The following is a 57,671-nucleotide window of genomic DNA, read 5'->3' as shown; positions in this document are numbered from 1 at the left end:
CGGGCAAAGTCAGACTGGTGAGACGGTTGATCAAGTCTAGGGCACGTATCGTTGGCTCGTGTAACCGGTTCGTTTCCGCGCGTTACGCGGCGCCGCGACCACACGCTGTCCGTGCGTCCCGATGCAACACGCTGCGCCGTCTTGCGCCACATCCATGCAAAGCACAGCGCGCCGATTGCAGCACCGACATCGATGCCGATCGTGTCGGCGGTTGTCGAACCCCACAGACCGCTCGAGGGCGCGAGCCATCCGAGTACGCTCGCGAGCGGAATTGCCGCCGTCGCGCAGGTCGCGAGACCTAGTAGTTCGATCGATCCGCGTGCCGCGCCGCGCACGAATGCCCACACGATGCTCGCGAGAAACACGCTGTAGTAGATGCCGATGTGCCACGCGTGCAGATCGGCGACACGGCCGCTCAGCAGCTTGCCGGCCACGAGCGTGAGCGAAATGCCAGCGATGCAGCCTAGCGAAACGCCGACGGTGAGCGCCGCCATCGCAAACGTCGCGCGTCGTTGCGTAACCGGCAGACCGTCGCGTCGCGCGGCTTTGCGACGGCTTTCGATCCACAGCAGGTTGCCCGAATAAAACAGGAACGCACCGGCGATGCCGAGCAGGAAGTAGCCCCAACGCACCGGGCTGCCGCCGTAGCTGCCGAAGTGCAGCGCATAGAACGCGCTCGTCGCCGCGGACCACGCATTGCCGTTACCTTCACCGGGAAGAAACTCGGTATTCAGGAAGCGGCCGCTTGCCGGGTCCATCAGCGCGAAGCCGCCCGAGCGGGCCAGAAAACGCGGATCGTCGCCGGCGATGAAAACCGTTGCACCTGGTTCGCCCGCGCGGCGATAACTGAGCGATGTCGGGACGAAATGCGGCTCTCGCTCGCGTACGCTTGCCAGCAACTGTCGGACTGGAACGAGAGGCGGTGTGGCGGACGCATCCGGTGCAGCGGGCGCTTTGGCGAAGAACGGATTTTGCGCGGTCATCATCGGTTGCAGCGTGCCGCGGTAGATGACCGCATCCTGCACGTCGTAGATGTTGTCCTTGAGGCCGAACGCCACCACCGACAATGCCATCACGACATGAAACGGCAGGCTCAGAATCCCGATCGTGTTGTGCGCGTCGAGCCACATGCGCTTCAGGTTCTTGCCGATGCGCAGGGCAAAGAGGTCTTTGACCAGTGTCGGCAGCAGCACGATCACGCCCGATACCAGCGCGAGACCGTACAGCATCGACACGACCCCCATCACGCCCATACCGACCGCGTAGCTGCCTGGCACACCGGCGGTCATATGCAGCACATCGATGAAACGTGCGGCATCCGAGGGCCGGCTTTGCTTCGCGACGAGTTGTCCGCGCTCGTCGAACGAAGTACTCCAGCGCTGGCCCGGCGCCGGCTGCCACGTGAGGTGCGCGGTGCCGTCGTTGTCACCGAGAGCAAGCGTGAACTGCCGACGCGCGGCGGGGTAGGCCGCGAGAGTCTGTTCGATCAGTGCGTCGGCGCGCTCGATCGATACGGCGTGCGTGCCCGTTTCAGGCGGCGTGACCCACTCGGTTAGCGAGTCCTTGAACATCGTGACCGCGCCGGCATAGAACGCGATGAAAAGCAGCAGACCGGCAACAATGCCGGTCCATGTGTGCACGGTTTTATAGACGCGAAGAACGTCGCTGCGCATGTCCAGTCGGTCCGCTTGAAGAAATCAGAAAAGAAAATGCTGGCAGGCCGCGACGAGCGCGAACGCGGCAAGGTTCGCGCCGCCGAGCCAGGCGCTTGCGCGCCTGCCACTGCGAAACATGAAGCTGGCCGCGATCACGCCGATCCACACCGGCGGGACGAGCCACATCGCAACCTGAAACTTGTTGGGTATATCCAGACCGCCGGGGGCGAGACCGGCGAGCAGCGCGCTCGCGGCGATCCCGAGTCCGAAGCCCCCTACGGTACCGGCCAGTGTTTTGGTCAACCAGTCCCGTTCAATCGAGCCGCGCGTCACCGCGCGAGCCTCGGCAAACGACGGTGTTCGAGGATGGCCCCGAGCAGCGGACAGGCGACGAGCGTCGCCATGATCGTCGTGATCACGAGCGAAAGCGAGGTCGCGGGATGCATGGCATCGGCACCGGTCGAGAACGCAGCGATCGTGCAGGCAACTGCGCCGATCCGGCTTGGGCGGGCACGCCACGGTTTGCGAAACCAGCGTTGTCCCGGAGCGCTCAGATAAAACAACAACGCACCGGCGAGTGCCGATGCGACGATAAACAGGTCTTTCATGATCCGGCGGACGCGCAAGCGTCGAGAGCAGCTAACATCTAAATGAGATCTTAATGAGAATTATTATCATACACGGGATCGGGCTGTTACGGCTCGAAACTCGTACTGCTGGCCGATGGCGGCGTGCTGCTCAGGCCCGGTCGCTGCGTATCGACGAGGTATCCGCTGTTCGTGTCATGAAACCCGGCAAGGCGGCCGCGAGGGCATCGACGGCAAGACGAACCTTCAACGGCAACTGAGGCGTCTGTAGCCACAGTGCGTAGGCGTCGTAGAGAAAGCCGGGTTGATCCGGCAATAGCTGTTCAAGCGCGTCCGTTTCGATGCGCTCGCGAACCAGCCAGTAGGGAAGCCAGGCCAGTCCCATTCCCATGACCGCCGCATCGGCGATGGCATCGAGGTCGTCGAGCCGCAGCCGGTTAGCCGGGGTGACTTCGGCGGCAGGCTGATCGCCGCGTGGAAACAGCCACGGACGAATCCGTCCGGAGCGCCGGTAGATGATCCCCTGGTGTGCGCCGATATCCTCGATCTGCTGCGGCCGCCCGTGTGCCTTGAGATACGAGGGCGCCGCGCAGACCACCATGCACTGGCGTGCGATCCGCCGCGCGATTACCCCGCCTTTGTCCTCGGGAATGCCGGTCCGGATGGCCAGATCGTAGTCGTCCTCCGCGAGGTCGGCGAAGCGATCGGTCAACGACAGATCGAGCTCCAGCGCCGGGTACTGTTGCGCCAGCGCGAGCAGCACCGGCGTCACGCAATGCCGCCCGAAGTGCGCGGGCATCGTGATGCGCAGCTTGCCGCGCGGTTCGGACAATTGATCGGCGGCCAGCGCATCCGCGGCGTCGGCTTCGGCGAGTACCACGCGGCAGCGCTCGTAGTAGGCGCGCCCGAAGTCCGTCAGGCTCTGCCGGCGCGTCGTCCGGTGGATCAGGCGTACGCCGAGCCGTTCTTCCAGAAACCGGACATGCTTGCCGACCATCGGCCCGGACAGATCGAGTGCGTCTGCAGCGGCCGCGAACGAACCCAGATCGACGGCTCTGACGAACACTTCCATGCTGGTAAGACGATCCATGTTTGAAAACTCCCAGTTTCGACTGTTCTAGTTTTCCGGCTATTTATCTGCCCGAAGTCCACGCGCATAGTCTATTCGGTTCAGTTACTTTGGAGTGGGATCGAAATGACACGAGTCGTCCGTTTTTATGAGCACGGGGGTCCCGAGGTTCTGCGCATCGAAAACGTCGACGTTGCGCCGCCCGGGCGAGGCGAGATTCAGATCCGCGTCAAGGCGTTGGGTCTCAACCGGGCCGAGGCATTGCTGCGCGCGGGTTCATATATCGAAACACCGACGTTGCCATCGGGTCTCGGCCTTGAAGCGGCGGGGCTCATTGAAACGGTCGGCGAGGGTGTGGATGGATTCGCGCCAGGTGACGCGGTAAGCGTGGTGCCGCCGCTGTCGATGGTTCGCTGGCCCGCCTACGGCGAACTCGTCACGTTTCCCGTCGAGCTGGTCGTCAAGCATCCGCCGTCGTTGAGCTGGGAAGCGGCGGCGGCCACCTGGATGGCCTACCTCACCGCGTACGGTGCGCTGATCGACATTGCCGGACTAAGCAGCAAGGGCTTCGTCGTGATTACCGCGGCGTCCAGCAGCGTTGGACTAGCTGCGATCCAGATTGCCAACAGTGTCGGCGCAACGCCGATCGCGGTCACGCGAAGCTTCGACAAGAAGCAGGCGTTGCTCAAGTCGGGCGCGGCGCATGTGATTGCGTCAGCGCAGGAAGATCTGGCGGGCCGGCTGCGGGAAATCGCTGGCGAGAAAGGCGTGCGCGTCGTGCTCGACCCGATCGGTGGCCCGATCTTCAATGCGTTGACGAGCGCGATGTCTCGCGGCGGCATTCTCATCGAATATGGTGGCTTGAGCCCCGAGCCGACGCCGTTCCCGTTGTTCACGGTGTTAAGCCAAACGCTGACGCTGCGCGGTTACCTCGTGCACGAGATTCTCAGCAGTCCGCCGCGACTGGAAGCGGCCAAAGCGTTCATCCTCGACGGGTTGGCGGCCGGTTCGTTGCGGCCGGTTATCGCGAGAACCTTTCCGTTCGACCAGATTGTCGAGGCGCATCGTTTTCTGGAATCTAACGAACAGTTCGGCAAGATCGTCGTGACGGTTTGAGCGAACAGGTGGGGGAGAATTTGCCAGGGAGGTGAAATGCAGGCCGTTCAGTCAAACTCCAGATACGCTTTCGCCCGGTTCAATCTGGATTCGCGCGAAAGTTCGACGACCTCCACAACCTCGGTCCCGAGGGTTTCGTAAACCGTCTTCATCGCCTTATAGAGTTCGAGGCTGAATGCCAGCGACTCCACTCGCACCGGATCGGTAAGCTGATCGATGTCTCCTACCGGCTGGAGCAAAAAAACCTGCTTGAAATGGAATCGAATGGCACGCTCGATAAATATCCTGGGCCATCCATGCCCCGTAACGGCGAGATACGCGAGATTGTCGGGAAGGCTGTAGTCCCAGACAACGATGTCTGAAGGAGCGAGGACCCGCGCTTCATCGAGCGTCAAATCGCTGATCCTGCGTTGCAGGCCTTCAAAATCGCTACGCGCGTCGACTTTCGTTCGACCTTCCTGCAGGTTCTCGCAGATCGCTCGACGGCCACAATCGGCCACCGTTTGATAACCGCACAACCCAAGCGAATCGACCAGCGTGGTCTTGCCGCTAAACGGTGGCCCGGAGACCACGCGCCAGTTGGTATAGATGCGCTCTTCGGCCGTGTTTGCCGCGTCTCGAAGATGCTGAAGGTGATGGTCATCGAGTGGCATGATGAGGGCGCCTGGGGATGACCGATTCTACGTCACGATGCCGATCAAACGTCCGTAGCTATCCCCCGCCGCGCCAGATTGCGATACAACGCCCGCACGCCGAACGTCCACGGCTCGATCTGCGTCGACAGCCGCACGGTGTTCACGAGCGCGCCGAGCGACGGCGTCGCGATCGTCACCACATCGCCGAGGTGATGCGTGAAGCCGCCGCCCGTCGTATCGCGATCCTTGATCGGCGAGAACATCGTGCCGAGAAACAGCATGAAGCCGTCCGGATACTGATGATGCGCGCCGCAGGTCTGGCGCACGAGGTCTTCCGGGTCGCGGCTGATCTCGCTCATATGACTGATGCCATCCAGCACGAAGCCGTCGTCGATGCCATCGATGCGCAGCGACACACTGGCCGTGCGTACCGAATCGAGCGTGAACGCGCCGTCGAACAGCCGCACGAACGGCCCGATCGCACACGAGCTGTTGTTGTCCTTCGCCTTGCCGAGCAGCAACGCCGAGCGGCCTTCGATATCGCGCAGGTTCACGTCGTTACCGAGCGCGGCCCCGACGATCTCGCCGCGGCTATTTACGGCGAGCACGATCTCCGGCTCGGGGTTGTTCCATTGAGAAGTCGGATACAGGCCGACGTTCGCACCGAAACCTACCGACGACATCGGCTGTGCTTTCGAGAACACTTCGGCATCGGGACCGATGCCGACTTCCATGTATTGCGACCACGCGCCGCGACGTTGCAACTCATCCTTGAGCTTCATCGCGGACGGCGAGCCCGGTTCGATCTGCGACAGATCGGCGCCGATCAACTCGTTGATCATCGCGCGCGTTTCTTCGGCCTTGCCCGCATCGCCGCCCGCATGTTCCTCGATCACGCGTTCGAGCAGACTGACGGCAAACGTCACGCCGCATGCCTTGACGGCCTGTACGTCGCACGGTGCGAGCAGACGTAGCGTGTTCTCGGGGGCGCCTGCTGCCGATGCATCGAGCGTGGCGTTCAGCAGCGCTTCCGCCGGCCCCAGCGATTCGCCCGTTGCATGGCGCGCGAGTGCAACTGCATCGGCGCGCTCGAATAGATCCGCGGTAGTCGGTGCGATGTGCGTAATGTCGAACGCTTCGCCGTGTCGCACGACGATGACCGACGGCCCATCGATGGGTGCTGGTCGCCACACGCGGCCGATCAGTAACGCGTCGTCGAGGTCGGTTGGCAGATGGGCGAGGGCAGAACGTGTGGGCATGAGTTGTGTCTCCAGGCAGGCGCGCAGGTGTGGGACGGCAGGCAACGCGGCATCGTCCCGCAAGCATCAATGATTGTGTCGCGACTCGCCGCGCGTTTCGATGATGTTCAGATACAGCGTGGCCGGCTCGAGGCACGCGCCGCTCGCCTGCTGTCCGACCATGCTGCGGTAGATTTCTTCCCACGGTGTCTTGTGCTGCAACACCGGCGGCTTCCATGCGGCGCGCCGCTTCGCGAGTTCGTCGTCGGGGATCAGCAGATCGACCTTGCGATGCTTCAGATCGATGCGGATGATGTCGCCGGTTTGCAGCAGCGCAAGCCCGCCGCCAACCGCTGCTTCGGGCGAGACGTTGAGGATCGACGGGCTTGCGGATGTACCGCTCTGGCGGCCGTCGCCAATGGTCGGCAGCGTATCGATACCGCGTTTGAGCAGCGCGGCCGGCGGCTGCATGTTCACGACTTCCGCGCCGCCGGGATAGCCGACCGGTCCGCAGTTACGGATCACGAGTATCGAGCGTTCGTCGATGCCGAGCGAGGGGTCTTCGATCCGCGCGTGATAGTCCTCCGGTCCTTCGAACACGATCGCGTTGCCGTCGAACACGTCCGGCTTGTCGGGGTCCGACAGGAAGCGCTTGCGAAACGCTGCATCGATCACGCTCGTCTTCATCACCGCGCTGTCGAACAGGTTGCCCGACATCACCACGTAGCCCGCGGCGGCCTTCAACGGTTGATCGTAGGCGCGGATCACTTCGCGGTCGGGCGTTTCGACCGTGGCCAGATCTTCTTCAAGCGTGCGGCCGGTAACGGTGCGCGCGGCGCCATGCAAACGTCCTGCGCCGAGCAGTTCCTTCATCACGGCCGGTACGCCGCCCGCGCGGTGAAATGCTTCGCCGAGGAACCGGCCGGCCGGCTGGCAGTCCACCAGCAGCGGCACATCGGGGCCGAGGCGCTGCCAGTCGTCGAGCGTGTGATCGACGCCCATGTGCCGCGCGATCGCGACCATGTGAATCGGACAGTTCGACGATGCGCCGAGCGCTGCCGCTGCAACCACCGCGTTTTCGAAGGCGGCTTTAGTCATGATGTCGGACGGACGCAGATTTTCGCTGACCATTTCGACGATGCGCACGCCGGTGCGATGCGCCATCCAGCCACGCTCGCGATGCGGACCGGGAATCGCCGCGCAGCCTGGCAGCGACATGCCGAGCGCTTCGGCGAGCGAGTTCATCGACAGTGCGGTGCCCATCGTGTTGCAGTGTCCTACCGACGGTGCCGACGACGCGACCATATCCATGAACGCCGGGTAATCGATCTCGCCTGCCGCGAGCCGCTTGCGCGCGTCCCAGATCACGGTGCCGGAACCGGCGAGCTTGCCGTGGTACCAGCCGTCGAGCATCGGGCCGCCCGACAGCACGATCGCCGGAATGTTGACGGTCGCGGCGGCCATCAGGCACGCGGGCGTGGTCTTGTCGCAACCGGTGGTCAACACGACACCGTCGATCGGATAGCCGTGCAGGATTTCCACCAGCCCCAGGTACGCGAGATTCCGGTCGAGTGCTGCGGTCGGGCGCTTGCCGGTTTCCTGGATCGGATGCACGGGGAATTCGAGCGGGATGCCGCCGGCGTCGCGAATCCCGTCGCGCACGCGCTGCGCGAGCTCCAGATGATGGCGGTTGCACGGCGCGAGATCGGAGCCGGTCTGCGCAATACCGATGATCGGTTTGCCCGACTGCAACTCTTCGCGAGTGATGCCGTAGTTCATGTAGCGCTCGAGATAGAGCGCGGTCATGCCGGGGTCGGAGGGATCGTCGAACCAGCGGCGGCTGCGTAGCCGGGGCGTGCTGTCGTGAGCGTTGGAGGAATCGCGGTCGGTGGGTGTCGTCATGGCGGTCAGCTTTTTGTCGGGGACGAGGAGGCGAGGGGGCGTCGTGGCAGGTTATCGAGGCCTGCGGGATGGGTGTTGTCTGGATTCTGCCGGCAGCGGCAGACCACTGAAGAACGCACGGGGATTGTCGCGCACGAGCGTTGCGATTGCAGCACGCATGTCGTCTCTAGCGGTGTACCGCCTCGCGACCGGTAAGCCCTGATTGCGCATGACGTCTCCCCATGCTAAATTGAATTTGACTGTTACCGGTAACAGTATCAAAGCGGTCGCAGCTTGTCCAGATCCCGAAGTAGAAGAAGACCCGAACGAACCGTGCGAACCGTGCGATATATAACGCGCGGTCGTCGACAGGCACAGACACTGCCTGAATGGAGACGCAAGTGAATGCTGAGCCCTCTGCTTTATCGACCGGTTCGGAGCACGCCGCGCAGGAAAGCGGGGTCGCCGCGTCGCCACCTGTTTCCGCGCGTCAGTTACAGCGCGCGACGCTCACTGGCGCAGTAGGCAGCGCACTCGAGTACTACGACTTTGCGATCTACGGACTCGCCTCGGCGCTCGTGTTCGGTCATCTGTTCTTTCCGTCGCTCGGCACGACTGCAGGTTTGATGGCGAGTTTCGCGACCTATGGTGCGGGTTTTCTCGCGCGGCCGTTCGGCGGGCTGTTCTTCGGCTCGATCGGCGATCGCAAGGGGCGCAAGTTCGTCCTGCTCGTCACGATCGCGTTGATGGGTGCATCGACGACGTTGATCGGGTGCCTGCCTGCCGGTTCGTTGGGTGCGGTGCTACTCGTGCTGTTGCGGCTCGTACAAGGCTTTGGCGCGGGCGCGGAACAGGCCGGCGCGTCGACGCTGATGGCCGAGGTCGCGCCGGTCAGGCACCGCGGTTTCTTTGCCGCATTGCCCTTCGTCGGCATCTTCGCGGGGCTCGGGCTCGCCACGTTCACGTTCAGCGTCATGCAGCGTCTGTTGAGCGAACCGGCGATGCAGTCGTGGGGCTGGCGCATTCCGTTTCTCGCGAGCGTCGTGCTGATCGGCGTTGCAATCTGGATTCGTTTGCGGTTGCGCGAAAGCCCGGTGTTTGCGCAACTCGAAGCATCGCGCGAAGTGATTCATGCGCCGATGAAAGCGGTGCTCGCCACCGCGCGTCGTCCGGTGCTGGCCGCGACGTTGATGCGTTTCGCGGAGCAGGGCGGCTCGACTATCTACACCACCGTCGTGATCGCGTTTCTCGGTAGCTTCGTCGCGGCCCGGACCGGTGTTCCGCATGCGCAGCTCGCCGCGGTCGGCACGACCGGTGCGCTGGCGGCAAGCCTGCTGAGCATCATCACGACACCGCTGTTTGGCGCACTGTCGGATCGCGTCGGACGTCTGACGGTGTATCGCGGCGGCGCGATCTTTCTGCTGCTGTGGTCGCTGCCGTCGTGGTGGATGATCAGTACCGGCGATCCGATATGGGTGAGCGTGGCGATGATCGGCGGTCTTGCATTCGGTGCGAACAGCATGCTCGGCGCGCAGTGCGCGCATTTCACCGAACTGTTCGGCAACCGCTATCGGTACTCCGGTGTGGCGCTCTCGCGCGAACTGGGCGCGGTGTTGTCGGGCGGCATTGCGCCGTTGCTCGGCGTGTATCTGATTGGCCTCGCGGGCGGTGCGTTCTGGGTTATGGGGCTCTACATGGCCGTGCTGTGCGCACTGACGCTGGCCGGTACGTTCCTCTCGAGCGAAACGCGCGAGCGCGATCTGACGTTGCTTGGCGATGCGGTAGGCAAGGGAGCGAGCGCTACGTAACGCTACGAGCGTGCTGCGGCGCGACGGTCCGCCTGTATGATATCGATCGTTCTGCAACGATATCCTGACGGACCTATGTCTGATCTCATGCCGACCATGGCTGACGTCGCGAAGCAAGCCGGCGTATCGAAGATGACCGTGTCGCGCGTGCTCGCCGGCCGCGATGTCGCCGCAACGACGCGCGCCCGCGTGCTCGCTGTCATCGAACAGATGGGCTACGTACCCGATGCATCGGCGGGTTCGCTTTCATCGGGGCGCTCGCCGTTCATCGTCGCGCTGGTACCGTCGATGTCGAGCTCCAATTTCTCCGACACCATTCACGGCCTGAACGCCGCAGTCAATACGCATGGCCTGCAACTGCTGCTCGGCGATACCGACTACAGCCCCGATCAGGAAGAGCGGCTGCTGCGCGTGATGCTTGCGCATCGCCCCGAAGGCGTGATGCTCACCGGTTCGTACCACACGAGCGGCACGCGCACGATGCTCGATCGCGCCAAAGTGCCGGTCGTCGAAACATGGGATCTGCCGCGCACACCGATCCAGCAGGCGGTCGGTTTTTCGAATGTGGAAGCGGCGTTCGCGATGATGCGTCATCTGCATGAGCGCGGGTATCGGCGGATCGGCTTTGTTGGCGGTGCGACCCGGCTCGACCGTCGCGGGCTCGACCGGCAGAAGGGGTATCGCGAGGGTTTGCAAAAACTCGGCCTTGGCGCGCCGCGCGTGATCGAATACGGCGAGTCGCCGATCACGATGAGCCACGGCGGCGAGGCATTCACACAGTTGCTCGCTGCATGGCCCGACACCGATGCGGTGATGTGCGTGAGCGACATGTCGGCGTTCGGCGTGCTGATGGAGTGCCATCGGCGCGGCATCGCGGTGCCTTCGCGCATGGCGGTGGCAGGATTTGGGGACTTCGAGGTGTCGCGACATTGCTTCCCGCGTATCTCGACGGTATCGGTCGATCCGCTGGCGATCGGCCGGATTGCGGGCGAGATGCTGCTGGCCGCCGCCGATGCGCGCAAACACGGCGCGCCTGCGCAGACGCAGCGGCGCGCGATCGATTTCCAGGTGATCGTGCGCGAGAGTACCTAAGAGGTTCCCGGCAGCATACGACTCTAATTCCGGTTTCCCCTATAAGGGTTGTATTCTGAAACTCATTGGGTTGCGGCGTCGCTTGTTTTAATATGCAACCAATAGCCGCGGCGCTGCGCATCGTACGCAACCGGCATATAAGGTGTTGTACTCACGTTTGAAATGGTGGATGGAATGGCGAAGCGAAAAAGCCTGGCAGACTCGACGTGCCCCGTGGCAAGGGCGCTGGATATCGTCGGCGATCAGTGGTCGATGTTGATCGTGAGGGATGCGTTCGACGGCATTCGCCGTTTCGGCGAATTCGAAGCGAGCCTAGGCATCGCGCGCAACATACTGACCGACCGTTTGCGCAAGCTCGTCGAGCAGCGCGTGCTGGCGCTGGTACCCGCTTCCGATGGTTCCGCGTATCAGGAGTATCTGCTGACCGAGCGCGGCGAGGCGCTCTTTCCCGTCATCGTGATGTTGCGTCAGTGGGGCGAAGCGAACCTGTACCGGCGTGGGGAAAAACATTCGGTGCTGGTCGATCGTGCGAGCGGCCGTGCGTTGCGCAAGGTGCCGTTGATGCGTGACGACGGGTCGTCGGTGGAGCACGAGCAGACTTATGTGCGGAAGCTGCCGGTGAGCTAGCAGGATTGCGGCGACTTCTGTTTTACCGATCGCGCAAGCGTGCGCGATCCGGCCTTTGCCCGCTTTTTCCTTTCCATACGCTCTTCCCAGCGGTGTCCCACATTGATATCCACAGCAAATCAATAAACGCGATTTGCTGAATGGAATAACGGCAGGCGACCGACGATACTGGCCGCGACGATGCAGCGCCATCTGCCAGATATCAACATCGGAGACAACGCAACCATGGAAAGGTCCAGGCAAACCCGCGCCGGAACAGCGATCGCAGCAACGTGCCTTCTGATGCTAACCGCGTGTAACGACGACGTGACAGCGCCCGCGGACCCGACTGTGGTGCAGACGCAGCAAGGACGCGCAAGAGGCATCGTCGCGAACAACGTGCGCGAGTTTCTCGGCCTGCCCTACGCGGCGCCGCCAACCGGCGCTCTGCGCTGGAAAGCGCCCGCACCGCCGGCTGTCTACACGGCGAGCGTCTACGACGCGTCGCATCTCGCTTCCGAGTGCATACAGGGAATGGCAACCGCTCCATCGGGCAGCGAAGATTGCCTGTATCTGAACGTGTACGTACCCGGCACAGCGAGCATGGGCACGAGCCCGGCGCTTCCGGTGTTGTTCTGGATACACGGTGGCGGTTTCATTCTCGGTTCGGGCAACGCAACCGATGGCGCCGCGCTCGCGCAAAAAGCCAATGCGATCGTCGTAACGGTCAACTATCGATTGAACGCACTCGGCTTCCTCGCGCATCCCGCGCTCGCGGCAGAAGACCCGAACGGCGCCACCGGCGACTACGGCATCATGGACCAGGCCGCTGCGATGAGCTGGGTGCAGAAAAACATCGCGGCGTTCGGCGGCGATCCGGCAAGCGTGACGATTTTCGGCGATTCGGCGGGCGGTCATTCGGTCTATGTGCATCTCGCGTCGCCGGGATCGGCGGGATTGTTCGCGCGAGCGGTTCCGCAAAGCGGTGGCTTCAGCCGTCAGCAGGAGTCGCTGCAACAGGCCGAAGCCGATGGCGTCAACTATGCGAAGACCTGGGGCTGCACCGACACGACGAGCGCTGCCTGTCTGCGCAGTCTGCCGGCGGCCGCGCTGTTACAGGGCAATCCCTCTGCGTGGTATGCGACGATCGACGGCAAGGTGTTGCCCGCGTCGACGAGTGTTGCGTTCGCGAACGGTCAGTACAACCGTGTGCCGGTGATGTCGGGCTTTACCCAGAACGAGGGGACGTTCTTCGTTTCGGCCGCGTTCGACGCACAAGGTCATCCTGTTACTGCGACCGGCTACGCAGCAGCGATCCAGGGCTTTCTCGGCGTCTCCGGAACGGACATTGCCGCGCTGTATCCAGTCGGTCAGTACGCTTCGCCAAGCGCGGCGCTCGCGACGATCGCCGGCGACCGTCTGTTCGTCTGCGGCGAACTGCAAGACGGCGACAATCTCGCGAAGTACTCGCCGGCCGTGTACATGTACCGCTTTTCCGATCCTGCGCCGTACAGCGTGAATTCGTTGATCTCGTCGCTGCCGCCGGTCAACCTCGACTATGGTGCGTTCCATTCGTCGGATCTCGACTACTGGTGGCAACTGATTCCTACGCCCACCGCCAACCAGGCGACGCTTTCGGACGCGATGACAGCAGCGCTCGCGGCATTCGCGCATTCGGGCAATCCGAACACAGGGAGCACAGTGGCGAACTGGCCGCTCTACACCGCGCAAACGCGCCAGACGCTCGACTTCGGCTACCCGGTGACGAATACCTACGATGCGTACACCGCGCACCAGTGCGGCTACTGGTACGGGCAAGCGCCTTCGACGGGACTGTAGCCGCAACATCCGCCGGTTCACGCGGGGAAGCCGGCGACTTCGCTCAGGAACAAGACATCGGTTCGCACAGGGGCAAGTGCACGGTCTGGACAAAATTGATACTGGCCGCATTCCCCACATCGAGGCCGCCATGTCAGCCGTGTCCGTTCCATCCCGCTCCCGATGGCCCTATGTGTTCGTCTCGGCGTTTCTTGGCACCGCGATCGAACAGTACGATTTCCTGCTGTACGGCACTGCATCGGCGCTCGTTTTCAGCAAGATCTTCTTCCCGAATCTGGACCCGCTCGCGGGCACCATCGCATCGCTCGGTACCTACGCGGCGGGCTACTTTGCCCGTGGCGCAGGTGCGCTGATCTGCGGTCACTTTGGCGATCGCGTCGGTCGCAAGAAGTTGCTGCTTGCCACGCTGCTGGTGATGGGTGTCGCGTCGACGGCCGTCGGCTGCCTGCCGACCTATGCGGCAATCGGCCTCTGGGCACCCGTTCTTCTGACTACGCTGCGCGTGTTGCAGGGCTTCGCGATCGGCGGAGAGCAAAGCGGCGCGATCGTGCTCGGCGTCGAAAGCGCCCCGGCGCATCGGCGCGGACTGTATGGCAGCTGGAGCAACTCGGGCAGCTATGGGGGTGCGCTGCTGTCCACGGGTGCATTGCTGCTCACGTCGTTGTTGCCCGAGCCGGCGTTTCTGTCCTGGGGATGGCGCGTGCCGTTCCTGTTCAGCGCGGTGCTTGTGGTAATCGGCCTCGTCGGGCGGGCGAAGCTGCCGGAAACGCCAGAATTCAAACAGTTGCAGGCGACCCGTGGCGTGGCGCGCTTTCCGTTGCGCGACCTGCTGCGCGATCAGCCGCGTCAGGTACTGATCGTCTTTATGGCGCGGTTCGGCGAGATTACCTGGTCGGTGTTCGTGCTGCTTTTCACTGTCGCTTATGTGACTGTGCAGCTCAAACTACCGAGGTCGGTGATTCTTGGTGCGGTGATGTCCGGCGCAGCGGTCGGCGTGTTCACGGTGCCGCTGTTTGCCGCGCTGTCGGACCGTATCGGACGCAAGCCGCTGTATCTGTTCGGCCTGCTCGTCTGCGCGCTTTACGTATGGCCGTACTTCAGCCTGCTGAATACGCGCGACCCGCTGCTCATCACGCTCGCGATCGTCGTCGCACTCGGTGTCGTGCATCCGTTGATGTATGGCCCACAAGGCGGCTTCTTCGCCGATATGTTCGACGCACGCGTGCGTTTCTCCGGCGTATCGATCGGTGCGATCGGGGCGGTGATCGGCGGTGGCATCAACCCGGTGATCTGTTCTTCGCTGCTCGCCCAACGCGGCGGCGATCCCTACGGCGTAGCGTGGTACATCACAGGCAGTGCGTTGTTCGCGGCGTGTTTTGTCGCGTGGACGCCGAAGCGGACAGCGGCACAGTCGACCGGTGCGGAGCCGCATGCGGTGCCGGGTAGTCAGGTGTGATTTTCCAGTGGAGAAACAGCAATGAGTAACGACGAGCGCGACGATCTGAATCGAAGCGTCACCGCACAAATGGACGAGAAACTCGAAGTGGGCGCGTGGGATGACCGCCAGAAACTCGCCCTCGTGTGCCGCATGCTGGCACACGAGGGGCACTCCGAAACGCTCGCAGGACAGGTGACGATGCGCGAGTCCGACGGCACGTTCCTGACCACCGCGCTAGCGATCGGCTTCGACGAGGTAGCGCGCAATAACGTGATCCGGATCGACGACACGATGCGCGTGATCGAGGGCCGCGGCATGGCTAATCCGGCGATCCGCTTTCACCTGTGGATCTACCGGCGCAGGCCAGACGTGAACTGCATCGTGCATACGCATCCGCCGTACATCAACGCGCTGTCGATGACCGGCACACCGCTCGAAGTCGCGCACATGGATGCCACGCCGTTTTTCGACGACTGTGCGTTCCTGCGCGAATGGCCGGGTTTGCCGATCGCCGACAGCGAAGGCGAGATCATCTCGGCAGCGCTTGGCACGAAACGCACCATCCTGCTCGCGAATCACGGTTTTCTCGCGGCGACGGCTTCGCTGGAGGAATCGGCTTACATGGCGGTGCTGATCGAACGGGCGGCACGTGCTCAGTTGCTCGCGCGTTCGGCCGGCGAGATTCGCCGCATCGACGACGCGCGCGCAAAGGAAGCGCACGATTTCCTGCTGCAACCGAGCATCGTCAAGGCGAGCTTTGCGCTGTTCGCGCGGCGCGTGATCCGGCGCGAGCCGGAAGTGCTGTTTTAGGGCGCACGGCGGCAACGCGTCGTAGGCGGAAAATTTTCTGCGACATAATGGGCGATTGCAACCGCCCGCGTCCATTGCGCCGCAGGCGGCCCACGAGCATCGTTCCAGCAGCGCACGGTGGCGGCTACATCGCAACGCGACACTGCATCCGGGAGCCGCCATGCACGATAGCATCCGTTTGAATTTGCCCTATGCACCCACGTTGCGGGATATGCCGGCCTGCGGCACCGACCAGTTAAAGCACTCGCTGGACAATCTCGTCATGCCCGGCGAGCTTGTGGCCGCACATGACGCGACGGCCGGACCGCTACGCGCGTGTCGTTTGACGGGCGGCGGTGTGCTCGCCACAGCGCAGCTTGGCCACCAGGAAGTCCGGCACGACAGCACTCATCTGAGCGGCTTAAGCGGCGACGACGCGATCGTGCTGATCGCACTCGACGGTAAGGGCGTCGTGACGCAACAGGGGCGCACGCTGCCGTTCGGCAAGGGCGACATCACGTTTCGCCGCGCGCGCATGCCGTCTGTTGCGAGAGTCGACGAACCCGCCAGCCTCGTGATGCTGCGCCTGCCGGTCGCACGTCTGCTACGCGATGCGTTGCCGGGTCATTCCTCTTTCCTGCCCGGCCGCGCGGATGCGGGCTCGGGCATCGTCAGGACGATTCATTGCTTCATCGAATCGGCGCTGCCGGGATTCGCGCGAATGAGCGCCGACGCGATCCCTGCGGCCGAAGAGTCGCTGATCGCGTTGCTCGCGGCAGCGTATCTCGAAGCGTCGGAGTGCAGAGCAGACACAAGGTACACAACGGACACAAGGCACACCGCCGCCGCACGTAACCCGTTGCGCTGGTCGCAACTCACCGCCTACATCGATGCGACGCTGCGCGATCCGGAGCTGAACGTCGAGTCGTGCGCGCATGCGCTCGGCGTGTCGACCCGTTACGTGCACAAGCTGTTCGAATCGATGGGCACGCAGTATGGCCGCTATGTGCTGCAACAACGTCTTGCGTGCGCCCGCGCCGATCTCGCGAATCCGTTCTGGCACGCGCAGTCGATCGAACGCATCGCGTACCGCAACGGCTTCAACGATCCCGCGCATTTCAGCCGGCGCTTTCGCGCGTGCTTCGGCATGTCGCCGCGCGAATTCCGACAGCGTGCGTGAAGCCAGGCTAGCCTCGCGCACGCACAGTAGCGCGGCCTTTCGACACGATTCGTCCGTTTAGGCAGCCGGATCGCTCGTACTGTCGTGACCGGTTTCAACGCGTCCAGCAAAACGCCGCACGAAACCGCCGGCCGCGGCAACCGTAAAGTCATACCACCCGCCGACACTGCCCAGATTCCACGACGGCTCGACCTGCATCTGCGGCGGCACGGCATAGGTCCACGGTCCGTCGGTGCGATACGCATTCGCGGTCACGGTGAAGCTCGCATTTGCAGTGCCGGTATTCATCAACGTCACATACACCGCGTCGTTATTCACGTCGTAGCACACGCGAATTTCCGGATTCGCGCCACCCGTCAGCGTCGCGACGTTACCCTGAAACGCCCGATGAAAGCCGTTCGGACCGAGTACCCACAGGTCGTACGCGCCACCGTTATCGCTCACGACGGTCCACGAATCGGAGACTTCCTTGCCCGCCTCAACGGTGTAACGGCGCGGCGTGCGATCGAGATGCAACCGGTCGTACACGTGATACACCGCACCCGCGTTGCCGGTATTACTGAAAATCAACCACAGGTTGCCGCTCGCGACATCCGCGTTCGCGCTGACATGCAACTCGTACGGTAGCGCTCGCGACGGCCGGGCAAACGGCGTTTGCTTCGGTACCTGCTGCGTGCCCACCGAAGGCACCGGCACCGCGCCCTGCGTGCTTTGCTGGATCGCCTGCTGGTCGGCCTGGCTTTTGGTCGGCGCGGCAATCGACGGAACCGCGCTGCCATTCGGATTGCCGAAGTTGAACGCCGACGTCAGATCGCCGCACACCGCGCGTCGCCACGGGCTGATATTGGATTCGGTTACGCCGAAACGCTGTTCGAGAAAGCGCAATACCGACGTGTGATCGGAGACCTGCGAGTTGACCCAGCCGCCGCGGCTCCAGGGAGACACCACGTACATCGGCACGCGTGGGCCGGGACCGTACGCAAGGCCATCGGGTTTCTCGCTGCCGTCGTTGCCGGGCGGCGTGGGGAAGTCGAAGTATTCGTAGCGCGTATCGACAGTCGATTTGCCCGCATACGTGCCGTCGGCGTTGCGCGTCGGTGCGGCCGGCGGCGGCACGTGATCGAAGAAGCAGTCGTTCTCGTCGAAGTTGACGAAGAGCACGGTCTTGCTCCAGACATCCGGGTTGGCCGTGAGCGCATCGAGCAACTGCTGGATGTACCACGCTCCTTGTCCCGGCGTCGACACACCGGGGTGCTCGCAGTACGCCTGCGGCGTGACGATCCAGCTCACCTGCGGTAACTGGCCCGCGGCGATGTCGTCCTTGAATGCCTGCAGGAATCCACCATCGGGCATCGTGTTACCGATGCCCTTGTAGAGCGGCGCGGTCGCATCGAGTTGCGGCGTATACGGTGCGTCGGGCGAACCGGGTACCGTTTCGTTGATCTTGCGGAAGGTCTTGAAACCGGCGAGCGGATTGTCGGTGTAGTTGTCGGGCATGTTCTCGTAGACCTTCCACGACACGCCGGCAGCCTGCAGCCGCTCGGGGTAGGTGGTCCACGTGAGCCCCGTGCTCGATGCACCAAGGCTGTCCCAACCGTCGTTATTGACGACCGACAGGCCCGCGCCGGTCGGACCATTCGTGCCGGTCCACAGGAAGATCCGGTTCGAGTTGGTGCCGCCATGCAGCGAGCAATGGTACGCATCGCAGATCGTGAATGCATTGGCGAGCGCGAACTGGAACGAGAGGTCGCTCTGCTGCAGATACCCCATCGATACATCGCCCTTGTACTGCGGCCAGTTTGTCATGCGACCGTTGTTCCATGCGGCGTGCGCGTCGCTCCACGAATGCGCGCCGCCCGCGAGCAGCGCATTGCCCTTCGTGCTGTCGAGATAGAACGGCAAGACCGTTCGCGTGCCGTCGCTCTGGTTCCACACCGGGACGCCGCCCGGTTGTGGAATCGTCAGTCGATCGCCGTAGCCGCGCACACCGGGTAGCGTGCCGAAGTAATGATCGAAGGAGCGGTTTTCCTGCATCAGGATCACGACGTGCTGTACGTCGTTGATCGTGCCGGTTGCGTTGTTGGCAGGAATCGCAAGCGCACGGCGAATCGCGGGCGGGAACACCGAAGCCGCAGCGCTGGCCGCGGCCGCGCGCAGGAAATTACGACGGGTCAATGAAGTCATGTCGGGAGTCGGTTCGCTCGAATGGGACGGATCACGGTGCGCAGCGCAACTGCGTGTTGCTGACCGGCTGGCTCGCGGCGGCGCTAGAAGCTGCGCATGGCGCGGAGGCCGCAGCCGCCGCGGAAGCAGAGGTTGGCGGCGTGACGATTGGCTGCGGCTCGCTGCTGCCGCCCGCGCCGGCTGCGGCATCGCTGCCGCGCGTGGGCGTCGCACCGACGGAACTGCCATTGCCGCACGCGGCGAGCGTCGCGCACAGCGCCAACGCGAGCGCCGCGCCGGCGAGTGTGGAAAGAGAAAACGGGCGCATGGCGATCTCCATCAATGGATGAGTGTGGAAAGAGGTTTGCCCGAACCGAAGACCGACTGCAGTTCCGTTTCGGTGAGCACGCGGGTCCATAGCGCGAGATCGGCGAACGACTGCACATCGGGTGGCGATGCGCCGCACTGACCCGCGTGATAGGGCGGTGTGTCCTTGCACGAGTTCATGAAGTAGCGGCCCGTGCCGTCCTCGTTCAGACCGAACACGCCGAGGCCGGGCAGCTTCGTCACGTCGATCGTGATCGCGACGCCAACGCTCTTCTGCTCGCCGAGCACCGGATCGAAGACGTAGGCGTTCATCGTTTTCGCGGCGGTATCGATGCTGAGTGCGAGATAGTTCCAGCGGTTTGCGGTTACGTTCAGGCTGTTGATGTCGTTGCGCGCCGAACCGTCGCCGATGTTGAAGCGCACGTTGCAACTGCCGCCCGAGCCGGGGAACAGCCCGATTGCGATGCCTGGGTTTCCACCGGTGTAGTAGTTCTTGTTCGAGAGGATCGGCGTGCCGTTACCAGTCGCGTTCGTACAGGACGTCATGAACCAGAGCCCGAGCGTGAATTGCGCATGCGTCGTGACGTCACTGGTCTGCGTGAGCTTGTAGCCATCGAAGCCGTTCGTATCGACGATGCTCGTGTCGACCTGCAGCCCCTTGCCGCCGAACGGATCGGCACCGGCAGTCAGCGCGCCGCCGTCTGCGTCGCTTGCCCACGGGCCCATCGTGCTGGCGTTCAGGCGGTCGGTGGGCGGCAGCGTGCCGAACGGGTAGTAGGACGACAGGCTGTTCGTCAGCGTAGTGGCGAGCGCAGGCGGGGGCGGCGGAGGCGGGGGCGGCGCGACATAGTTCGCCTGGGCGATTGTCGAAACCGGTGCACCGTTGACACCGCCCGCGACGACCGCGTAGTTGAACTGGTAGGCACCGCTCGTCGTCAGTCCGAGCTGGCTGTCGGTGTAGGTTGCAGTGCCGGCGGGCAGACTGGCGATCGTGGTGCCGTTGCGCAGTACGTTGATTGCGCCGCTCGCGGGTGCGCCCCACGTCAGGACCACGCTCGTGTGATCTGCGCCCGTCACGCCGAGTAGTTGCGATACCGGTGTCGTGCCGACGAGGGCGCCGCCATCCATCGCGTAGTTCGCGGGTGCGGGCAACGCACCCTGATATTCGAGCACGGTCGGCGCGAGGTCAGCGATATTCGCTCGCTGGTAGAGTGCCGTGAGCGTCGCCGGCGTGCTGCTGTCGCCGAGCAGCCCGTTAGCGGTCTGGTTCAGCGCGACAAAACTTGTTGCCTCGTTGAGCAGCGGCAAACCATCCGCGCCGCCGGCCGCATTCAGCCCGTGGCTCGCCGTCACGATGATCAGCCAGTTTTCGCCGCTGCGTTTGGCCGTTTCCGCACGCAGCGTCCCGAGCGCGGCATCGAGCTGGGCGATCGTGTTCGTGTAGTCGGTTGAGAAGCCGCTGTTGAGCGCGGCGTCCTGCGCGGAGTGATACTGCGCGACGACCAGCGTATAGCCGTTGTCGATCAGGCCAAGGGCGTTCTGCGTGACACAGCTGTCGACGCTCGCGCAATTCACCACGCTATCGACGTAGCCCGCATTGCGGTCCGCTGCGAGCAGCGCAACGAGGCCGCTCGAACCGGCCGCAACGCCGGCCTCGCCGCCGTTCGCCGCGCGCAGGGTTTTGAATAGCGTGTCGGCATGCAGCGCCTGGTTCGGCGCATCCGAATTGACCTGATGGCGATTCGCCCATGCGCCGGTAAGCAGGCTGGCCCAACCAGGCGTATCGAGATTTGCCTGCTGGCTCAACGTGTTCACGACCCCACCGCTGTACGCCGGCGCGACCGAGAGTTTGGCCAGATTCGGCAGCGTACCGTTGGCGATACCTTGTGTCAGCGCGCGCCAGGTGAGCCCGTCGAATTCGACGACGAGCGTCTTGTTGACCACGGCCGCCGCTGGCTGTGAGCCGGACGCCGGTGTTGGCGCCGAGGCGGCGCCACCAGGCGTTGCCGCCGCCGTTCGCGTGGCCCCCGCATTGACGCCTCCGCTTCCCCCGCATGCACCCAGTGCACCGATTAGCACCACGCCGATTGTGGCGCCCAGCGCCCATCGACCGATGAACTTCGCCATCGTCTTCTCCCCTTGCCGCTACATTGAACGGAACGCCGCACAGGCAGCGTGCAGCGGCAAGATTAGGTAAGGGCGGTGACTAGGGAATGTCGTTTGGCGCAAATAGACGGATGCGCCTATCAGACTTTTTATGTGCGACTCGCGCGCGAGTCAGCCAGTAGTCCGATAAACGTATCGATCAGCAGGGCTCCTGAACGCGCGCCCAGGTAGTAGACGTATTCGAGCGAAGAGGGCATTTCGCCTTCCAGCGGCAAGACCCGCAGGTCGGGGCTGGCCGGTACTTCGCCGGCCGGCATCAGGCTGCAACCCATGTCGTGGCGGATCGCCTCGTGGATCGCTTCGCGGCTGCCGATCTCGATTGTCGTCGCGGGACGCACGTCGGCGGCGCGTAGTGCGGATTCGGTGATCTGGCGCGTCATCGAACCGGACTCGCGCAGCAGCAGCGTCTGCGTCTTCAGGTCGGCGAGGCTCGCCTTGCCTGCGCGCGTGAGCGGATGGTCTCGATGCACGACCAGCACGAGCGAGTCGCACGCGAGCGTCTGACGCACGAGACGGGGATCGTCGTCGCGCTGCGACGACACGGCGATATCGATGCGGCTGTCGATCAGCGCGTCCAGCATCTCGCGTGAATTGCCTATCACGACACGGATTTCGGTCGCCGGATAGCGCTGCCGGAATGCGGCGATGCCAGGGAGTATGTAGTACGGCCCCGTCGCACCGACCCACAGCGTGCCCGCGAGCCGGCTGGCGTTGCGCAAGGCGAAGTCGATATCGCGCTCGTTCTGTAGCAGGCGCTGCACCTGTGGCATCAATCCCGCGCCTGCTTCGGTCAACTCGATACGCCCGCCCCGGCGATGAAACAGCTCCACCTTGTACATCGTTTCCAGTTGCCGGATATGGGCGGTCACCGTCGGCTGGCTGAGCCCGAGTACCTTCGCCGCCACAGTCACACTACCTTGGCGGGCGGCTTCGTAGAACGAATGGAGTAAAGGGGCAAGCATGGCAAGCGGGTGCGAAACGGAGCGCCCATGATATCGGATGCCGGGGAACACACCTCCGCGCCGGCGCCAGGGTCGGCATTGTGCCAAAGCGCGTCTTCCGTAAACGCTACTTTGTTGCGTTATGTTTATAATGCAATCCAGTTGCGATTAAGTGAACCACGGAGCGCTTTATGAATGCACGACTGCCCGTCACGGTGCTGTCCGGTTTCCTCGGTGCCGGCAAGACGACCTTGCTGAACCACATCCTGAACAATCGCGAGGGGCGGCGGGTGGCCGTCATCGTGAACGATATGAGCGAGGTGAATATCGATGCCGCGCTCGTGCGCGACGGCGGTGCCGAACTGTCGCGCACCGACGAGAAACTGGTCGAGATGAGCAACGGCTGTATCTGCTGCACGTTGCGCGAGGATCTGCTGCTGGAGGTAAACCGTCTGGCGAAGGACGGGCGCTTCGATCAACTGGTCATCGAATCCACGGGGATTTCGGAGCCGCTGCCGGTCGCGGAAACGTTTACGTTCGCGGACGAGCAGGGGCAAAGCCTGTCCGACGTCGCCCGGCTCGACACGATGGTGACCGTGGTCGACGCGTTCAATTTTCTGCGCGACTACAGCTCGCACGACAGCCTGCAGGCGCGTGGCGAATCGCTTGGCGAGGAAGACAGGCGGACTGTCGTCGATCTGCTGATCGAGCAGATCGAGTTCTGCGATGTGCTCGTGCTGAACAAGGTCGACCTGATCGACGATGCCGATCGCGAACGGTTGATCGCCATCCTGCACCGGCTCAATCCGCGGGCCCGCATCGAGATTGCCGAGTTCGGCAAGCTGTCGCTGGACAAGGTGCTCGACACGAAGCTGTTCGATTTCGAGGAAGCGTCGCAGGCACCGGGCTGGCTCAGGGAACTGCGCGGAGAACACACGCCGGAGACCGAGGAATACGGCATCGCGAACTTCGTCTACCGTGCGCGGCGGCCGTTTCATCCGTTGCGTTTCTGGGAACTGGTGGAGCGCGAATGGCCGGGCGTCGTGCGCTCGAAAGGCTTTTTCTGGCTCGCCAGCCGGCCGACCTATGCGGGCACGTGGTCGCAGGCTGGTGGCGTGTGCCGGCACGGTTCCGCAGGCATGTGGTGGGCCGCGGTGCCGAAGGCCTACTGGCCGGAAGACCCCGAAGCGTTGCGTGCGATCGACGCGAGGTGGGACCCGCATGTCGGCGATGCGCGCCAGGAGCTGGTGCTGATCGGCATCGACATGGACGAAGCGGCGTTGCGCGAGCGGCTCGATGCATGCCTGCTGAGCGACGCCGAAATGTACGCGGGGCCGTCGGAATGGCTGAAATTCACTGACCCGTTCCCGGTCTGGCGCGAGGCATCCGAGGACGCGGACGAAGCGTAATCCCGCCGATGCGCGAGCCCCGCTAGCGGTGCGGATGAACGCAGTTCTTGCAGGTGCCGTGCAGTGTCAGCGACGCCTTCGTGCTATGCGCACCGCTGCGGTTGACGCGCCGCCCCATCCGGGCGAGCACGTCGGTAAGAGCGGGGTCGCTTGGGAGCGCCGTGACCGAGTGGCATTGATCGCATTCGAAGTAGCCGGCCGCCGATGCATGCGTGAGCGTGTAGCGCGCGACGCGATCCGAGCCCTGAATCTTCGCAATCAGCTCGACCAGGGTGAGCCGATCGAGGATGCGGTATAGCGTGACGCGGTCCACCTTGCCGCTGGGGTTATCTTCGGCGAGTTCCTGAGCGAGGTCTTCGTGGGAGTACGGCTGGCTGGCGGTTTCGAGCCGCTGCAGGACGGCGAGCGTCAGCGCGGTGGAACGTAGCCCTGCGGCCCGCAGGCGTTCCGGCCACGCGGCGGGTGGGGCATTCTTGACTCGGGAAGTGTGTCGTGACGGCATGATTTAAAGCACGGCTTACGATCGCTCAATGATACATCCATCGGTTTGCCCGACAGTCTGTGAGGACCTCGCAGTAGGGTTATGCGCGGCCGCACCCCGCAGCCCGCACCTTGCGCACGGCGATGGTGCGATGCACTAGCGGACTGCACCAAATCTATTCGTAAGGAGACATTCAGGCGCTTCGAAGAAATGCCTGCGATGTCGCATGCCGAAGCGTGGCGCATATCGCATGTGGCCCACGAGCGACTACCTGCATCGGCCCGATCGTCCCACCACACAACGCTATACGTTCTTCCGGGGCGCGGCCCGGCCGCTTCGTCCGACGCGCACGAAGCGGCCCGTTCAAGGCGTGGCACAGCTATTGCATTTGTCCGTCCCGAGGTCAACGGAGACCTCGACGTATCGGATATCGACTGGCCGCTCGATGTAGCGGCTTTAGGGACAACGGCGTCCCGGATCGCAGAAGCGGATCGAGCAATCGGTCTGCCCGCGCGGTTCGGGGCGCCTTTTTTTTCGCCGGTCGCATGACCGGGTCCGTTGCAAGAGTCATCGCTATCGCCCTGTGAGAGAGACCCATGAGAAACCTGCTGAATTCGCTGAAGAGCGGTAACTGGCGCGCGTTGCTCGCGTGCTTTCTGTATTTCGACACGGGCTTTACGGTGTGGGTGATGTTCGGCCCGCTCGCGCCGTTCATCCACAAAGACATCGCGATGTCGCCCGCCGAACTGGGCTTCCTGGTTGCGGTACCGGTACTGGGCGCCGCGATTCTGCGCGTGACGCTCGGCAATCTTTATCAGGCCTACGACGGCCGGCGCGTTGCGCTGCTCGGGGTGGCGCTGTCGGCGATTCCGTCGGTGGTGTTGCTGTTGATGCCGGGCACGCCGTCGTACACCTTGCTGCTGGTGCTCGGCGTGTTTCTCGGTATCGGCGGCGCGAGCTTCGCGGTCGCCCTGCCGATGGCAGGTAGCAACTATCCGCCGAAAGTACAGGGGCTCGTGTTGGGCCTTGCGGCAGCGGGCAACATCGGTGCGGTGCTCGACGGGTTCCTGTTTCCGTCGCTTGCGGATAGTTTCGGCTGGGCGCGTGCGACGGGTGCCGCGTTGCCGTTGCTGGCGCTTGCTGCGGTTGCACTGTTTTTCTGGGCGAAGGATCTGAACCCGAAGACCGGCAGCGCTCCGAAAGCGCTGGGCAGTTTCTGCATCACGCTCGTGGGGCTGCTGGCGCTCGTGCTGGCCGTACACGCCGGGCTATTCGGTGCAGGCAAGACGGGGGTGTTGCTGCTGCCGGTACTCGGTGCGCTGCTCGCCATCGCCGTGCTGCCGAAGCACTATCGCGCCGTGCTGGTCGAAGGCGACACGTGGGTTGTGATGCTCGTGTACAGCATCACGTTCGGCGGTTTTGTCGGCATGTCTTCGTATGTCACAACGCTGCTGATCTCGCTGTATCAGATGCCGCGTATCGAAGCAGGGCTCTTCATGTCGCTGCTCGCGTTTATCGGCGCGCTGGTGCGGCCGATCGGCGGTTTCGTCGCCGACCGGATTTCCGGCGTGCGCGCACTGGTGCTGCTGCTCGCGGCCATCTCGATCTGCGACTTCGCGTTTGCCGCGTGGATGCCGCCGCTGCCGGCCGGCATCGCGCTGCTGGTCGTCACCTACGTGTGCTTCGGGCTCGGCAACGGCGCGACGTTCCAGCTCGTACCGCAACGCTGGAAGGGCAAGACCGGCTTGATGTCGGGCATCGTCGGTGCCGCGGGCGGGATCGGTGGGTTCTATCTGCCGGTGATCATGGGTATCGCTAAGGAAAGCACGGGCAGCTATCAGATGGGCTTCGCCACGTTCGGTGTGCTGTCGGCGCTGGCGTTCGCGCTCGTCGTGCTGCATCGTACGCGCTGGCTGCAATGGGCGCTGCCGAAGGAAAGCGTCGTTATTGCCGATACGCCGCTGCAGGGGGCTGCGGTGCGAATGGATGGGAGTGTGTGAGCTGCACTGCCTTCAAGATGCGATGAAACGACGAACGACCCGCTTAGGCGGGTCGTTCGTCATTCAGGTGCGGCGTGTTTACTTCGCCAACGCTTCACGCAACGCGCTGTTGGCTTGAGCGATCGCGGCACGCGTCGCCGGAGTGTCGGTCAGCGCGTTGAGCATCACGAAGTCGTGGATCGTGCCTTCATAGCGTACCGCCGTAACCCGCACACCGGCCTGCGACAACTTGCGCGCATACGCTTCGCCCTCGTCGCGCAGCACATCGTTCTCGTCGGTGATCACGAGCGCGGGCGGCAAGCCCTTCAGCTCATCGAGTGTCGCGCGCAGCGGCGAGGCGGTGATCTTCGCTCGGTCTGCTACGTTCGGCGCATACGCGTCCCAGAACCACTTCATCGCCGGTCTGGTCAGCCACGGGCCGTTCGCGAATTCGTTGTACGAGCCGTCGTCGAAGTTCGCATCGGTGACCGGATAGAACAGCACCTGGTAGCGCAACGTCGGCCCGCTGCGCTCTTTGGCGAGCAGCGTCACGGCTGCCGTCATATTGCCGCCGACGCTGTCGCCCGCCACTGCAATGCGGTTCGCGTCGATACCAAACTCCTTCGGATGTGCGGCAACGTAGGTCGTCGCAGCGTAGGCCTGTTCGATCGGCACGGGGTACTTCGCTTCCGGCGAACGGTCATAGTCGACGAAGATCACCGCCGCGTGCGCACCGTTTGCAATTTCGCGGATCAGCCGGTCATGCGTGTTTTTGTCGCCGAGCACCCAGCCGCCGCCGTGAAAATACACCACCACGGGCAGCGTGCCGGTCGCGCCTTCAGGCTTCACGATACGCACGGCAACCTTGCCCGTCGGACCAACAGGCAGCACGCGGTCTTCGATCTGTGCCGGCAATTTCGCCACCGGTTGCGCCTGTGCGCCTGCCAGCACGTTGCGTGCATCGGCGGGAGAGAGCGTGTAGATCGGCGGGCCGCCATGCGCGGCGAGGCTATCGATGAAGGCCTGCGTGACGGGTTCGAGTACCGGCGCCGCATGGGCACCCGATGCGAGCGTGGTTCCAGTCGCCGCAGCGACGATCAGCTTCTTCGCAAACTTCATGATCCTGCTCCTTCAAGTGAGGTCGATGTGCAGTCGGCAGCACGTGCCGGCTGCGCCTGTTACACGTATGACTATCTATGTATAGGTAGACAAATGGAGAAAATAAAACGCCACGAACGGCGGCTGTAATGCCGCGGTGGCGTTATTGCAAAACCAGCTTGACGTCGATGTTGCCGCGCGTCGCATTCGAGTAAGGGCACACGATATGCGCTGCCTCAACGATGCGTTCGGCCTGAGCGCGTTCGATACCCGGTAACGTGATGCGCAGTTCGACTTCGATGCCGAAACCGGTCGGGATCTGGCCGATGCCGACACTGCCGTCCACGGTCGTGGTGGCGGGCAGCGCAATCTTGTCGCGAGCTGCGACGAACTTCATCGCGCCGAGGAAACACGCGGAATAGCCCGCGGCGAACAATTGCTCGGGATTCGTGCCTACGCCGCCGGCACCGCCGAGTTCGCGCGGCGTCGTGAGGGCGACGTCGAGCACGTTATCCGACGAGACTGCACGGCCGTCGCGGCCACCGTTAGCGCGAGCATGAGCACGGTACAAGACTTTTTCGATCGACATGATGTAACTCCAGTTCAAGAGATTGCGATTGATTGTTATCTATTAGTAGATAGACAACCGGTTATAAAAAAACGACCTGCTTGCTGCTTACCGGGCGCGACCAGTGAATCGATCGCGTTCGGGTTATCCAATCCGTACTGAATTGACGACGTCTTCGAGCCGCGCCTTCGAGTGAAACAACCGGCTGGCAAGGACGCTGCCTTGAAACGACGCATACAGTGCGCGCGCCGCGCTTTCCACTTTTCCGTTCACGCGCAGTGTGCCGCGCGCTTCGCCTTCAGCCAGTATTTTGGCGAGCCAGCTTTCGTTGGCCTTGAAAAACGCCTGCACGGCCTGCCGCACGTTTTCGGGCAGCGATTCGATGTCCGCTGCCAGCATGCCGCACAGACAGATCTGATCGCCGTTGCCGAGCACGAGACCAAACTGCTTCGCATAGCGTTCGAGCTTTTTCTCCGGTGCGAGCGACGCATCGATTGCGCGGATCGTGCTCAACACCTCGCTGCTGTATGCATCTACAGCTTCAAGCGCGAGGTCTTCCTTGGTAGGGAAGTAGTAGTGAATGCTCGATGTCTTCACACCCACGAGATCGGCGAGATCCCGGTAGCTGAACCCGTTGTAGCCTCGGGTCATCAGCAAGGTCTGGGCGTGTTGCAGAAGCTGTTCGCGGACGGTTGGCGTTTCCATGAACAGCAGTCTATCTACTGGTCAGTAGATAATCAAGGAGTTTTCAGAAAATATTTCTGTAGCCGGGCGCCTTCGCAGGAGTGTTACGATTCCGTGACCAGGATGTGCACGATGAGGGAGGCTGATATGGCGACGTATGCTATCGATGGCGTTCGCATCAACCCTGTAACCGGCCGCATCACGCATGTGCGCTGGGCGCTCGTCAATCCCAAGACCAACGAATGGCTGTCGCAGCACGACATCGTCGAGGTTGCCGAAGTCGTCAAGGCCATCCGCGCGGGCAATCTCGTGTGGTCGCTGTTCAAGCTCGGCGGCATGAATTTTCTCGGGCCGAAGATCAAGACCGTTGCGCATATGGACGGCAACGACGGCATCGACACCGACATCCCCGACGGCCACATCGAAAAATCCATCGACGATCTACCGCAGGTCTAGCGTCTCGCCGATGTGTGTCCAGATACCGGACGCGCGCTTATTTTTTGAAAAGCGGGCGATCTCGGCTGAGAAACCGAAAAGAATGGATGATAAAATCCGCGCTATATCGGAGATGCATCCCTTGCACAAGGGTTTCACTGGCGAAAGCACGTACCGTACAGCGGACGTGTGTTTCGTAACCCACCAGTCGGTCGCACGCGGTTTCCTGTTCGGGGAAGCGCGCCAGGGATTCATTCGTCCTGCCAGCCACATTTCAGGTAAAGGTTTCGCCGGCAATCGCGAGGCCTTTGTTTTTGCCTTTGTTTATTCGAACGCGTAATCGGCCGATTTCGGCTGACTATTGCGAAAAACCGGTACGTCATGAAACAACAAGCGGAACAACAGGTACTGGATTTCGACGGGCAGGCGCGCGAGCGGCTGATCCAGTGGATCCGGAATCGCATGGAAGAGTTCGACATCACGATGGAGGTCCTGGAAGCGGCGCTTATTGCCGAAGCAGCCAGACCGAAATATCGCGATGCGTTTGGCAACCGCTGGGATGGTCAGGGCGAGCGGCCCGACTGGTTGCGACGGGCGATCAATGCGGGGCAGGACATCGAACACTTTCGGTGCTGAGCGGCGTGGGCGTTGTGCCGGTTCGATCTGTCGGCTCGATCGACACAATAGCGCAGCGCACTACGTCGCACCGATTTGCCGGGCATGGTTCGAATTCCCCGCCTAAGCCCGGCTGGCAAGACCTGGCACGCCATTAGCCGCAGTAATACCGCGCATAAAAAAACGCCATTTTACGGACTGATATTGGCCACTGATAACTGCACCGTTCCCCGCAGTTCATCCGCCCACTGAGAGGTGCCATGAGTCATCCGGTCCACACCCGCCAGCCGGTCCGCGCGGCCGCTGCCGCATTCATCGGCACCACCGTCGAGTTCTACGACTTCTACGCCTACGCAACTGCCGCTGCCCTCGTACTCGGCGAAATCTTCTTTCCGGGCACCAACCGTTTTGCGAGCACGCTGGCTTCGTTTGCGACGTTCTTCGCGGGGTTTGTCGCGCGGCCGTTGTCGGGGATGGTGTTCGGCCACCTCGGCGACCGGCTTGGGCGCAAGAAGATGTTGCTGCTAACGATGTTCCTGATGGGCGGCGCCACAACCGGCATCGGCTTGCTGCCGACCTACGCATCGATCGGTGTCTGGGCACCTGTCATGCTCGTCACGCTACGCATCGTGCAGGGCATTGCAGCGGGCGGCGAATGGGGCGGGGCGGTGCTGATGTCGAGCGAGCATGCGCCGCAGGGGCGCAAGACTTTCTTCGCATCGTTCCCGCAGATGGGCAGCCCCGCCGGTTTGCTGCTGACGCTGATCGCCTTCCGTCTCGTTACGTCGCTCGATCATGCGAGCTTCGTGTCATGGGGCTGGCGCCTGCCGTTTCTCGCGAGCTTCGTGCTGCTGCTGATCGGCCTCGCGATCCGCTTCGGCGTCGAGGAATCGCCCGAGTTCGAACGCGCGCGGGCCGCGGGCAAGCTCGCGGTGGCGCCGGTCAGCGAAGTGCTGCGAACGCATCTGCGGCCGATCCTGCTCGCCGCCGCGGCAACGACGATCGGCGCGGCCGGCTTCTTCTTTACCAACACGTTCATGATCTCGTACGTAACGACGTGGCTGTCGATACCGAAGACGACGATCCTCGATTGCCTGTTCGTCGTGACGATCATTCAGCTGTTGTCGCAGCCCGTGTCCGCGTGGCTGGCGAGCCGAATCGGCGATGCACGTTTTCTGACACTGGCCGCGAGCGTGTCGATTTTCACGCCGTATCCGATGTTTCTGCTCGTGAACACGCAGCAACCGGTTGCGATCATCGCGGGTATTTCGCTGGCGGTCGTCACGCTGTCAGCGGTGTATGCGGTGATTGCCGGTTTTATGACAGCGGCGTTTCCGACGCGCTTGCGCTACTCCGGCATTTCAATCGCATACCAGTTATGTGCGACGGTGGCGGCCGGCACGACACCGCTGATCGGCACGATGCTCGCGCAACGCTTCCAGGGGCAATGGGTGCCGCTCGCACTATTTTTTTCGCTGCTGTCGCTGGTTTCGCTTGGTGGCATCATCGGGTTGGCACGTTATCAGCAGAGAGTCGCTTTGCACGGCGACGTTGCTTCCCAGGCGCAAGCCCAGCCTCAAGCTCAGGTGTGAAGGGCGTCATATCGTGCATGCGTGTCTGTCACGTGCCACTTTGAAACATCATCAATGGAGACATCGTTCATGAGCGCCACGCTCGCGGCTTCGACCGCACATCGCTACAGCAGCGAAGAATGGGCTGTTCGCTGCGACCTGGCCGCGTTATACCGGCTCGTCGCGCATTTCCGCATGACCGACCTGATCGACACGCACATCACGGCTCGCGTGCCCGGGCCCGAGCATCACTTCCTGATCAACCGCTACGGCGTGCTGTTCCATGAAATGCGTGCGTCGGATCTGGTGAAGATCGACAGCACCGGGCGCGTCGTCGAACCCGATGCGGACGACGAGCAGAACGCCGCGCGCTATCGCGTCAATGCCGCGGGTTTCACGATTCACTCCGCCGTGCATATGGCACGCGAGGACCTGCACTTCGTCGTGCACACGCATACGTCGGCCGGTTCTGCCGTGTCGGCGCAGAAGCAGGGCTTGCTGCCGATCAGTCAGCACGCGCTGAAGTTCTATGGGCACCTCGCGTATCACGACTACGAAGGCATCGCGCTCGATCTCGGCGAACGCGAGCGGTTGATCGCGGATCTCGGCACGCACAACGCGATGATCCTGCGCAATCATGGGTTGCTGGCCGGTGGTGCATCGGCGGGCACGGCGTTTCACGAGATCTATTTTCTCGAGCGCGCCTGTCAGATCCAGGTGCAGGCGCTGGCGGGCGGCGCGGAATTGAATCCGGTATCGGAGGCGGTATGCAAGCTGACCGCTGCCCAGTTCCATAGCGACAAGGCGGACGGCATCATCGATCTCGCGTGGGAAGCGGCGTTGCGGTTGATCGACGATTCCGGTTCTGACTATCGCAGTTGAACCGCGCCTCTTCGATCTCTGTTCTTGACTTGACGACGACCCCGCACCACCAATGACGCATCTCCTGTTACTTGCCGACAACTTCGACATGTCGCCGCTTGCCGGTCCACTGACCGAGCGGCTTCAACCGCACGCGCCGAATTTACGCGTGTGCCTGCCCGGCGATCCCGGCGCAGACACCGCGGAAATCGCGGTGTGCTGGAACCCCCCAGCTGGCGCGCTCGCAACGTTGCCGCAACTGCGGCTCGTGCATAGCATCGCAGCAGGAGTCGACAACATCCTCAGCGATCCGACCTTGCCCGATGTGCCGCTGTGCCGTGTCGTCGACCCTGCTCACGCGCAGGGTATGACCGAATTCGTGATGTGGGGCGTGCTGCATTTTCACCGGCACTTCGATGCGGTGCTGGCGAACCAGTCGAAGGCGATCTGGCGACGTCCGAGACAGATCGACGCGGCGCGACGCCGGATCGGCGTGATGGGGCTCGGTACGCTCGGCGCGCGCGTGGCTACCGAGTTGCATCGCTTCGGTTTCGATGTTCGAGGCTGGTCGCGCGAACGCAAAAGCTTGCCTGGCATCACGACCTTCGGTGCGGATCAATTCACCGGGTTTTGCTCGGACCTGGACCTCGCAGTGTGTCTGCTGCCGCTTACAGAACAGACGCGCGGCATCCTGGGCCGCGCGACCTTCGATGCGTTGCCGCGTGGCGCACGACTGATTCACGCGGGCCGCGGCGAACACGTGGTGCGTGCGGACCTGCTGGCCGCGCTCGAGAACGGGCAGCTCGGCGGCGCAATCGTCGATGTGTTCGACACCGAACCGTTGCCCCCCGACGACGCCTACTGGCGCGCGCCGAATCTGATCGTGACGCCGCATATGGCGTCGGTGGCGAGCTTCGAATGCATCGGCGAGCAGGTCGCATATAACGTGCAGCAGCTATTGAGCGGCGGCGCGTTGCGGCATGTGGTGGATCGCAGCAGGGGGTACTGACCGCCGGTTGTTATGCCAACGCCGTCACCGTAATTTCCACCAGCAAGTCCGGCGCGGCCAGCTTCGATTCGACGGTCGCTCGCGTCGGTGCGCAGCCCGGCGCGACCCACGCGTCCCATACCTCGTTCATTCCCGCAAAGTCCCGCTCGATATTCGCCAGCCAGATCTGGGAAGACACCAGCCGCGTCTTGTCGATGCCTGCCTGCGCAAGAAATCCATCGATCTTCGCCAGCACCTGCTGGGTTTGCCCTTTTACATCGAGCGTGCGGTCATTCGAGGTCTGCCCACCGATAAACACCAGCCCCGCCGCTTTCACCACGCGGCTCATCCGTTGATTCGTTTCGATCCTGACAATTTCGCTCATACGATTTCCTTTAGATTAAAAAATAGCGCGCGTGTACGCGACGTTACGAAGATTCAATGCGATGCCTCCGTCGTCTTGCCGAAGCGGTCAATGGCGAAGGCATCGAGCGGCAACGATGCTACACCGTCCATCACCAGTTCGGACACCAGCTTGCCGCAGCCCGGCCCAAGCTGGAACCCACTCCCGCAGTAACCGAACGTATAGGTCAAATTCGACGCACGCCGACTCGACGAGATGACAGGCAACGCATCGTCGGTGAATGCTTCCACACCCGCCCATGCGCGATTGATCCCGAGATGACGCAGATGCGGAAACAGCTCGACCACCGTATTGGCGCTCTTCACCAGCCGTGCAAAATCCACCTCGCCATGACGCGCCTGCAGATCGGCAATCCCGATCAGCTTGCCGCCGATCACAACGGTCCCGTTATCGAATTGCTTGAACGACAGCGGTCGCCCCGTTGCGCCGAGCGTCGCACGACAGAACGGCGCGACGCGATGCGTGACCATCAGCATCAGTCCTTCTGGATGAACCGGTACCGGCTCGCCGACTTGCTGCGCCAGCTCGCCCGCCCACGCACCGGCTGCAACGACCAGATGCATGGCCGAGAAAACACCGCGCGGTGTATCGACGACCCAGCGGCTCCCGCACTGCCCGATCCGCGTTGCCGGCGTGCCTTCGTGAAATTGCGCACCGTGCTTTTGCGCGGCCAGCCGGAACGCGGTCGTGGCTCGAAACGGCAGCGCATAGCCGTCGCGCTCGACCCAGATTCCACCGGTCACATGCGGCGCAAGCGCCGGCTCGAGTTCGCGCACGGTTTCGCGATCGATGATCGTTTCATGCGTGAAACCCTGCGCTTCGAGAAGCGCAACGCGTTCGCGGCATTCATCGAGTTCGGCGTCGGTCTCGGCAATCTTCAACTGTCCCGACGCGACGAAACCTGCATCGTCGCCGATCGTGGCGACGAGGTCGTGCCAGATTTCACGCGACATTAACGCAAGCGGAATTTCCTCTATCGGACGCCCGAGCGTGCGCACGCCACCGGCGTTGACACCCGATGCATGACGACCGACATAGTCGGCTTCGAGCACGGTCACCGTCACGCCGCGACGCGCGAGGTGGAACGCGCTGCTCGATCCGTGCAGCCCGCCGCCGATCACCAGGACGTCCGACTCGCGGGTTGCGTGCTCAGTCACCGGCGAGTTCTCCGAGCGTCAGTGGCTTGATCGGCGGACGGATGCGGTAGTAGCCCACTTCGTCGGGCGGCGCGCCGCGGGCTGCGGCGATGACTTCGGTCACGGTCAACCCGCACAGGCGCCCCTGACACGGCCCCATCCCGCAGCGGCCAAACGACTTCGCCTGATTCGGTCCGGCGCAACCGAGCGCCACGAACTGCCGCAACTGGCCCGCCGTGACTTCTTCGCAGCGGCACACGACGACGTCGTCGGCCGGCACGCGATTTTCATCGCGAGGACGATAGAGGCTATCGAGGAACGGCCGGATGCGCATGACCGCAGCTAGCTCGCGCAGACGTGGGGCAGCGTCGCGGTCCCGCGTTGCGGTGTCGATCGCGCCGAGTTGCGCGGCGATGGCGAGCGCGATCACCTCACCCTGGATCTTCGCCGCCTGTGCTCCGCCGATTCCACCGCCATCGCCAGCGACGAAGATGCCAGGGATGTCGAGTTCACCCCACGCATCGGTCTCAGGCCGAAAGCACAATTGCGCGGCGTCCCAACGGTGTGCCGCGCGCAACGACAGCGTGAACTGCGTGTTCGGTACGACGCCCTGATGCAGCAGAATCAGATTCGCCTCGATTCGCTGCGGCACGCCGCGCACCGAAAAGCGCAGCGCGCGAGCACGTTCGGTTCCGTCGTCGCCGGATGTGCCTTCGACGCGCAGATCGTCGGCGGCTTCGTACATCGGCACGCCGGCATCGCGCAACCTGCGTATCAACTGCAGGCCCTTGCTCAAGAAAGGCCAGGCACGCAACGCGGACAGCATGTGCCGCTTCGCCCGCCAGCGATCCGCGTGACGCGTGGTATCGACAAGCGCGCGAATCGGTACGCCGGCCCGGACGTACTGCCAGCCGAGCAGATACAGCAGCGGTCCACAGCCTACGAGGACCGGCGGTTCGGCGGGCACTTCGCCGGCGCTTTTCAGCAGGATCTGTGCGGCACCGGCGCTCATCACGCCGGGCAAGGTCCAGCCGGGAATCGGAAAGGGCCGTTCGAACGCGCCGGTTGCGAGTACCACGCGCTTCGCTTCGATACTGCCCACCTTGCCGTCGCGCAGATAGTGCACCGTGCGCTCGCGCGTAACTTGCCAGACCGACGCGTTCGGCAGGTGGCGCGCGCCGCAGCGCGCGAACGCCTCGGCGAGTGCTGCACCGGCGCTATAGTCCGCACCGAGAATCTCGCGGCGTTGCGCGTCACTGCGTTCGATCGCGCGATAGATCTGTCCGCCCACAGCATCCTGTTCGTCGAGCAGGATCACCGACAACCCTGCCCGCGTAGCCTGAGTGGCAGCGGCAAGTCCGGCAGGCCCGGCACCGATCACGGCAACATCGACGGAATCAGTGACCATGAGCGTTTCCCTCTGCGGATTGTGGCAGACGAAAATCCGCAGGCGGCGGCAGATCGCGCGCACCTTCCTGCGAACGGATGCGCATGCCGTCCTTCACCATGACGAGGCAACTCTGGCGGCTCGGTATGCCGTCGATTTCAACGAGGCATTCAAAACATGCACCCATCATGCAATACGGTGCACGCGGCGCACCCGATACCGGCGTCGCGCGAAAACGCTGGATGCCGGCGGCGAGCAACGCGGCCGCAACCGAACGACCGCCCGGCACACCCAGCGGCTGGTCATTGAACCAGATCTGGATGGTCGCATCGGCGACAGCGGGCGCGGTCGGCTCAAGCACTCTGAATAGCGGTCTGGAAGTCATGGCAAAACGCAATGTCGGGGTTGGAGAGTGGCGTGCGCCGTTTCATGAGATGAGGCGACGAAGCGGCTAATGAGCATGGCTGGTAGTTCGCTCCGCACTGAGAAAACGGCCACCGCGGAATGCGGAGAGTTCATCGGGGATCGTGCCGCCCGCGACCCACGGCGCGATCCGCATCGCGTGGGCAGCGGCCAGCGTCACGCCGCTATGGCAGGTCACGACAAAGGCGCCTGGATACCTTGACGACTGCTCGTAGATCGGCAGACCGTCCGGGCTATAGACGCGCAATGCGGCCCACATCCGCACGAGCCGCACGTCTTTCAGCAGCGGAAAACTGCGTATGCCGCGCCGCGCAATGGTCGATAGAACGTCGGTGGTGGTGAAGTCGTTGTAGCCGACTTCTTCCATCGAATCGCCGAACTGCACGGAGCCTTCGTCGGTTTGACGCACGTTGAGCGTCGGGTAATCGAGAAAGGGGGCGACGCGCTCGCTGACCAATACCTGTCCGCGATTCGGCGCAACGGGCGCATGCAGTCCGACGTCGGCGGCCAGCGCGCGGTTACCCAGCCCAGCCGCGAGCACGACGCGCGGTGCGTGCCACGCGTTCCTCTTGCCGTGCACCGCGAAGCCGCCCGGTTGCGCATCGACGCGCCCGATTTCCTCGCCACCGACAAGCGTCACACCACGTCGCTGCATTGCTTCGTGCAGTGCCCGCAGCAGCTTGAGCGGATTCACGTGGCCGTCCATCGGCGTGTAGCTTGCGCCGATCGCCGCGGGGCCGACTGCAGGAATGCGTTCGCGCAATTCGCGTGCATCGAGCATCTGGTAGGGATAATCGCCGCCGAGTTCAGCGCTCAGCGCCGCAAGGCGCGCCTCGCGTTCGACAAGGTCGTCGTCGGAAAAGCACAGATGAAAACCGCCGGGTTGCTTCAGCGATACATCGATGCCGGTTTCCTCGAGCAGCGCTGCGGCGAGCCCCGGCCATTGCTGTGCCGAACTGCGTGTCCAGCGCGCGTACGTCGACACGCCGTAACCTTTTCCTTGCACCCAGACCAGCCCGAAATTGCCGCGCGACGCGCGCAGACCGTTGTCACCCTGGTCCAGCACCGTGACCTTGCGGCCTTCGCGCGCGAGTCCGTAGGCGACTGCGGCGCCTACCAGACCGCCCCCCACCACCAGCACGTCAGGGCGGCCGGTTGTATTGCCCATCATCGTGTTTCTCCGATCAGGACGCGGTCCAGACCCACCATCCGGTCGAGCACCAGCATCAGGATGACTGTGCCGACGATCATCACGGTCGACACGGAAGCGACCAGCGGATCGATCGTTTGCGCGATCTGGTTGTACATCGCAACCGGTAGCGTGGTCGTACCGGGTGTCGCAACGAAAATGGTCATCGTCAGCTCGTCGAAGCTCTGGATGAAGGACAGCACCCAGCCGCCCGCGACGCCGGTGCGGATCATCGGCAGCACGACGCGGCGAAACGCGGTGAAGCGGCTTGCGCCGCACGACAGCGCCGCGCGCTCCGCATCCCGGTCAAGCCCGACCGCCGACGACAACGCGAGCCGCAGCGCATACGGCAACACGATGATCACGTGCGTCGCGCAGAGCGCCCAGAACGAACCGCCAAGTCCGAGCAGGCTGAGAAACCGCAGGAACGCGATGCCGAGCACGACGGCGGGGATCATCATCGGCGAGAGGAAAAAACTGGTCAGCGCGCCGCGCCCGGGGAACCGGTAACGCGCGATTGCCAGTGCCGCTGGCACCGCGAGCGCGACGCCGATCGTTGCAGCGACGAGCGCAAGCCGAACCGAGAGCCAGAATGCATCGACGATCTGGTCGTTGTCGAGAATCGCCCTGAACCAGCGTAGCGAGGCGCCATCGAACGGCAGCGAGATGAAGCCCTTGTCGGTGAACGACACGGCGACCACGACGACGAGCGGCGCGGCGATGAACGTCAGGAATATCGCGTTGAACAGCAGGGCGAGGAATCCGTTCTGTTTCATGATGTGCCCGGATCAATCGAAGATGTGTTTGAAGCGCCGCTCGGCGAGCCGGCTGCAACCCATCACGATCGCGACATTTGCGATCAGCAGGAGCACTGCGATGGTCGCGCCGAGCGGCCAGTTCAAGGTGCCGAGAAATTCGTCGTAGGCGGCCGTGGCAACGACTTTCAGACGCCGCCCACCGATCAGCGCGGGCGTTGCGAATGCCGACGCCGACAGCGCGAAGACGATGATCGAACCGGACAGCACGCCTGGCAGGATCTGCGGCAACACGACCCGGCGGAATACGCGCCAGGGCGAGCCGCCGAGCGAGCGACCGGCCCATTCCACTTGCGAGTCGAGCTTTTGCAACGTCGCCCATACCGACATCACCATGAACGGCACCAGGACGTGCGTCAGCGCGATCACCACGCCGGTCATCGTGAAGACGAGACGGATCGGTTCGGACGTGATGTGAAGCGCGAGCAGCGCGTTGTTCAGGATGCCGTTGTTGCCCAGCAGGATCTGCCAGCCGAGTGTGCGCACGACCACCGAGATCAGCAGCGGACCGAGCACGACCAGCAGACAAAACGATTGCCACGGTCGGCGCATACGCGCGAGCACGATGGTCTCGGGCACGCCGAGTACGACGCACAGTAGCGTCACGGCGAGCGCGAGCACCGCGGTGCGGCCGAAGATCGCGCCGTAGTAGGGATCGGTGATGACTTCCAGATAATTTCGCAGCGTGTAAGCGGGCAGTGTGCCCTGCGTGTCGCTGAAGACATGAAAGGACAGCGCGAGCGTCAACAGCAGCGGAATTAGCAACAGGCCGCTGAACAGCAGCAACGCGGGGGCCGACAAAAGCCACGGCGCAGCGCCTGCGCGGGCATCGTCAAGCGTGGCCATCGGAGCCCTCCTTCTGCAGCACGCGCAGGTCGTCATCCGACCATGCAATGCCGACCTGCGCGTCTTCCGGTGGCGGTGGCAACCCGGTGTTCGGCTGGGAAACGCTGATCTGCCCGAGGCCGGTGTCGACCAGCAGTAACCACTGGTTGCCGGTGAAGACACGCGTGGCGATGCGCCCGGTCGTACGCGCATGGACGGTATCGGTGCTCGCGAGACGAACCTTCTCCGGACGCAGATACACGTTCACCCTGTCGTGCACGTGGCGACCTTCGTGCGGCACCTTGAGCGTGATGCCGGCGACCTGTACTTCCGCGCAACGCCCGTTGCTGCGCAACACTTCGCCCTGCAGCAGATTGGTCTTGCCGAGAAAGGTCGACGCGAACGGCGTCGCGGGCCGCTCATACGCTTCGAACGGCGTGCTCAACTGCGCGATCCTGCCGCGCTCCATCACCGCGATGCGATCGCTCATGGTCATCGCTTCGACCTGATCGTGCGTGACGAGGATGGTCGTAATGCCGAGACGCTTCTGGATCGCCCGCAACTCGATATGCATGTCTTCGCGTAGCTTGGCGTCGAGATTGGACATCGGTTCGTCGAGCAGCAGCAATTGCGGACGGATGGCGAGGGCACGCGCGATCGCGACGCGTTGTCGCTGGCCGCCCGACAGCTCTTTCGGATAGCGGTTGCCGAGACCGCCCAGACGCACCAGTTCGAGTGCCTCGGCGACGCGCTCGGTACGCGCGGCACGCTTCATGTTGCGCATCTCGAGACCGAAGCCGACATTGCCGTCCACTGTCATGTGCGGAAACAGCGCGTAGCTCTGGAACACGACACCCATGCCGCGTTTTTCTGGCCGTTCGTGTGTAATGTCGCGTCCGTCGAGCCGGATCGTGCCGCTGCCCGGCGTGACGAACCCCGCGATCATCTGCAGCGTGGTCGTCTTACCGCAACCGGACGGACCGAGCAGCGACAGAAACTCGCCGCGCTCCACCTCGAGGTCGATCTGCTCGATCGCCGTGAAGTCGCCGTAGCGCTTCGAGATACCGGTGAGTGTCAGAAAGCTCATAGGGGCCTGTGAAAAAGGTGCGACGTGCGTTCTATCCGCGATCGATCAACGTTCGACGCTGCGATTCCAGCGCTCGGTCCATTCGGCGCGATGCGGGTTGATCGTGGCCCAGTCCAGCGCAACCAGTTTTGCAATCTCGCTGGCGCCATAAGGCACGCGTGCCGCCACTTCAGGCGTGAGCTTGACCGTGCTGTTGACCGGGCCGAGACCGATCGCCTGCGCCTGAGTGACCTGTACGTCCGGACTCAACAGATACTGGACGAACTGCTGCGACAACGCGGGCTGGGCGTTCTCCGCGACCACGCACGCCGCGACCTGCAGCGCGACCGCACCTTCCTTCGGATAGACGAACTTGAGCGGGAAACCCGTGTTCTGCAGCGCAACCGCACGGCCGCTCCCATAGGGCGCGAGGATCACGTCGCCGCTTTGCATCAGGCCGTCCATCTCTCCCGGCGTCGGAGCCCAGGACAACACGTTCGGAGCAATCTGCTTGGCGATCGCCGTGAAACCGGGCTCGATATTCTTTTCGCCGCCACCGTTCATCCGCGCAAGCATGACGAGCGTATGCAGCCCGTACGTGTTGGTGATCGGCGGAACACCGAGCTTGCCCTTCAGGCGTTTGTCGGTCAGCACGTTCCACGAGTCCGGCGCGGGCAGCCCCATCTTCCTGAACGCCTCGGCGTTGTAGCCGATTCCCGTCGCCACCATGCCGACGCCGACCGCAGCCGGGCCGAGACGCGCGAGCGGATACAGGTCTTTCATCACCGGTGCTTCATCGACCTTCGCGCACAGGCCCATCTGCATCGCCTGATACATCGGGCCATCGTCCATCACCGCCACGTTGATCTGTTGATGGCCTTTCTGTGCCTGCAATTTCGCCAGCGTGTCGCTCGAGTTGCCCGCGACGTAAACGATCTTGACGTCATGCGCCTTCTCGAACGCCGGGATGATTTTTTGCCGGTACATGGTCTCGTTCGAACCACCGACGTTCGCTACGTACAGCGTCGTTTCGGCCTGCGCAAGCAACGGGCCAACCAGCGTCGCTGCGAGACCCAGCGCGACGGCGCGCGGCCGCAAGAACCCACGGGAGGACGCCGAACGGCGCGGTGGCTGTGTGTGTTCCATATGCGGTTCTCCGGACGAGGCGGGTCGGATGGTTGGGTCGGTGTGGGGGTAGCGCGAATTGATTTTGTTCGTCGCGAGGCATATCGTCCAATACGAATAAAATAACTACCTATACAACTGTGATATGGGTTTCGAGCCATGAATCTGAAGCACATAGAAGCGTTTCGCGCGGTGATGCTGGCCGGCTCGATGACCGCGGCGGCCAAAGAGCTGTTCACGTCGCAGCCCAATATCAGCCGTCTGATCACGCAGCTCGAGCGCGAAACCGGGCTGCTGCTGTTTCAGCGCAGCGGCGTCCGGTTGATCCCGACCAGCGAAGGCAATGCGTTTTTCCGCGAAGTGGAGCGCGCCTATGTGGGGTTGCAGGGATTGACCAACGCGGCGGCGCAAATCAAGAACCTGGGCACCGGGCGGTTGCGCATTGCGGCGATGCCGTCGGCGGGGATGACGCTTGTGCCCCACGCGATCCAGCGCTTTCAGGCCTTGTATCCCGACGTCACCGTCTCTTTGCATGTGAATACGTCGGGTACCGTCAATCACTGGACCAGTTCGCAGTTCTGCGATCTCGGTGTTGCGATTTACCGCAGCGAAGCGTCCAGTAGCGAAGTCGAACTGCTATCGAGAGTGGCCGCGGTCTGTGTGCTGCCGGCGGATCATCGGCTGACGAAGAAGGCGTCGCTGAGACCCAAAGATCTTCAGGGGGAACCGTTCGTTTCGCTCTGTCACGGGGACGGCACGCGCGCGCAAACGGACGAAGTGTTCGAGCGCGCCGGCGTCGAACGGGTGATGGCAATCGAGGCGCAATACACGGCGATCTGTTGCGAGATGGTGCGTTGCGGCCTGGGCGTGACGCTCGCTCATCCGATCGTCGCGCAGGACTTCATCGGTCCTGGCATTGCGATCCGGCCGTTTTCCCCGGCGGTGATGTTTCCGATTTATCTGTTGTATCCGCCGCACCAGCCGCGCTCGCACCTGACGCAGGAGTTTGTCGAGGTGCTGCGCAAAACTCACGACGACCGGCTTGCTGCTATGGAAAGACCGGAGCGGGGGAATCGATCGTCTCGTTCGCGGTAGCTTGCCTTTTGCGAAGTAATAAAACGTAATAGCTTGTCGTTTCCGCGCGGCAGCGTTTAAATTCCGACTAACCCTCGATGTGATTGCGCCAAAGCGACCGTAAAAAATCGACGACGCGAATCAGGGTGAAGTCATACGGATTAAGTCGACATCTTCTCCAGAGAAAAGGTAAAGCGTGCGCTCATTCCATTTCATATCGGGTCTGCCGAGATCGGGTTCCACATTACTGGCCGCATTGCTGCGCCAGAATCCGCGCTTTCACGCCAACATGAGCGGGCCTGTCGCGGGAATGGTGTCCGCGTTGCTTGGCGAGATGAGCAACCGCAATGAGTTTGCGCTGTTCGTGAACGATGAGCAGCGGCATCGTCTGCTGCGCGGCATCTTGGACAACTACTACGGCGCGGACCTTAAGGCCGATGTCGTGTTCGATACGAGCCGGACGTGGTGCGCGAAGCTGCCGCTCGTGCATCAGCTGTTTCCACAAGCGAAAGTGATTGCGTGCGTGCGCCACGTCTCGTGGATCATCGACAGTATCGAGCGAGTCGTGCGCGACAACGCGCTACAGCCGTCGTCCATCTTCAACTACCAGACCGGCGGCACCGTCTACAGCCGCGCCGAAGGCGTCGGCAACGCGGAGGGTATGGTCGGCTACGCGTACAACTCGCTGAAGGAAGCCTTTTACGGCGAGCACGCGCAACAGTTGCTGTTGCTGCAGTACGAGACGCTGGTGCGCGATCCGGCCGGCGCAATGGAGGCCGTCTACGCGTTTGTCGGCGAGCCTTTGTTTCAGCATGATTTCGACAACGTGCTTTTCGATGCCGACGAATTCGACGCGCGAGCCGGCACACCGGGCCTGCATAAAGTCCACAAGAAAGTCGTCGCGTCGGGCCGCGCGACGATATTGCCGCCGGACGTGTTTAGGCGCTTCGAAAACGACGCGTTCTGGACTAATCCGAAGATGAATCTGCGCGGCGTACAGGTGGTGTAAATCGTGCCATTACAGCCGCTGTAATCGGTCGAAATGTAACTTTTGAAAAGTTGTTGATTCAACCATCGACATGCGTCACGATACCTCGCCAACTCTAAAAAGCATAAAACACAACGGCGGGCATACGGTCCGAATGCGCGTGCGCAATACCCGCAATACCTTTTCACGCGAAATTACAAATCGACAGTATTGACTCGCCTGATCTGCGCCGCGGTGTTTGACGACACCGCGCGACAGTGGAGGAGTCAACGATGAATCGTGTCTACCGACTCGTATGGAACCGGGCGTCCAACGCCGTACAGGTGGCCCCGGAACATGCGCATGCCCATGGCGGTGCTGCCGGCCGTTTCACGGCCCGGGCGCTGCGTCGCCATCCACTCGCAGTTGCTGTTGCCAGCTTCGCGCTCGCGTCGATGAGCGCGACCGCCTGGAGCCAGACCTGTACGCCGACCAGTCCGTCCGGATGCGGCGCGCCTGGGGGCGTGGGCTTTCGTCCTACCCGTAATAACAACGGCGGCTCGGGTAACGGTACCGGCGGCGGTGCAACGCTTCTCGACAGCACCGGCACTTCGGAAACTTCAGGGAGTGCAGCCAGCAATGGTAACGGCGGCAACGGCGCGGACGGTGTCCTTGACAACGGCGGGCCTAGTGTGACGGCGACAGGCGGGAGCGGCGGAACCGCAGGCGCGACTGGATCGCCTGGGGTCGCTGCGTCGGCCACCGGCGGCGATGGCGGGGCTGGCGAGGCATCGCCAGCGAATAGTTTCTTCGGTGGTGGCGGCGGTGGCGGTGGCGGTGGCGTCTTCATCAACGACGGCAATTCGGCGCCGGCCGTGGGGGCCGCTACGGTGATCCAGGGTGGCAAGGGCGGCGTGGGCGGCGATGCGACTATCGCGACGAACGCCGATCCGGGCGCCGGTGGTGGCGGTGGTGCGGGTGTGATCGTCGGCGCGGGCGCGAGCAATGTGACGCTGACCAATAGCGGCAGGTTGATCGGTGGTGCCGGTGGTTCGGGCGGAAACGGCGGCTATGCGGGCAGCGGTGGCGGCGGCGGTGACGGCTTGCTGGTACTGGGCGCCGGTGCCGGTATCACCAACAGTGCCGGCGCTCACATTACCGGCGGCGCAGGCGGCGCGCCGGGCGCGTTTCAGGATCAGCAGAACGAGCCCGGCGGCTATGGCGGCGGCGGCTCCGGCGTCAACCTGGTCGGCGCGGGCGCCACGCTCAACAACGCGGGTACGATTACCGGCGGCGGTGCCGGTGTCGTCCCGGGAAATAGCGCGCAAAGCGGCGCGCCGGGCGTCGGTGTGCGCGCGTGGGGCGGCGAAACCGTCATCACCAATGGCGCGATTGCGGGCGGCAACAACGGCGCTGGCGGACAAGCCGACTCAGTGCTGTTTTCCGGCGGCGGCAACCAGCTGGTCATCAATTCAGGTGCAACCTTCACGGGCAATATCGAAAGCCAGAGCGGCACCACCGGTGGTGGCGATACGCTGACGCTCGCCGGTGCAACCAACGGCTCGATCGATGCCGGTTTGATCGTCGGTTTTGCGAACAACGTCAAGACCGGCGACAGTGTCTGGACGCTCACCGGCACCGGTAACGCGGGCATCAACTGGACCCTGCAGCAGGGGCAGTTGATCGGCGACACCGGCACGTTTGCCGGCAACCTGACGTTCGCAAACAATAACCTCGGGACAGCGCCATCTGTCCAGTTCAACCAGGCCGCGGCCGGTACGTTCAATGGTTTCATCGCCGGAGCGGGTGGTCTGTCCAAGACCGGCAGCGGCACGCTCACGCTCGGGGGTAACCTCTCTGCGTTCAGCGGACAGTTCGCGATCGATCAGGGCACCGTGGCGATCACGGGAACCGGCGATCTGCACGGCGCTGAGGTTTCCGGTGCCGCGCTGACGCTGGACATCTCCGGCATCACCGGCACGTCCGCGACGCTCGCCGGTATTTCGGGCGGCGGTAGCGTGACGCTCGGCGCACATACCCTCGTTCTAGCTGCGCCGGCCAACGATAGCTTTAGCGGTGTGATCAGCGGTACCGGCGGGCTGACGCTTACTGGCGGCACCGAGACGCTCTCCGGAGTCAGCACCTACTCAGGCGATACGGCGATCAATGCCGGCACCCTGGCACTGACGGGCAATGGCAGGATCGGGGCGCAGTCGCGCGCGGTGGTCAACGGCACGCTCGACCTGTCGGGGCTCAACGCGGGCACGACAGTCCCGCTACACCGCCTGTCCGGCAGCGGTACGGTGACGCTCGGCACGAGCAGCCTGTTTCTCTCGGCTGCTGCCGATACGTTCAGTGGCGCGATCGGTGGCGTCGGCGGGCTGGCGCTCGGCAGCGGCACGGAAACCCTAAGCGGTATCAATACCTACAGCGGCAACACGGTGATCAACAGCACGGGCACGTTGAAGCTGACGGGCGGCGGCCAGATCGGTCAGGGGCAGTCGCTCGCGGTGGTGACCGGCACGCTCGACCTGTCCGGCCTGACGGGCAACTCGACGCTCGCGTTGCGCAGCCTGACCGGCGTCGGCACGGTGACGCTCGGCGCAAACAACCTGTCGATCGCCAACGGAGTGAACACCTTCGGCGGTGTGATAGGCGGCACGGGTGGGCTGGCTATCGACGGCGGCACGCAGACGCTGTCCGGCAACAACACCTATACCGGCAATACGCTGATCGAGGGAGGCACGCTGGCCCTTGGCGTTGGTGGCCAGATCAGCGGTTCGCGCGTGCAGGTAGACAGCGGCACGCTCGATGTTTCCGGCAAAGGAACGGGCAACAGCCTGAGCATCGTGAGCCTCGGCGGCAGCGGCGGTAACGTCAATCTCGGCAGCGCGGGCCTCACGCTTGGCAACGCCAACGATACCTACGGCGGTGTAATCGCCGGCGCAGGGACGGTCAACGTTGCCGCTGGAAGCGAAGTCTTCAATGGTGCGAACACCTATACCGGTCTCACGACGATCGCGTCGGGCGCCACGCTGACTGTCGGCGACAGCAGCCATACGACCGCCACGGTGGGCGGCGACGTCAGCGTGAACGGCGGCACGCTGAGCGGCTTCGGCACCGTGCTGGGCAGTGCGACTGTGTCCAATAGCGGCACGCTCGCCGCAGGCACGGCGGGCACCATCGGGACGCTCACAGTGGCGGGCGATCTCAGCATCGGCGACGGTTCGAAACTGAATTTCGACTTCGGAGCGCCGGGACCGAACTTCAGCACACCGGGCCAGAGCGACCACGTCGTGGTCAAAGGCGCGCTATCGATCGGCAGTTCGACGCTCAACGTCAACAATCTCGGCAGCATGGGACCGGGGCTGTACAACCTGTTCGACTGGGGCACGTCGCTCGATATCACGAGCGGCGGCTTCGCACCGCCTGCCGGCACGTCGTTGCAGATTCTCACCGTCGACAGACAGATCAACCTGATCGACACGCAAAACCTGACGCTCGACGAGTGGGACGCGAACGGCCAGGCCAGCGCGAATGCGATGGGCGGCGGCAGCGGCACGTGGAGTGTCTTCTCCAATAACTGGGCGAACACCAGCGGCGAAAACGTCGGACCGATGTCGCCGCAGCCTTCCTTCGCGATCTTCGGCGGTGCCGCGGGCACGGTCACGGTCGACGACAGCAGCGGTGCCGTCAGCGCAACCGGCATGCAGTTCCTGACCGACGGCTACACGCTCACCGGCGGTGCACTTACTCTGGTCGGGCAGAGCGGCGTTGCGCCCGTCGTGCGCGTAAGCAGTGGCGCAACGGCGACTATCGACAACGTGCTCACCGGCACCAGCGGCCTGAACAAGACCGACGGCGGCACGCTTGTACTGAACGGCACGAACACGTATCAGGGCGCGACGACGCTGTCGGGCGGCTACCTGTCGGTAGCGTCGGATGAGAACCTCGGGCAGAGCACCAATGTGCTTGATTTCGCAGGCGGTTCGCTGAAGGTCACCGGCACGAGCTTCAACCAGACATCGCGCAACATCGTCTGGGGCAGCGCGGGTGGCGGCTTCGACATCGACGCTGCGGCGAATACGTTCACGGTTGCGCAGGCGCTCACCGGCACCGGCGGTTTGCTGAAGAGCGGTGCGGGCACGTTGCTGCTCAACGGCCAGAACACCTATAGCGGCGGCACGATCCTGAACGCCGGCATGCTCGAAGTGGGCGACGCCGATCACACCGCAGCGAGCCTTGCCGGCGACGTGCAGGTCAACGCGACCAGCACGCTGCGCGGCCACGGCACGGTGGCCGGCAACATCGCGAACAACGGCGGCACGGTTGCGCCGGGCGGCTCGGTCGGCACGTTGAATGTCGGCGGCAACTATACGCAGGCGAGCAACGGATCGCTCGCCGTCGAGGTCAGTCCGACGGCGGCATCGCTGCTCAACGTGACCGGCACAGCAACGCTGAACGGTGTGCTCGCAATTACCTACGATCCCGGGACCTACACCGCGAAGCAATACACGCTCGTCGCCGCGGGGCAGGGCGTCAGCGGACAGTTCAGCAGTGTCACGAAAACGCTATCGTCCGGCGCGGATCTCGGCGCGTTGCAGCAGAACGTGACTTACACCGGCAATCAGGTCGAGCTGGCACTGGCGAATGCATCCGTCGGTACGACCAATCCAGGCAATCCGGGTAACCCGAGCAACCCCGGAGGGACCGTGGTCGTCGCGCCGAAGGACATCAGCATCTACACGGCGCTCGGCTCAAGTGTCTCGATGGGATCGCAGGCTGCGAACTCAACGCTGCTCGCGCGGATGAACCACGCCTCCGCGGCGACGGCCGGTGCGCCCGGCGGCTGGATCGACGCAACCGGTGCGCAGACGCATGTAGGCGGCGCCAACAACGAGCCGGGCTATCAGGCAGACCGCTACGGTTTCCTCGCGGGACTCGACAGCAAGGTCGGTGATTACACGCTGGGCGTTGCCGCCGGCTACGCACACACCGACATCGACGAACAGCAGACCGGCGACTCGGCCACAGCCGACACACTGCGCATCGCCGTATATGGCAACCGCTGGTTCGGGCCGGTCGGCGTATCGGCGACCGCAGGCTATGCGCTCGATTTCCTCTCGCAGAAGCGGCCCTTCGGGCCTGCTGGTACTGCGGAAGGCGACCACATCGGCCACGAGTTGACGGCCGGCGGACAGGCAAGCATGCCGCTCACGTTTGGCAGCTTCGTCGTCACGCCGAGCATGGGGTTGCGCTTCGCGTATCTCCACGCGAACGGGTTTGGCGAAAGCGGTGCGGGTGGCCAGGACCTCAACGTCGGTACCGACAACGTGCAGAGCCTGCAGCCTTACGCGCAGGTCACCTTCGACAAGGCGTTCGGCGATGCGCTGCGACCCATCGATCTGCAATTGCGCCTCGGTTATGCGCATGAGTTGCTGAATGCAAACCGTACGGTGTCGGTGACGGCGCAGGATGGGACCGTCTTCGCGGCACCGGGGACGAGTTTGCCGCGCGGCTATCTGTCGGCGGGCGTGAGCTTGCAGATGGAACCGACGAAGGCCATGACGGTATCGGTCGGGTACGACGCGTTGATCAACACGACGCATGCTTCGGCGCAGGCGGCGAGCGTGAAGGTCGGGTATACGTTCTGATTCGGCGTTGCGCGGCGCGGGTTTCGTCCGCAGCAGCCGCGCGACGCTGATAACCATATGACCAACCGTTCGTTGGCCGTGCCGTCGCGCGTCGCTAGCATCTCAGGTCGACCTTCCGTCGTATATGCCCTCGATGACCTTTTCCGTTCTCACCGTTTCCGCCGTATCGAAGCGCTTCGGCGCGACGGTCGCGCTCGAGCACGTCGATCTGTCGATCGGTGCCGGCGAGATCGTCGCGCTAATGGGCGCGAACGGCGCGGGCAAGTCGACGCTCGTGAAGATACTGAGTGGCGTATATCGCGCCGATGCAGGGACATTGTCGCTCGCAGGGCATTCGTTTGCGCCCGAATCCACCCAGGCTGCGAAGCGGCTCGGCGTCGCGACCGTGCATCAATCGATTGCCGATGCGGTCGTGCCGTCGCTGTCGATCGCGGACAATCTGCTGCTCGACCGGTTGTGCGATGGCGCTGGGCCGTGGCGCGCGACGCCCGCTGCGCGTCGGCGTAGTGCCGCGCCGCTGGCGGCGCGCGTTGGTTTGGATGTCGATCTGTCCGCACCGCTCGCTACGCTGCCGCTTGCTGCCCAGCAACTCGTGACGCTCGCGCGTGCGCTTGCCGCGCAGCCCGCATTGCTGATTCTCGACGAACCTACTGCAAGCCTCTCGGCACCCGAAGCAGAGAGGTTGTTTGCGTTGCTCGACACATTGCGGGCGGAAGGCGTAGCGATCCTGCTCGTGTCGCACCGGCTTGGCGATTTACGCAGACTCGCCGATCGTGTCGCGATCGTTCGCGATGGGCGCATCGTTGCCGATCTGCGGCCGCCGATCGATTTCGATGCGGCGGTCGAGACGATGATCGGTCGGCCGTTGCGTAGTCATCTTGTGCGTGGACCTGGTTCCATCGAAACACCGACGTTGCCCAAAATCGCTAAGGCGCATGCGGGATTAACGGGTTTTCACGCGGAGCGCGTGCAGTTGACGCAGCATTCCATCCCGTTCGATCTCGACGTGCGTCGTGGCGAAATCGTCGCGATTGCGGGGCCGGTCGGTGGTGGCAAGTCGCGATTGGCACGTGCGATCTTCGGAGCGGGCCGGCTCGTTGCGGGTCGCATGTCGCTCGACGGTGCACCGTGGCAACCGCGCTCGCCCGCCGACGCAATTCGTGCCGGCGTGTTTTTCGCCGGCGAGGACCGCTGGCGTACGTCGCTGTTTGCCGATAGCGTGTCGTTTGCGTCGATAGCGGGCACGATCAGCTTTCCGTTTCTACCGCGCTGGTTTCCGCGCGGCCGCGTGCAACGTGCAGTCGAAGCGCGTGCCGCCTCTGACGCGATCGAACGCTTCGGCATTCGCTGTAGTGGTCCCACCGATCGCCTGACGAAGCTCTCCGGCGGCAATCAGCAAAAAGTTGTGCTCGCGCGCTGGCACGCACAACCCGCGCGGCTGCTGTTACTCGATGAGCCGTTCCAGGGCGTCGACGCGGGCGCGCGAGCCGATATCGTCGATACGTTGCGCGCGCAGGCTCACGAGCGCGCGACCCTCGTCTTCGTCAGCGATCTCGAAGAAGCGTTCGAGATCGCGGATCGCGTCGTGCGCTTCGATCGCGGCACGATCGACCACACCTCTTCTTTCGAACCCGAACTTTCCCCATTGTCATGAAGACCGGCTCACCACGCGTTTCTGAAGCGCATTCGGACCACGACTCCGTTCCGGTCGATACTGTTCCTGCGCAGATTCCCGCTGCGCGATCGAAGCTCGCGTGGCGCGAATACCTCGAGCGCAGCGGCATGTTGATCGTGCTTGCGGTGCTTGTCATCGTATTCACCGTGAAGGAGCCTGCGTTCCTCAATGTCGACAACCTGTTCAGCATTCTGCAGGCCGTGTCGATTGTTGCGCTGCTCGGCATCGGCGTGACGATTACGCTTGCGGCAGGCGGTTTCGATCTGTCGGTGGGGAGCGTGGCGGCATCCGCGCAGATGGCGGCGAGCTATGTGCTGATCGTCTGGCACGGCAGTGCGCTGGCCGCGGTTGTCGCGTGCGTGGTGCTCGGCGCGGCCGCGGGTCTCTTCAACGGTTTGCTGATCACGCGCCTGCGCGTACCCGATCAACTGGCGACGCTCGGCACGCTGTTCCTGCTCGCAGGGCTGCAACTGATTCCGACCGGCGGTCGTTCGCTCGCGACCGGCACCGTGCTGCCGGACGGTACCGAAACGACCGGCACGTTCCCCGACGCGTTTCTCGCGCTCGGCCGGCTACGTCTGTTCGACGTCGTACCGGTGCCGGTCGTGCTGCTCGCCGTGTTGACCGTAATCGCATGCATCGTGATGGAGACGACGCGCTGGGGGCGTGTGATCTATGCGATCGGCGGCAATGAAACGGCGGCGCGACTCGCAGGCGCGCCGACCGCGCGTTACCGGATCGCGGCGTATGTCGCTTCGGGTGTGATCGCTTCGCTTGGCGGCGTGTTGATTGCCGCGCGCGTGGGACGCGGCGACGTCAGCGCCGGTCATTCGATGCTGCTCGATGCCGTGGCAGCGGCGCTCGTCGGCTACGCGGTGTGGGGGGCGAAACGGCCCAATGTGTTCGGCACCGTGGTGGGCGCGGTGTTCGTCGGTGTGCTGCTCAACGGTCTGACGATGCTGAACGCGCCGTACTACATGCAGGATTTCATCAAAGGCGTGTTGCTGGTCGGTGCATTGGCTTTTACGTTTAGCGTGGGGCGCGATACGACGCAGCGGACGTAATACGTAGAGCGATTAGCGTCATGCGTACCGCCCGTGCCGCTGCGCAAAACTAACCGCGAGCACCGCGAAAATCAGCGCACCGGTAGCAACCTGCTGCCAGTAAAAATTCCAGCCAATCAGCAGTAGCCCATTGGCAACGAGGCCCAGCAGCAACACACCGAGCAGCGTGCCCGTGACGCCGGGACGACGCGTCGGCGACAGCGTCGTCCCGATGAACGTCGCACCGATCGCGTTCAGCAGGTACGCGTTGCCCGCCTGCGGCACATACGCTTTCACGGTCGACGACAGCAACAACCCAACCACACCATAGATCAACGCACTCGCGACAAAGATTGCGCCACCTAACGCCGCCACCGGCAAGCCGGAATAGCGCGCGACACCCGGCTGTGCACCGAGCGCCGCGATCTGCCGGCCGAACACCGAATGCGCGAGCGTGACATGCACGGCGAGTGCGAGGACGATCACGATCCACAGCGGCACCGGCAGACCGGCGAACGTGCCGTGCGCGAGCGCGCTGAACAGCGGCGGCAGCGCGACGTTCAGTAGATAGACGGGTTGGCCGCCGTCGGTGGCCAGTTGCTGCACAGTCTGCCCGATGAACAGCGTGCCGAGCGTCGCGAGAAACGGCGCGATACCAAGCCGTGCGATCAGCACGCCGTTGAACGCGCCGACCAGCAGCGCCGCGCCGAGGCCACCGAGCGCAGCGGGCAGCACACCAACGTGATGCGCGCTGAGCAGTACGAACGCGAGGCTCGCGACATCGATAGACGTGCCGAGCGACAGATCGATCGCACCGAGCGACAGCGCGAGCGTCATGCCGAGCGCCGCGATGGCGAGCAGCGCGAAATTGTTCAGCAGCACATCGGCGAAGTTGTCGACACGCGCGAAACCGGGCGCATAGATCGCGAAGAAGACGATCACGACGGCGAGTGCGCCGACCAGCGCGAAGCGCTGCAGACGGGCGAGTGTGTCAATCATGAGCATCGCTCCCGGCATGACGCCGCCGCACGAACGCAGTGGTTGCGACGACGAACAGGATCAGCACGCCTTCGACACCGTTGACCCAATAGCTCGACACATTGTCGAGTTGAAAGCCGTTGCCGATCATGCCGATGAACAGGACCGCCAGCAACGTGCCGGGAATGGTCGGCACGAGCCGCCGCGAGAACACGGCACCGAGCAACGCTGCGGCTACGACCGCAAGCAGGTTCTCGCCGGCACCGGGTGCGCTACCGCTCAGCAGCGACGATGAAACCAGGGCGGCGAGCGCCGCCGCGAGACCGCCCAGTACATAGCTGCCCGCGAGGTAACCGTTCGTACGCAGGCCGGCGGCGCGCGCGGCGTCGCGATGAGCACCGGTTGCATGCAGCCGCAGGCCAAACGGTGTGTAGTGGATCAGCACCGTGAACGCTGCCGAGACGACCACGAGTGCGTAAGCCACGACCGGAATATCGAACGGTCCGTTGTCGAGCAGGAACGTGAGCAACGGGCTTGCTGCCGGTACTGATGTGTTCTGCGTCAACACCAGCTCGAAGCCAGCACAGAGATTCATCGTGGTTAGCGTGGCGAGCAGCGGGTAGATCCGCAGCACCACCACCGCGAACGCATTGAGCGCGCCGACGCTTGCGCCGGCGACGAATGTGAGCAGCAACGCCACAACGGGGCTCGCACCGTCGCGCAGCGCGACCGCATAGACCGCGGCACATAAACCAAGATTGGCCGCCACCGACAGATCGAGCCCACCGCGGATCGGGTCCGCTCCACCGCCGATCAGCACGACTGTCAAGCCAAGCGCGAGTATTCCGACCACAGCCGACTGCTGGAACACATTGGCCAGATTGGCGAGCGTTAGAAACAGCGGCGAACTCAGCGCGAAACCGGCGAACACCGCGGCGAACGCGAGCGCCGCGCCGCTGCGCAACCACCATTGCGGATCGCCGAAACGGATCGAGGATGCGGGCAAACGTTCGCGCGTGCCGGCGGCATCGAGTACCTTGCTCATGCGGCAAGCTCCTCGTCAGTCGATGTAGTTCGCGCACCCGCGGCCCACGCGAGCACCTGGCGGCTGTCGGTCTCGCGCGAGACCAGTTCGCGCACGAGCCGGCCACGCGCCATCACGAGCACGCGGTCGGTGATGTCGAGTAGTTCGAGCAGATCGCTGGAAAACAGCAGGACCGCCGCACCTTCGCGTGCCAGCCGATCTAGCAGCCGGTAGATCTCCGCTTTCGCACCGACATCGACGCCAATCGTCGGCTCGTCGAGCAGATAGACGACGGACGCACGCGTCGAGCCGCGGCTGAGCCACTTTGCAAGCGCGACCTTCTGCTGATTGCCGCCCGACAGCGTGCGTACCGGCGCCTCGATGCCCGGCGCGCGCACTGCAAGCGTTTCGATCAGTTGCTGCACCGCTTGCGTCTCACGACGCCGTGCGAGCCAACCGAAGCGGCTAAACCGCGCGAGGCTCGCGAGCGTTGTGTTTTCGCGCACCGACAGCGCCGGTGCGACGCCATGCGCGCGGCGATCTTCCGGAACGAATGCGATACCCGCACGTACCGCATCAAGCGGCCGTCGCAGCCGCACCTCGCGACCGTCGATCTCGATACTGCCGCGCACGCCGCGTTCCAGACCGAACAGGCTGCGTACGATGTTCTTGCCGCCGGAACCGAGCAAACCCGTCACGCCGACGATCTCGCCGCGGCGCAGATCGAATGACACGTCGTCGAAGCGTTGTGGTGCGGCGAGACCGCGTACGCGCAGCACGATATCGCCGGGCGGACGCGTCGTGGTTGCAGCGCGCGCCGAGGGCAACGTACCGATCATCGCGGCGACCAGTGCATCGGCCGGTGTGGTGCGTGCGTCGACGTGCTCGACATCGACGCCATCGCGCAGCACGGTGACGCGATCGCAGACTGCGGCGATCTCGTTCAGATAGTGCGAGACGTACAGGATCGTCAGGCCGCGCTCGCGCAGACGGCGAATCGTGTCGAGCAGCCGGTCGACTTCACGACTGACCAGCGCCGCGGTCGGTTCGTCGAAAACCAGAATGCGCGGCTCGCGCATCAGCGTACGTGTGATCTGCACGATCTGCTGCTCCGCGACGCTCAGGTCGCCGATCAGCCGGCGCGGATCGATTTCGACGCCGAAGTGCGCAAGCAGCGCAGCACGAGCGTCGCGCTGCATGCGACGCGGCGCGAGCAGGCGCAGTGTGCCGGCGGCACGTGGCCCGACAGCGCGTTCGTCGCCGAGCAGCAATGCTTCGGCGACCGTGAAGGTCGGCGGCAGCAGACGCTCCTGATGAATGAAACCGAGCGCCGCGTGACGATCGCGATGCGTCGTCGCCGGTTGCTCGATGCCGTCGATAGATAGCGTGCCCGAATCCGCTGTGTGGATGCCCGCCAGAATCTTGATTAGCGTCGACTTGCCCGCGCCGTTCTGGCCGATCAGTCCGTGCACGGTACCGCGCGCGACCTCGAGCGATGCGCCGCGCAGCGCCGGCACACCGTCGAAGTGTTTGACGATGTCGTGCAGTGCGAGCGCGGGCGGGTGATGCGTGTCGCTCATTTACTTCGCGCCTGAGGCCGCGCCAAGCTGACCAAGCGTCTGCTGCGCGGTGCCCGCGTTGTCCTTGGTGACGAGCAGCGACGGTACATACGTGTACGGTGCCAACGTGCGATCGCCGGCAAGATAGCGCGCGACGTTATCGATGGCGGTCTTGCCGATCAGCGCCGGTTGCTGCGCGACGACTGCCGCTGCGCTCGACTTCGGATCTTTGACAAGCGTCACGACATCGGGACTACCGTCCACCGCATAGGTCTTGATCTCACTGCGACCGGCGGCGTCCACGGCCTGCGTCGCGCCGACCTGCGGCACGTCCCAGGCGGCCCAGATCGCGGCGATCTGTCCTTTCGGGTATTTGCCAAGCAACTGGCTCACCTGCGCATAGGCGCTCTGCACGGTGTTCGGAATCACATCGCGCAGTTCGGGCTGGAGGATATGCACCTTCGGGTAGAACTTCAGCACTTCCTTCAACTGGTCATAGCGGATCGCGCAGACCGGCACGCCATAGAAACCGTTGAAGACAAGGATATTTCCCTCGCCGTGAATGTCGTTGACGAGCTTCAGCGCAAGCTGCTCGCCGATAAAGAAATTGTCGGAGGTCGTGACGTTCAGGCTCGACGGCGATGCGGTATCGATTGTGAAGAGCGGGATGCCGGCCTTGCGGATTTTTTGCAGCCACGGTTCGAGTACCGACGCGGTGCCGAGTTGCTCGACGATCGCATCCGGCTTCTGTGCGATCAGCGTCTGGATCTGCGCGATCTGCCGGTTGTCGTTGCGGCCTGCGTCGAGTGCGATCGGGGTGCCGCCGAGGCGTTTCACTTCATCCACTGCGCCTTGATATGCCTTCAGGTCCCAGTAGTGATCGGTACCGGCCACGGTGATGCCGATGCGTTTTCCCTTTAGCGACGGGATCGCAGCATCGTTGCCTTGCGCCTGGGCGGCATGCGGTACGACGGCGGTGAAAAAAGCAAATAGAGCGGCAGCAGCAAGCGAGGCAAGGGGAATGTGCGAGCGTGTCATGTCGAAAGAAACGAAAGGCGGTCGAACGCGGTGCGCGTCGGGACCCGGAAATGGGAAAGGAGAGAGGCAGCGGGCGCTGCCGGTCTCGCCGACTCTAATGCAACTCACATCGCTGCTGAAACATCGATTCGGACTATCGATATGACGGCCGCGGCGTAGTACTCGATGCTGTCTGGATCTGCTTGCCAGCCGAAGGAATATTCATTGCCGAAACCCTCAGTTTGCGCACGCCATGCCCGCTGATAGATTGTGCGCACAGTCACTACAGCGGAGATTTGCATGGCCGAGCTCGACGAAACGGCTTTGTCGCAACCGGCGCAAGCCGATACGCAACACACGGCCCGTGTGATTGCCGACGATGCCGACGCTATAGCAGCGGCGCGCGCGCTTGCACAGCGACTCGCCAAAGAAGCAGCCGTGCGCGATCGCGAACGTCGGTTGCCGCACGAAGAAATCGAATGGTTTTCGCAATCGGGGCTGTGGGCGATCACGGTGCCGAAGGCATACGGAGGCGCAGGCGTGTCGTTCGTGACACTGACCGAGGTCGTGAAGATCGTTGCAGCAGCCGATCCGTCGCTTGGACAGTTGCCGCAGAATCACTATGGGCTCGTCGACGTGATCTCGTTGACCGGGACCGATGAGCAGAAACGCTATTTCTTCGGCGAGATCCTGAGTGGCAAGCGCTTCGGCAACGGTTTCTCGGAGAAGGGCACGAAGCACGTGCTCGATTTGAAGACCCGCGTGCGGCGTGACGGCGACGACTATGTGGTGGATGGCACGAAGTTCTATTCGACCGGCGCGCTGTTTGCGCACTATGTACCGGTGCTCGGACTCGACGACGATCGCAAGGGTTGGCTCGCTTACATCCCGAAGGGCACGCCGGGGTTGACGGTGATCGACGACTGGTCGGGTTTCGGCCAGCGCACCACGGCAAGCGGCACGGTCGTGCTGGATAGCGTGCGTGTGCCCGCTTCGCATGTGTTTCCCGCGCATCGCGTGTCGGATTTTCCGACGCTGAACGGGCCGATTTCGCAGATCATCCAGGCCGCC

At 63.5% G+C, this 57,671-nt stretch carries 51 protein-coding genes (2 of these 51 running past the window's edge); 23 read left to right on the top strand and 28 right to left on the bottom strand.

Going from position 1 to position 57,671, the window contains the following annotated elements; translation table 11 throughout:
- The 4 genes from M0D65_RS14250 to M0D65_RS14235 all read right to left on the bottom strand — a co-directional run.
- Nucleotides 1-1,673 carry the 5' portion of a PepSY domain-containing protein gene (locus M0D65_RS14250; protein ID WP_266253248.1) on the bottom strand. The gene continues 40 nt to the left of window position 1, outside the view, so only the first 1,673 of its 1,713 coding nucleotides appear in the window; the start codon lies at nt 1,671-1,673; its stop codon lies beyond the left edge, outside the window.
- A gap of 24 nt (nt 1,674-1,697) precedes the next feature.
- Nucleotides 1,698-1,958, bottom strand: coding sequence for a hypothetical protein (locus M0D65_RS14245; RefSeq protein ID WP_266253247.1), 261 nt, complete (start codon nt 1,956-1,958; stop codon nt 1,698-1,700).
- Nucleotides 1,959-1,984: 26 nt separating this feature from the next.
- Complete coding sequence (locus M0D65_RS14240) at nt 1,985-2,263, bottom strand: hypothetical protein (protein ID WP_266253246.1); 279 nt, start codon at nt 2,261-2,263, stop codon at nt 1,985-1,987.
- Between the two features lie 130 nt (nt 2,264-2,393).
- Nucleotides 2,394-3,332, bottom strand: coding sequence for a LysR family transcriptional regulator (locus tag M0D65_RS14235; protein WP_266253245.1), 939 nt, complete (start codon nt 3,330-3,332; stop codon nt 2,394-2,396).
- Between the two features lie 105 nt (nt 3,333-3,437).
- On the opposite strand from M0D65_RS14235, the gene M0D65_RS14230 reads away from it, so the two are divergent.
- The gene (locus M0D65_RS14230; RefSeq protein ID WP_266253244.1) at nt 3,438-4,427 is read left to right on the top strand and encodes a zinc-dependent alcohol dehydrogenase family protein; all 990 of its coding nucleotides are present in this window, start codon (nt 3,438-3,440) and stop codon (nt 4,425-4,427) included.
- Nucleotides 4,428-4,474: 47 nt separating this feature from the next.
- Here the strand turns inward: M0D65_RS14230 and M0D65_RS14225 are convergent, their stop codons facing one another.
- The 3 genes from M0D65_RS14225 to M0D65_RS14215 all read right to left on the bottom strand — a co-directional run bounded on the left by M0D65_RS14225 (nt 4,475) and on the right by M0D65_RS14215 (nt 8,202).
- Nucleotides 4,475-5,080 (bottom strand): ATP-binding protein, encoded by a 606-nt coding sequence (locus tag M0D65_RS14225; RefSeq protein WP_266253243.1) that lies wholly within the window; start codon nt 5,078-5,080, stop codon nt 4,475-4,477.
- A gap of 44 nt (nt 5,081-5,124) precedes the next feature.
- Nucleotides 5,125-6,321, bottom strand: coding sequence for a fumarylacetoacetate hydrolase family protein (locus tag M0D65_RS14220; protein ID WP_266253242.1), 1,197 nt, complete (start codon nt 6,319-6,321; stop codon nt 5,125-5,127).
- Nucleotides 6,322-6,387: 66 nt separating this feature from the next.
- Nucleotides 6,388-8,202: an IlvD/Edd family dehydratase gene (locus tag M0D65_RS14215; protein WP_266253241.1), complete on the bottom strand. Its 1,815-nt coding sequence runs from the start codon at nt 8,200-8,202 to the stop codon at nt 6,388-6,390.
- 380 nt (nt 8,203-8,582) lie between these two features.
- On the opposite strand from M0D65_RS14215, the gene M0D65_RS14210 reads away from it, so the two are divergent.
- From M0D65_RS14210 to M0D65_RS14180, 7 genes are all read left to right on the top strand, one after another.
- A complete protein-coding gene (locus M0D65_RS14210; RefSeq protein WP_266253240.1) occupies nt 8,583-9,989 on the top strand; it encodes an MFS transporter in 1,407 nt (468 codons plus the stop codon).
- A 96-nt stretch (nt 9,990-10,085) separates the two neighbouring features.
- Complete coding sequence (locus tag M0D65_RS14205) at nt 10,086-11,081, top strand: LacI family DNA-binding transcriptional regulator (protein ID WP_266253407.1); 996 nt, start codon at nt 10,086-10,088, stop codon at nt 11,079-11,081.
- Nucleotides 11,082-11,255: 174 nt separating this feature from the next.
- Nucleotides 11,256-11,708 (top strand): helix-turn-helix domain-containing protein, encoded by a 453-nt coding sequence (locus M0D65_RS14200; protein WP_091008203.1) that lies wholly within the window; start codon nt 11,256-11,258, stop codon nt 11,706-11,708.
- Nucleotides 11,709-11,990: 282 nt separating this feature from the next.
- Nucleotides 11,991-13,526 carry a carboxylesterase/lipase family protein gene (locus M0D65_RS14195; RefSeq protein ID WP_266253238.1) on the top strand — a complete coding sequence of 512 codons (1,536 nt, stop codon included), beginning with the start codon at nt 11,991-11,993 and terminating at the stop codon, nt 13,524-13,526.
- A gap of 130 nt (nt 13,527-13,656) precedes the next feature.
- Nucleotides 13,657-14,982: an MFS transporter gene (locus tag M0D65_RS14190; protein WP_266253237.1), complete on the top strand. Its 1,326-nt coding sequence runs from the start codon at nt 13,657-13,659 to the stop codon at nt 14,980-14,982.
- A 21-nt stretch (nt 14,983-15,003) separates the two neighbouring features.
- Entirely contained in the window at nt 15,004-15,774 is a 771-nt protein-coding gene (locus M0D65_RS14185; RefSeq protein WP_266253236.1) for an aldolase, read from the top strand.
- Between the two features lie 160 nt (nt 15,775-15,934).
- Nucleotides 15,935-16,933: an AraC family transcriptional regulator gene (locus tag M0D65_RS14180; RefSeq protein ID WP_266253235.1), complete on the top strand. Its 999-nt coding sequence runs from the start codon at nt 15,935-15,937 to the stop codon at nt 16,931-16,933.
- 57 nt (nt 16,934-16,990) lie between these two features.
- Here M0D65_RS14180 and M0D65_RS14175 read toward each other — a convergent pair whose 3' ends face one another.
- On the bottom strand, nt 16,991-19,117 hold the full coding sequence (locus M0D65_RS14175) for a phosphocholine-specific phospholipase C (RefSeq protein ID WP_266253234.1): 2,127 nt from the start codon (nt 19,115-19,117) through the stop codon (nt 16,991-16,993).
- On the opposite strand from M0D65_RS14175, the gene M0D65_RS14170 reads away from it, so the two are divergent.
- On the top strand, nt 19,108-19,446 hold the full coding sequence (locus M0D65_RS14170) for a hypothetical protein (protein ID WP_266253233.1): 339 nt from the start codon (nt 19,108-19,110) through the stop codon (nt 19,444-19,446). The genes M0D65_RS14175 and M0D65_RS14170 overlap by 10 nt on opposite strands.
- On the opposite strand, the gene M0D65_RS14165 is transcribed toward M0D65_RS14170, so the two are convergent.
- Nucleotides 19,436-21,550, bottom strand: a complete 2,115-nt coding sequence (locus M0D65_RS14165) for a LamG-like jellyroll fold domain-containing protein (protein WP_266253232.1) — start codon at nt 21,548-21,550, stop codon at nt 19,436-19,438. The two genes, M0D65_RS14170 and M0D65_RS14165, sit on opposite strands and share 11 nt — an antisense overlap.
- Before the next feature lie 128 nt (nt 21,551-21,678).
- The gene (locus tag M0D65_RS14160) at nt 21,679-22,551 is read right to left on the bottom strand and encodes a LysR substrate-binding domain-containing protein (RefSeq protein WP_091008182.1); all 873 of its coding nucleotides are present in this window, start codon (nt 22,549-22,551) and stop codon (nt 21,679-21,681) included.
- Between the two features lie 170 nt (nt 22,552-22,721).
- On the opposite strand from M0D65_RS14160, the gene zigA reads away from it, so the two are divergent.
- Nucleotides 22,722-23,939, top strand: a complete 1,218-nt coding sequence (gene zigA, locus M0D65_RS14155; protein ID WP_266253231.1) for a zinc metallochaperone GTPase ZigA — start codon at nt 22,722-22,724, stop codon at nt 23,937-23,939.
- 22 nt (nt 23,940-23,961) lie between these two features.
- Here zigA and M0D65_RS14150 read toward each other — a convergent pair whose 3' ends face one another.
- A complete protein-coding gene (locus M0D65_RS14150) occupies nt 23,962-24,441 on the bottom strand; it encodes a Fur family transcriptional regulator (RefSeq protein ID WP_091008176.1) in 480 nt (159 codons plus the stop codon).
- Between the two features lie 575 nt (nt 24,442-25,016).
- Here M0D65_RS14150 and M0D65_RS14145 point away from each other — a divergent pair.
- The gene (locus M0D65_RS14145) at nt 25,017-26,420 is read left to right on the top strand and encodes an MFS transporter (RefSeq protein ID WP_266253230.1); all 1,404 of its coding nucleotides are present in this window, start codon (nt 25,017-25,019) and stop codon (nt 26,418-26,420) included.
- A gap of 78 nt (nt 26,421-26,498) precedes the next feature.
- Here the strand turns inward: M0D65_RS14145 and M0D65_RS14140 are convergent, their stop codons facing one another.
- The 3 genes from M0D65_RS14140 to M0D65_RS14130 all read right to left on the bottom strand — a co-directional run bounded on the left by M0D65_RS14140 (nt 26,499) and on the right by M0D65_RS14130 (nt 28,770).
- Nucleotides 26,499-27,518 (bottom strand): alpha/beta hydrolase, encoded by a 1,020-nt coding sequence (locus M0D65_RS14140; protein ID WP_266253229.1) that lies wholly within the window; start codon nt 27,516-27,518, stop codon nt 26,499-26,501.
- A 142-nt stretch (nt 27,519-27,660) separates the two neighbouring features.
- Nucleotides 27,661-28,086 (bottom strand): organic hydroperoxide resistance protein, encoded by a 426-nt coding sequence (locus M0D65_RS14135; RefSeq protein ID WP_091008167.1) that lies wholly within the window; start codon nt 28,084-28,086, stop codon nt 27,661-27,663.
- Nucleotides 28,087-28,209: 123 nt separating this feature from the next.
- Entirely contained in the window at nt 28,210-28,770 is a 561-nt protein-coding gene (locus M0D65_RS14130) for a TetR/AcrR family transcriptional regulator (protein ID WP_266253228.1), read from the bottom strand.
- Between the two features lie 126 nt (nt 28,771-28,896).
- On the opposite strand from M0D65_RS14130, the gene M0D65_RS14125 reads away from it, so the two are divergent.
- The 6 genes from M0D65_RS14125 to M0D65_RS14100 all read left to right on the top strand — a co-directional run bounded on the left by M0D65_RS14125 (nt 28,897) and on the right by M0D65_RS14100 (nt 33,240).
- The gene (locus M0D65_RS14125) at nt 28,897-29,205 is read left to right on the top strand and encodes a hypothetical protein (protein WP_091008163.1); all 309 of its coding nucleotides are present in this window, start codon (nt 28,897-28,899) and stop codon (nt 29,203-29,205) included.
- Between the two features lie 82 nt (nt 29,206-29,287).
- A complete protein-coding gene (locus M0D65_RS14120; protein WP_266253227.1) occupies nt 29,288-29,524 on the top strand; it encodes a hypothetical protein in 237 nt (78 codons plus the stop codon).
- Nucleotides 29,525-29,565: 41 nt separating this feature from the next.
- Nucleotides 29,566-29,820, top strand: a complete 255-nt coding sequence (locus tag M0D65_RS14115) for an H-NS family nucleoid-associated regulatory protein (protein WP_091008156.1) — start codon at nt 29,566-29,568, stop codon at nt 29,818-29,820.
- 239 nt (nt 29,821-30,059) lie between these two features.
- Nucleotides 30,060-31,391, top strand: coding sequence for an MFS transporter (locus M0D65_RS14110; RefSeq protein WP_266253226.1), 1,332 nt, complete (start codon nt 30,060-30,062; stop codon nt 31,389-31,391).
- Nucleotides 31,392-31,460: 69 nt separating this feature from the next.
- Nucleotides 31,461-32,252 (top strand): class II aldolase/adducin family protein, encoded by a 792-nt coding sequence (locus M0D65_RS14105; RefSeq protein ID WP_266253225.1) that lies wholly within the window; start codon nt 31,461-31,463, stop codon nt 32,250-32,252.
- A 52-nt stretch (nt 32,253-32,304) separates the two neighbouring features.
- Nucleotides 32,305-33,240 (top strand): glyoxylate/hydroxypyruvate reductase A, encoded by a 936-nt coding sequence (locus M0D65_RS14100; protein ID WP_266253224.1) that lies wholly within the window; start codon nt 32,305-32,307, stop codon nt 33,238-33,240.
- A 10-nt stretch (nt 33,241-33,250) separates the two neighbouring features.
- On the opposite strand, the gene M0D65_RS14095 is transcribed toward M0D65_RS14100, so the two are convergent.
- The 9 genes from M0D65_RS14095 to M0D65_RS14055 all read right to left on the bottom strand — a co-directional run bounded on the left by M0D65_RS14095 (nt 33,251) and on the right by M0D65_RS14055 (nt 41,630).
- Nucleotides 33,251-33,604: a RidA family protein gene (locus tag M0D65_RS14095; protein ID WP_091008143.1), complete on the bottom strand. Its 354-nt coding sequence runs from the start codon at nt 33,602-33,604 to the stop codon at nt 33,251-33,253.
- Between the two features lie 53 nt (nt 33,605-33,657).
- Nucleotides 33,658-34,800, bottom strand: a complete 1,143-nt coding sequence (locus M0D65_RS14090; protein WP_266253223.1) for an FAD-binding oxidoreductase — start codon at nt 34,798-34,800, stop codon at nt 33,658-33,660.
- Nucleotides 34,793-36,187: an NAD(P)/FAD-dependent oxidoreductase gene (locus M0D65_RS14085; RefSeq protein WP_266253222.1), complete on the bottom strand. Its 1,395-nt coding sequence runs from the start codon at nt 36,185-36,187 to the stop codon at nt 34,793-34,795. Before M0D65_RS14085 ends, M0D65_RS14090 begins: the two co-directional genes overlap by 8 nt.
- Nucleotides 36,177-36,551, bottom strand: coding sequence for a (2Fe-2S)-binding protein (locus tag M0D65_RS14080; RefSeq protein ID WP_266253221.1), 375 nt, complete (start codon nt 36,549-36,551; stop codon nt 36,177-36,179). Before M0D65_RS14080 ends, M0D65_RS14085 begins: the two co-directional genes overlap by 11 nt.
- A 66-nt stretch (nt 36,552-36,617) precedes the next feature.
- Nucleotides 36,618-37,760: an FAD-binding oxidoreductase gene (locus tag M0D65_RS14075; protein WP_266253220.1), complete on the bottom strand. Its 1,143-nt coding sequence runs from the start codon at nt 37,758-37,760 to the stop codon at nt 36,618-36,620.
- Nucleotides 37,757-38,554, bottom strand: coding sequence for an ABC transporter permease (locus tag M0D65_RS14070; protein ID WP_266253219.1), 798 nt, complete (start codon nt 38,552-38,554; stop codon nt 37,757-37,759). Before M0D65_RS14070 ends, M0D65_RS14075 begins: the two co-directional genes overlap by 4 nt.
- Nucleotides 38,555-38,566: 12 nt before the next feature.
- Complete coding sequence (locus M0D65_RS14065) at nt 38,567-39,439, bottom strand: ABC transporter permease (protein WP_266253218.1); 873 nt, start codon at nt 39,437-39,439, stop codon at nt 38,567-38,569.
- The gene (locus tag M0D65_RS14060) at nt 39,426-40,505 is read right to left on the bottom strand and encodes an ABC transporter ATP-binding protein (RefSeq protein ID WP_266253217.1); all 1,080 of its coding nucleotides are present in this window, start codon (nt 40,503-40,505) and stop codon (nt 39,426-39,428) included. Before M0D65_RS14060 ends, M0D65_RS14065 begins: the two co-directional genes overlap by 14 nt.
- A 45-nt stretch (nt 40,506-40,550) precedes the next feature.
- The gene (locus M0D65_RS14055; protein WP_266253216.1) at nt 40,551-41,630 is read right to left on the bottom strand and encodes an ABC transporter substrate-binding protein; all 1,080 of its coding nucleotides are present in this window, start codon (nt 41,628-41,630) and stop codon (nt 40,551-40,553) included.
- Nucleotides 41,631-41,768: 138 nt separating this feature from the next.
- Between M0D65_RS14055 and M0D65_RS14050 the strand changes: the two genes are divergently transcribed.
- From M0D65_RS14050 to M0D65_RS14030, 5 genes are all read left to right on the top strand, one after another.
- Entirely contained in the window at nt 41,769-42,704 is a 936-nt protein-coding gene (locus M0D65_RS14050) for a LysR substrate-binding domain-containing protein (protein WP_266253215.1), read from the top strand.
- A gap of 175 nt (nt 42,705-42,879) precedes the next feature.
- Nucleotides 42,880-43,692 carry a sulfotransferase gene (locus tag M0D65_RS14045; protein WP_266253214.1) on the top strand — a complete coding sequence of 271 codons (813 nt, stop codon included), beginning with the start codon at nt 42,880-42,882 and terminating at the stop codon, nt 43,690-43,692.
- Between the two features lie 251 nt (nt 43,693-43,943).
- The gene (locus M0D65_RS14040; RefSeq protein ID WP_301718526.1) at nt 43,944-49,304 is read left to right on the top strand and encodes an autotransporter-associated beta strand repeat-containing protein; all 5,361 of its coding nucleotides are present in this window, start codon (nt 43,944-43,946) and stop codon (nt 49,302-49,304) included.
- Between the two features lie 133 nt (nt 49,305-49,437).
- Nucleotides 49,438-50,958: a sugar ABC transporter ATP-binding protein gene (locus tag M0D65_RS14035; RefSeq protein ID WP_266253213.1), complete on the top strand. Its 1,521-nt coding sequence runs from the start codon at nt 49,438-49,440 to the stop codon at nt 50,956-50,958.
- 128 nt (nt 50,959-51,086) lie between these two features.
- Nucleotides 51,087-52,043: an ABC transporter permease gene (locus M0D65_RS14030; RefSeq protein WP_245811387.1), complete on the top strand. Its 957-nt coding sequence runs from the start codon at nt 51,087-51,089 to the stop codon at nt 52,041-52,043.
- A gap of 18 nt (nt 52,044-52,061) precedes the next feature.
- Here the strand turns inward: M0D65_RS14030 and M0D65_RS14025 are convergent, their stop codons facing one another.
- The 5 genes from M0D65_RS14025 to M0D65_RS14005 all read right to left on the bottom strand — a co-directional run bounded on the left by M0D65_RS14025 (nt 52,062) and on the right by M0D65_RS14005 (nt 56,902).
- Entirely contained in the window at nt 52,062-53,021 is a 960-nt protein-coding gene (locus M0D65_RS14025) for an ABC transporter permease (protein ID WP_266253212.1), read from the bottom strand.
- A complete protein-coding gene (locus M0D65_RS14020) occupies nt 53,014-54,045 on the bottom strand; it encodes an ABC transporter permease (RefSeq protein WP_266253211.1) in 1,032 nt (343 codons plus the stop codon). Before M0D65_RS14020 ends, M0D65_RS14025 begins: the two co-directional genes overlap by 8 nt.
- Nucleotides 54,042-55,604, bottom strand: coding sequence for a sugar ABC transporter ATP-binding protein (locus M0D65_RS14015; protein ID WP_266253210.1), 1,563 nt, complete (start codon nt 55,602-55,604; stop codon nt 54,042-54,044). Before M0D65_RS14015 ends, M0D65_RS14020 begins: the two co-directional genes overlap by 4 nt.
- Nucleotides 55,605-56,621 (bottom strand): sugar ABC transporter substrate-binding protein, encoded by a 1,017-nt coding sequence (locus M0D65_RS14010; RefSeq protein ID WP_266253209.1) that lies wholly within the window; start codon nt 56,619-56,621, stop codon nt 55,605-55,607.
- A gap of 104 nt (nt 56,622-56,725) precedes the next feature.
- Nucleotides 56,726-56,902 (bottom strand): hypothetical protein, encoded by a 177-nt coding sequence (locus M0D65_RS14005; RefSeq protein ID WP_170275655.1) that lies wholly within the window; start codon nt 56,900-56,902, stop codon nt 56,726-56,728.
- On the opposite strand from M0D65_RS14005, the gene M0D65_RS14000 reads away from it, so the two are divergent.
- On the top strand, nt 56,901-57,671 hold the 5' portion of the coding sequence (locus M0D65_RS14000) for an SfnB family sulfur acquisition oxidoreductase (protein WP_266253208.1). The gene runs 471 nt beyond the window's last position; 771 of the gene's 1,242 nt are visible here — the first part of the coding sequence; the start codon lies at nt 56,901-56,903; its stop codon lies beyond the right edge, outside the window. The genes M0D65_RS14005 and M0D65_RS14000 overlap by 2 nt on opposite strands.

Origin of the sequence: Paraburkholderia sp. CHISQ3 (assembly GCF_030464945.1) — a bacterium.
Taxonomy (GTDB): Bacteria; Pseudomonadota; Gammaproteobacteria; order Burkholderiales; family Burkholderiaceae; genus Paraburkholderia; species Paraburkholderia megapolitana.
This window is presented reverse-complemented; position numbering and strand designations above follow the sequence as displayed.

Coding starts and splice junctions, on each gene's coding strand:
- M0D65_RS14240 (WP_266253246.1), bottom strand. CDS start 2,263: ATGAAAGACCTGTTTATCGTCGCATCGGCACTCGCCGGTGCGTTGTTG.
- M0D65_RS14235 (WP_266253245.1), bottom strand. CDS start 3,332: ATGGATCGTCTTACCAGCATGGAAGTGTTCGTCAGAGCCGTCGATCTG.
- M0D65_RS14230 (WP_266253244.1), top strand. CDS start 3,438: ATGACACGAGTCGTCCGTTTTTATGAGCACGGGGGTCCCGAGGTTCTG.
- M0D65_RS14225 (WP_266253243.1), bottom strand. CDS start 5,080: ATGCCACTCGATGACCATCACCTTCAGCATCTTCGAGACGCGGCAAAC.
- M0D65_RS14220 (WP_266253242.1), bottom strand. CDS start 6,321: ATGCCCACACGTTCTGCCCTCGCCCATCTGCCAACCGACCTCGACGAC.
- M0D65_RS14215 (WP_266253241.1), bottom strand. CDS start 8,202: ATGACGACACCCACCGACCGCGATTCCTCCAACGCTCACGACAGCACG.
- M0D65_RS14205 (WP_266253407.1), top strand. CDS start 10,086: ATGGCTGACGTCGCGAAGCAAGCCGGCGTATCGAAGATGACCGTGTCG.
- M0D65_RS14200 (WP_091008203.1), top strand. CDS start 11,256: ATGGCGAAGCGAAAAAGCCTGGCAGACTCGACGTGCCCCGTGGCAAGG.
- M0D65_RS14195 (WP_266253238.1), top strand. CDS start 11,991: ATGCTAACCGCGTGTAACGACGACGTGACAGCGCCCGCGGACCCGACT.
- M0D65_RS14190 (WP_266253237.1), top strand. CDS start 13,657: ATGTCAGCCGTGTCCGTTCCATCCCGCTCCCGATGGCCCTATGTGTTC.
- M0D65_RS14185 (WP_266253236.1), top strand. CDS start 15,004: ATGAGTAACGACGAGCGCGACGATCTGAATCGAAGCGTCACCGCACAA.
- M0D65_RS14180 (WP_266253235.1), top strand. CDS start 15,935: ATGCACGATAGCATCCGTTTGAATTTGCCCTATGCACCCACGTTGCGG.
- M0D65_RS14170 (WP_266253233.1), top strand. CDS start 19,108: ATGAAGTCATGTCGGGAGTCGGTTCGCTCGAATGGGACGGATCACGGT.
- M0D65_RS14175 (WP_266253234.1), bottom strand. CDS start 19,117: ATGACTTCATTGACCCGTCGTAATTTCCTGCGCGCGGCCGCGGCCAGC.
- M0D65_RS14165 (WP_266253232.1), bottom strand. CDS start 21,550: ATGGCGAAGTTCATCGGTCGATGGGCGCTGGGCGCCACAATCGGCGTG.
- M0D65_RS14160 (WP_091008182.1), bottom strand. CDS start 22,551: ATGCTTGCCCCTTTACTCCATTCGTTCTACGAAGCCGCCCGCCAAGGT.
- zigA (WP_266253231.1), top strand. CDS start 22,722: ATGAATGCACGACTGCCCGTCACGGTGCTGTCCGGTTTCCTCGGTGCC.
- M0D65_RS14150 (WP_091008176.1), bottom strand. CDS start 24,441: ATGCCGTCACGACACACTTCCCGAGTCAAGAATGCCCCACCCGCCGCG.
- M0D65_RS14145 (WP_266253230.1), top strand. CDS start 25,017: ATGAGAAACCTGCTGAATTCGCTGAAGAGCGGTAACTGGCGCGCGTTG.
- M0D65_RS14140 (WP_266253229.1), bottom strand. CDS start 27,518: ATGAAGTTTGCGAAGAAGCTGATCGTCGCTGCGGCGACTGGAACCACG.
- M0D65_RS14135 (WP_091008167.1), bottom strand. CDS start 28,086: ATGTCGATCGAAAAAGTCTTGTACCGTGCTCATGCTCGCGCTAACGGT.
- M0D65_RS14130 (WP_266253228.1), bottom strand. CDS start 28,770: ATGGAAACGCCAACCGTCCGCGAACAGCTTCTGCAACACGCCCAGACC.
- M0D65_RS14125 (WP_091008163.1), top strand. CDS start 28,897: ATGGCGACGTATGCTATCGATGGCGTTCGCATCAACCCTGTAACCGGC.
- M0D65_RS14120 (WP_266253227.1), top strand. CDS start 29,288: ATGGATGATAAAATCCGCGCTATATCGGAGATGCATCCCTTGCACAAG.
- M0D65_RS14115 (WP_091008156.1), top strand. CDS start 29,566: ATGAAACAACAAGCGGAACAACAGGTACTGGATTTCGACGGGCAGGCG.
- M0D65_RS14110 (WP_266253226.1), top strand. CDS start 30,060: ATGAGTCATCCGGTCCACACCCGCCAGCCGGTCCGCGCGGCCGCTGCC.
- M0D65_RS14105 (WP_266253225.1), top strand. CDS start 31,461: ATGAGCGCCACGCTCGCGGCTTCGACCGCACATCGCTACAGCAGCGAA.
- M0D65_RS14100 (WP_266253224.1), top strand. CDS start 32,305: ATGACGCATCTCCTGTTACTTGCCGACAACTTCGACATGTCGCCGCTT.
- M0D65_RS14095 (WP_091008143.1), bottom strand. CDS start 33,604: ATGAGCGAAATTGTCAGGATCGAAACGAATCAACGGATGAGCCGCGTG.
- M0D65_RS14085 (WP_266253222.1), bottom strand. CDS start 36,187: ATGGTCACTGATTCCGTCGATGTTGCCGTGATCGGTGCCGGGCCTGCC.
- M0D65_RS14080 (WP_266253221.1), bottom strand. CDS start 36,551: ATGACTTCCAGACCGCTATTCAGAGTGCTTGAGCCGACCGCGCCCGCT.
- M0D65_RS14075 (WP_266253220.1), bottom strand. CDS start 37,760: ATGATGGGCAATACAACCGGCCGCCCTGACGTGCTGGTGGTGGGGGGC.
- M0D65_RS14070 (WP_266253219.1), bottom strand. CDS start 38,554: ATGAAACAGAACGGATTCCTCGCCCTGCTGTTCAACGCGATATTCCTG.
- M0D65_RS14065 (WP_266253218.1), bottom strand. CDS start 39,439: ATGGCCACGCTTGACGATGCCCGCGCAGGCGCTGCGCCGTGGCTTTTG.
- M0D65_RS14060 (WP_266253217.1), bottom strand. CDS start 40,505: ATGAGCTTTCTGACACTCACCGGTATCTCGAAGCGCTACGGCGACTTC.
- M0D65_RS14055 (WP_266253216.1), bottom strand. CDS start 41,630: ATGGAACACACACAGCCACCGCGCCGTTCGGCGTCCTCCCGTGGGTTC.
- M0D65_RS14050 (WP_266253215.1), top strand. CDS start 41,769: ATGAATCTGAAGCACATAGAAGCGTTTCGCGCGGTGATGCTGGCCGGC.
- M0D65_RS14040 (WP_301718526.1), top strand. CDS start 43,944: ATGAATCGTGTCTACCGACTCGTATGGAACCGGGCGTCCAACGCCGTA.
- M0D65_RS14035 (WP_266253213.1), top strand. CDS start 49,438: ATGACCTTTTCCGTTCTCACCGTTTCCGCCGTATCGAAGCGCTTCGGC.
- M0D65_RS14030 (WP_245811387.1), top strand. CDS start 51,087: ATGTTGATCGTGCTTGCGGTGCTTGTCATCGTATTCACCGTGAAGGAG.
- M0D65_RS14025 (WP_266253212.1), bottom strand. CDS start 53,021: ATGATTGACACACTCGCCCGTCTGCAGCGCTTCGCGCTGGTCGGCGCA.
- M0D65_RS14020 (WP_266253211.1), bottom strand. CDS start 54,045: ATGAGCAAGGTACTCGATGCCGCCGGCACGCGCGAACGTTTGCCCGCA.
- M0D65_RS14015 (WP_266253210.1), bottom strand. CDS start 55,604: ATGAGCGACACGCATCACCCGCCCGCGCTCGCACTGCACGACATCGTC.
- M0D65_RS14010 (WP_266253209.1), bottom strand. CDS start 56,621: ATGACACGCTCGCACATTCCCCTTGCCTCGCTTGCTGCTGCCGCTCTA.
- M0D65_RS14005 (WP_170275655.1), bottom strand. CDS start 56,902: ATGCAAATCTCCGCTGTAGTGACTGTGCGCACAATCTATCAGCGGGCA.